A 57,671-nucleotide genomic window follows, 5' to 3' on the forward strand; every position below is an offset into this window, starting at 1 on the left:
TACGAATATTTTCCTTGAGCAGGTGTCGTGACGACAATCTCTTTATCTGGTAAATCGACTCGAACGGCATCATGGTTCGTTCCTTTTGTTGCTGCTTCATCAATTAAGACGGTTTTGCTTTTCTTTAATGTTTTACCATCGATGGTTTGTCCAGAAAGCCAGTTGCCCCCATGCAGATTTTGAAGCATTTCTTTCGCATATGGGCTAAAGCCTGTTGGTTCCGTACCAGGAACTTTACCTGCCCAGCTTCCGCTTGACATGATCGACCAATAAGAAACGGGCTCTCCGTTGCCTGTGTACTGTGTATCGTACTCGTCAGGAAGACCAAGATCATGTCCAAATTCATGTGTAAACACACCTGCTGCGCCATCTTCAGGCTCAATGGTGTAATCCAATGCGCCTAATTTCCCTCCTTGTCCGACTTCAGATTCAGTATCCGGAATTTCAAATACATCGCCAAGTGACCAGCGGTGTGACCAAATCGCATCAGCGCCAAGTTGTCCGCCGCCTGCTTCTTCACCTACACCCGCGTGAACGACCATCAGATGGTCAATGATGCCGTCTGGCTCGTTATAAACACCGTCGCCATCAATATCATAGCGGTCCCATTGATCATACTCGCCGAGATCAACATTCGGATCTTTGGCTGCTGCTTCGAGTGCTTCTTTTACCAATTCGCGCGGTCTGCCGTCACTGCCTGAATCGTCAGGTACGTTCCCGCCGTAATATGCTGCTTCATGCTTCGCTGTATACCATCCTGCAACTGTTCCACTGACTGTGTAACTGCCGCCGGATTGCTTTTCATAATATTGCTTCATGGATACTTTTCGTTTCCCATCTGGACCGATGTAGCCATTTTTTCCGAAAAGCATATCTTGATAATGCTGTTGATCAAACTTGTCATAATACATATCAGTCTCTTCTTTTTTGATACTATTATGCTTATAATCTTTAAAATCTACTAATAAAACCAATACCTTATCATTGCGGACGTCACCTTTATACTTTTCCTTTTTGACCGGTTTTACTTGATTGCCTTCTTTTCCTTTATGCTTCTTTAACTTTTTCTTTTTGGCAAGTTTGTTATGTACCTCTTGTTTGTATTCTTTGAGGAATTCAGGCTCTTCTGTTAAAGTGCTGGCACTTTGTTTCATTGCCGATTCTTCTTTTTTCTTTAGATAGTTCTTTAATGCTTTTTGGGTTTCTGCCTCATTGGCATTCTTTTTGATCTTTCCTTGTTTTTTCAAGGCTTTGACGAGACGGTCTTCATTTACGACGCTTGAGTCAAATGGAATACCTGAATAGTGACCGCCGTCAGAGGATGTTGATTTTTCTGTGGTGTGGGCAGATAGAGGGGTGCTGAAAGCTGTCAATGTGCCTAAACTTAGCACAGCGGTTAGTGCAATTTTCGTCCATTTCCCTTGTTTCATATTGGTTCCTCCCTATTTTGGTAATAAATAATATCTAATTCTAGCATATTCCAATATAGTTAAGTCGAAAAACATTTTATTTTCAGAAATTTTGTGGAAAATGCACAATACGTGAATGAAATGGGTGAAACCATATGTCGAAAATAAAAGAACCCTAGGCGATAATCGCCTAGGGTGTTTGTTGTTTTTCTATGAAAGCTGCTGGCCTTGAAAGGCAACCACGTCAAGTGGAGCGGCTAAGAATTCTTTTGCCTTCGCTACGAAAGCCTGGAAATGAGCACTTGCATTATGGCTTTGAACCGCAGCGTCATCTTTCCACACTTCTACCATTAAAAAGGTATTTTCCTTATCTGTATCCTTGAACAGCTTGTAGGAAACATTGCCTTCTTCAGCCTGTGAAGCTTTCATTAATTCGTTGATTTCTTCTAAAAATATGTTTTCTTTTTCTGGATGAATGGTCATCCCTGCATGAATAATAATCATTTGATCGTCTCCTTTTGAAAAGATATTATTTCCACTCAGCAATACGATCAACCGGTAAACGGTAAGATGCATAGCCTTCGTCAGCTGCTTTCCCAATTGATAGCAGCATGACTGGTACATAACGTTCTTTATCCCAGCCAAATGTTTCAGCAATTACTTCTTTATCATATCCGCCAATTGGATTTGTATCATAACCGTGTGCACGTGCAGCAAGCATAAGCTGCATAGACACAATCCCACCGTCAATTAAAATTGTTTCGCGGTTCACTTGCTCTGGAAGAACCTCAAAGTGTGCAGTTAATGCAGCAATTTGTCTTTCTTTCACTTCTTGCGGCATGTAGCCATGCTCTACTGCTTTTGAATAAATTTCTTCTAAGTATTCATCGCTTTTCATATCTGCAAAAACTGCAATGACAGCTGCTGATGTTGACACTTGTGTTTGGTTGAATTTTGCAAGTGGTGCAAGCTTTTCTTTTCCTTCTGGGCTGTCAATCACCATGAAGCGCCAAGGCTGTGCATTCACTGATGATGGTGCAGTTGTTGCTTCTTCTAAAATCTCTGTCATTTCTTCTTTGCTGATTTTCACAGATGGATCATAGTTACGAATAGAGCGGCGCCCTTTCATAATTTCCATAAAATCGTTTGTTTTTAATGTTGTAGCCATGTGTAACACTCCTTTAGGTTGTTTGAATCTTTTCGATGTTTTGTTGTATACGGATGAGCACATCAGTGAGAAGCCTTCGTTCTTCTTCACTTACGTTTTCAAGCATTTCTGAGATAAATCGTTCTTTTTCTATTTTAGAAGCTTCGATTCTTGTTCTGCCTTCGTCTGTTAAGCGAACAAGTGTGACTCGATTATCTTCTGGTTTTCTTCTGCGTGTGACCATTCCTTTTGTTTCTAACTGTTTTAAGTGACGCGTCACAGCTGCACTATCAATATTTACTTTTTTCTGCAAATCTGATTGGCTGATTTCATCGGCTTGGAATAACAGCGATAGCAACTCAAGTCTTGATTGGCTGATGCCCGTGCATGCTTCGAACTTCACGCCCATCATACGGTTCACGCACTGCAAACGATATAATACCTCTGCCTCTTCAGAGCAAAATGCAGTCAATGCCATCCCCTCTTTTCTATTCGGAAATCAATTACTTGATATATCAATCATTGACTCGTCAATTAATATACACCCATTGTTTGATGATTGCAAGAGGTTTGTTTCATAAAGTGAATTTTTTTATTTCAATAGAAAATGACGAGCATAAAAAAAGACAAAAGCGACGAATCACTTTTGTCCTTTTTCTTTATTCAGTAATGACCGTGTGGATCAAAGTTGGTGCATCGGCATGATCAGCGATGCGGATGTTGTCATAAATTTTCTCCATGACATTTGCAACATCTTCTCGATTCGCATGCAGTGTCACAAGTGAATCTCCTTTTTCAACACGATCGCCCACTTTTTTGTTCAGCATGATGCCGACAGATAAGTCGATATCGTCCTCTTTTGTTGCGCGTCCTGCTCCAAGAATCATCGCTGCAACACCGATTTCGTCCGCGACGATTTCAGCTACGACACCTGATTCTTTTGCAGGTACTTCGATTTTGTAAGGTGCTTGCGGCAGTTTTTCAGGCTGATCCACAATTGAGCTGTCTCCACCTTGGTTTTCTAAGAATTCCTTGAATTTCTCAAGTGCTTTGCCGTTTTTCATCACTTCAATCAGCTTTTCTCTTGCTTCATCAAGTGTGTCTGCTTTTTTCGCAAGAACGACCATTTGACTTCCTAATGTGAGCACAAGCTCGTTTAAGTCTTCAGGACCTTCGCCTCGAAGCGTATCAATCGCTTCTTTCACTTCAAGGGAATTTCCAATCGCTAATCCTAGCGGCTGAGACATGTCAGAGATGACCGCCATCGTTTGTCTGCCAACGTTGTTTCCGATGCGCACCATGGCTTTTGCAAGCTTCTCTGAGTCTTCTGGTGTTTTCATGAAAGCACCTGCGCCTGTTTTCACATCAAGTACAATCGCATCTGCACCAGCAGCAATTTTCTTACTCATAATGGAGCTTGCAATAAGCGGAATTGAGTTAACAGTTCCTGTCACATCACGAAGAGCATACAGCTTTTTATCAGCTGGTGTCAGGTTGCCTGATTGGCCAATGACCGCTACTTTATGACGGTTCACGAGCTCGATGAATTCGTCTTTTGTAATTTCTACATGGAAGCCTTTGACCGCTTCAAGCTTGTCCACTGTACCGCCTGTATGCCCAAGGCCGCGCCCAGACATTTTCGCAACAGGTACATCTAGTGCCGCAACAAGAGGAGCGAGTACAAGCGTAGTTGTATCACCTACACCACCTGTTGAGTGCTTGTCTACTTTAATACCCTCAATGGCAGACAGGTCAATTGTATCTCCTGAGTTCGCCATAGCGAGTGTTAAGTCTGCACGTTCTTGATCCGTCATATCTTGGAAGAAAATTGCCATAGCCAAGGCACTTGCTTGGTAGTCAGGAATTGTTCCGTCCGTATAACCTTTGACAAAGAAAGAAATTTCCTCTGAAGATAATTCTTTTCCGTCACGTTTTTTCGCAATGATATCTACCATTCTCATTGTTTTCACCATTCCTTTTTTTAAATTAGAAAATTAAACCGACAACGCCTGCTGTTAAGAAGCTGACAAGAGTTGCACCGAATAACAGCTTTAATCCAAAGCGTGCGACAACGTTCCCTTGCTTTTCGTTTAAGCCTTTGACTGCTCCTGCAATGATACCGATAGAAGAGAAGTTAGCGAATGATACAAGGAATACAGAAATGATCGCTTCTGTACGAGCACTGAATTGGAAAGCATCACCGGATAGAATTTGCATTGCCACAAATTCGTTAGATACCATTTTGGTCGCCATAATGCTTCCTGCTTGTACCGCTTCGCTCCAAGGAACACCAACAATGAACGCAAATGGAGCAAAGACATATCCAAGTACATCTTGGAAAGAAACACCAATGGCAGCTGTAAAGATACCGTTAATCATCGCAATTAATGCAACGAATCCAATCAACATTGCAGCAACAACAATCGCTACTTTGAAACCATCCATAATATATTCGCCAAGCATTTCGAAGAAGGATTGTCTTTCTTCCTCAACGACTTCAAGCATATCTTCGTCCTTAGATACTTCATATGGATTGATGATCGATGCGATAATAAATCCACCAAATAGGTTCAGCACAAGTGCTGTAACCACGTACTCTGGCTTAATCATTTGCATGTACGCACCAACAATCGACATCGATACCGTCGACATTGCAGATGCACATAATGTATAAAGACGCTGCTGAGGTAATAATCCAAGTTGTTTCTTAATAGAAATAAAGACTTCTGATTGACCTAAAATCGCAGACGCTACTGCGTTGTAAGATTCTAGTTTTCCCATACCGTTTACTTTACTAAGCAAATATCCGATTCCACGTACGATAAGCGGAAGAATACGCCAATGCTGCAGGATACCGATTAACGCTGAGATAAAAACGATCGGCAGTAAAACATTGATGAAGAACGTAGACGCTTTATCATTCATTAACCCGCCAAATACAAAGTTGATTCCTTCGCCGGCATAGCCTAGAAGCATTTGGAATCCTTTTGCAAAGCCTCCGACTAGGAAGTTTCCAACACCTGTATTGAGCAGGATATAACCTAAAATAAATTGCAGTACAATCATGACAATTACTGGACGGAATTTCACTCGTTTTTTCCCATTACTAGCCAGCCATGCAATGGCGAGAATCACTAGCAAACCGATGATACCAATCACGTATTTCATGTTTTTCCTCCTTGAATGAATTCGTTTACATTAATGCGCTTGTATGGAACAAACCCTATTTCGTAAACAAAACGCGGAAGAAATTCCCAGAAGCGAGTTCCTTCCGCATATGACTTTTTCATCATTTATGAGTCATGAATGTTATCCTACCATAGGATCGTATGAATTAATAGTCTTTCGAAGGAGCTGATTGATCCCCTTTGATAATGGAAACGCCTGCACTTGCACCAATACGGGTAGCACCTGCAGCTGTCATTGCCTCAACGTCTTCTTTTGTTCTCACGCCGCCTGATGCTTTCACACCGATATCAGGCCCTACTGTTTTACGCATTAATGCGATGTCCTCAGCTGTTGCACCGCCTGTACTAAATCCAGTCGATGTTTTCACAAAATCAGCGCCTGCTTTCACTGAAAGCTCACAAGCTTTGACTTTTTCTGCATCAGTAAGTAGGCACGCTTCAATAATGACTTTCACAAGTGCCTTCCCTTTTGCCGCGTCTACAACTGCGCGAATATCTTGCTCAACGACATCATATTCGCCGTCTTTTAGTGCTCCGATATTGATGACAGTATCTACTTCTGTCGCTCCGTTTTCAATCGCATCTTTTGTTTCAAATGCTTTCACCGCTGTTGTGTTTGCGCCTAACGGAAAACCGATGACTGTACATACATCAACGCCTGTTCCTGCTAATTCTTTCGCCGCAAGAGACACCCATGTTGGGTTCACGCAAACGGATGCAAATTGATAAGTCTTTGCTTCTTCAAGTAACTGCATAATGGCAGCTCTAGTTGTATCTGATTTTAGTGCTGTATGATCAATGAGTTTTGCTATCGTCATGCTTCACACTTCCTTTTAATTATGATACTTTCATCATATATGACAGGTGAACAATTGTAAACATGGTTATGAAATTTTGTTCATCTATTTTGTGACATTTAAAAGAGCCCTCGCTGTGTGCTGATCGATGATCAATACATTCGCATATTTTCCTCTTAGTGCGCCGTGTATAGAAGCCACCTTTCGATGACCGCCAGCGACAAGAATGGATCGTTCTTTTGTCCTTAAATCATCTAGCTCCACACCAATTGTGCGATTGTTAATGGCTTCACTGCAAATGCGTCCATCTTGATCATAAAAACGCGAGCAAATGTCTCCGACACTGGATGCCTTGAGGAGAGCTTTTTCTTCTTCACGGAAATAACCTAGTCTAAACAAAAGTGCCTCAGCTCTTACCGTTCCAACAGTAAACACAGCGATATTCGCCTGCTTGCCCATTTCAATAATTCGCTGAATGTGTCTGTCCTGCTCCACCATTTCCTTGACAGCAGCACTATCAAAGACAACAGGAAGCGGCAAATAGCGCGGTGCTGTTTGAAAGGCCTCAGCAAACAACTGAATGGTTTCCGCAGAATATGTATTCACATGAGAATGGCTGATTCCACCCTTGAGCTGGACAACCTCTACACCTTTTACCTGTTTAGGTTGCATCTTTTGTGCAATTTGATACATAGTCGTTCCCCAGCTCACGCCAACGATATCACCGTCTTTCACCGTTTCTTGCAAGTAATCTGCACCAAATCGGCTCAAATAATCGGTGATGGTTGGATAGTCGTCCTTTGGCGAAAACACCACATGTGCTTCGAGAAGGTCATATTTTTCCTTGAGCAATGAAGAAAGCTCGTTTAAATCCTCAAACGGATCCATCACTGTAATCTGGACGTATCCCTTCTCTTTCGCATATTGAAGCAGCCGAGATACGGTCGGTCTCGACAAGTTGAGCTGCTTGGCAATTTCCTGCTGGCTGTAATCAGACAAATAGTAAAGCCTTGCCGCTTCAATACTCAGCTGTTGTTTCTCTCGATCCATTCATACGCCCCCTTTTTTTTCTATCATAACAAATTGTTCACCTTAACATGCACAAATGTTCATTTGAAGAAAATTGTATAAGCAGCATGAAAGGTATCATTTTTTTCTAATGTTTGAATACCAAACTTCTCTTTATACTCCCCATTCGTCCCTTCCATATCGGCGATGCCATACCACGGCTCAATACAAACAAAAGGAGCCATCGTTCCTTTTTCTTGATCATAAGGCGACCAAATGCCCACGAACGGAAAACCAGTGAGATCGACCTCAACTCCGTGACCTGCCCTAGAAGTCAAAGACACTCGATTGATATGGCTAAAGATCATCGCATCATGCTGAAAAAGCTCTGGCCGAAGCTGGATCGGCTCAATCTCAATGCCTTTTCCTTTCTCTCTGACAAGTGAATTCCGCAGTTCATATTGCACAGGGAGATGTTCAGTCCAAGGTGTCAATGTGAGTGAATAATCTGCTGCTTGCTCACCTTCAACAAGAGGAACACGAAATGCTGGGTGCCCTCCAATGGAGAAATACATCGTATCTTCTCCATCATGATCAATTTCCCAGGAAATCTTCAGTCCATTTTCCAATAGTTCATAACGAATACGTGCTGTAAATTCATACGGGTATTGCTTCACGTGCCGGCCTCTTGATTCATATTGAAAGGCCACCGTATGCTTCGTTTCTTCATATAAAGCAAAATTAACATCACGCAAAAACCCATGCTGCGTGAGCTCGAAGGTTTGATCGTCCATCTTGTATTGATCATTCATTAATCGCCCAACAATCGGAAACAAGACAGGCGACACCCTGCCCCAATAAGCTGGATCACCAGACCACATATAGTGACGCCCGCTTTCCTTGTCAAGCACCTCCCTGACTTCCGCTCCCTTTTCATGAATCTGAACCAATAACTGATCATTTTCGATCGTTCTCATTCAACACATCCCCTTTCCTTCTTCTTTTATTATGACAGGGATTTTGGTTTTGAGTATCAAATTCGGCATCTCTTCATCCACCAATTTTTTTTTCGTATGAAAAATTTTAAAAAAGACAGAAATTCGCCAACAAAATGTAATGCTGATTCGTCTAATCTTATATAAAATAAAAGAATCGTTGCTCTTTTGAATGAACAACAAAAAGAAGCGTTTGACATTGATGGGGGATTCATTTTCATGAACAGCAAGGAAAATCGTTTTCGTTATATTTTAGGATTAGATGGACTAAGAGCCGTTGCTGTATTGGCAGTCATTGCTTATCACTTACATATCGGACCCGCAAGCGGCGGGTTTCTTGGCGTTGATTTATTTTTTGTCATTTCTGGTTACTTGATTACAACGATCTTGTTACATAAGCAGGATTTAGACTATCAAGAGCTTTTGCCATTTTGGATGGGACGGATCAGGAGGCTTCTTCCAGCTGCTTACATCATGATTTTTATAACCGTCAGCTGGTGCGCGATTGCAGGTTCAAACGCATTATTGTCCATTCGTGGCGATGCCATATCGTCCTTTTTTTATGTCAGTAACTGGTGGTATATTTTTCACGAGCTTTCATATTTTGATAGCTTCAATGCTCTATCTCCACTGAAAAATTTGTGGTCTTTGGCAATTGAAGAGCAATTTTATATCATTTGGCCGGTACTGTTGATTGCAGGGCTAAAATGGGTAAAGAACAGGTCTCATCTGCCTATGATCACCTTTGGCCTAGCACTTGTCTCCGCCCTATGGATGGCGATTCTTTATTCACCAGATACCGATCCAAGCAGGGTTTATTATGGAACAGATACTCGTGCATTTGCGCTCCTGATTGGGTGCAGTCTGGCATTTGTGTGGCCTATGCAAAGACTATCCAGCAAGAAATTACTTCCTGTTGGCAGACGTATTTTACATATTGCCGGGTTCGGTTCGTTTGCGATTTTCCTACTTTGTGTTTATGCAGTGGACGATTTCGATGCCTTTCTCTATCAGGGCGGCATGCTTTTATTCTGTCTGAATGCGGCCATCTTAATTGCATGCGTCTGCCACCCTGCAAGTCTTATAGGGAAGTGGCTGTCCTTTCCGCCGCTCGTCTGGCTTGGTAAGCGGTCTTATGGTATTTACCTGTGGCATTATCCCATTATCGTACTGACCACACCGGTCATTGAAATTGGACAGCCTTCTATCGTGCGTGTCACATTGCAGTTCATCGCCATTTTACTAGTTGCTGAGGCTTCCTATCGCTTCATCGAACAGCCAATCCGCCAGCATGGCTTCAGACAATATTTTGCCTCTTGGTCTATTTGGAAAAAAGGAATCAAACAATGGTCTACATCTAATAAGGTGTTCCTTGGAATCACCGCAGCTCTTTTGATCTTATTTATCATTGGCATGTCTAACTCGTCCACTTCCTCCCCACATGTGAAGGAAGTGACGCAAATTAAGACAGCACCGAAAAAAACAGCCGAACCTTCGGAATCAAAAGAGAAGAAAAAGAAAGAAAAGCATGAGAAAAAAGCAGCTGATCAAAAACAATTTCACCAAATTCTTGCCATTGGTGATTCTGTCATGTTAGACATTGCGCCGAATCTTGAAAAAGCATATAAACAGATCACCATCGATGGGAAGGTTGGCAGACAGATGAATGAAGCCATCAGCATCGCCCCTCAATACAAATCATTTAATCAATCTGATGCCGCTGTTATCATTGAACTTGGCACAAATGGTTATTTTACTGAGGATACGCTGAAAGCATTCATTCAAAACTTTTCAAAGGCACATATTTTCCTAGTGAATACGAGGGTACCGAGGTCATGGGAAAATGATGTGAATGGTGTAATTCAGCGAGTGGTCGATCAAGATCAAAATGTCACCTTGGTTGATTGGCATTCAGCCGCTAGTGGACAGCCATCCTATTTCCAGCCTGATGGTGTTCACCTTTCAAAAAAAGGTTCTGACACATTGACACAGCTCATCACAGCGAGCATCAAGAAAAAAGGGGATGTGTCGACATCATCATAAAAAGACTAGCATCCAGCTTGTCAATGTGAAGAAATTTGTGCAGATGCTCTACTATGAAGCAAAACGTATTTTTATGGAGGATGAAGAAAAGACATGCTCTCCCATGATGGAGGGCATGTCTTTTTTTGTGATGGAGCACGGAGCTGCATTATGTTTTACTTTTAAAGGACCAAACTATTACAGGTATGAGAAATAAAGATAAAATTCCTCCGCTTAAAGATAATGTAGCATAACTCGTATTCGCAGCTACCATTCCTGAAAGAGCACCGCCAGCAGCACCTGCTAACGCAATAAAAACATCGAGTGTTCCTTGGGTTTTAGCCCGGGTTGATGGTTCTGTAGAATCAACTATTTGAGCAGTACCACTAATTAAACCAAAGTTCCATCCCAATCCAAGTAAAGACAGAGCAATGATTAATAGAATCATTGAATCACTTGGTGCGAATGCTGCTATTAAACCAGCAAGTAACAATGTTATGCCCGACGCTATGCTCATAGTTGTTCGTCCTAATTTATCTACAAGTACACCCGTGATAGGTGAAGGAAGATACATTGCACCTATATGAAAACCAATAACAATTCCCACTTCGGCTAATCCATAACCATGATGCTGCATATGTACCGGTGTCATGGTCATGAGTGCAACCATGACAATTTGAGTTAAGATCATCACCGTGGCACCTACTGTAATCCCTTTTTTATCTATTTTTTTATCAACAGCATCTGGTTGATTTCCAGGCTCATGTTTTGCTTTGTAAGCTGCTATTCTTTGAGCAATAACTAACGGATCAGGACGCAGCAGAATAAAAAGGACAAGACCTGCTACAATAAATGCTGCGGCTGATAAAATAAAGGGACCCGCAAGTGATGGAACACCAATTGATACGGCGAATTTACCCATCATTTCAACTAAATTCGGACCTGCTACAGCCCCAAATGTTGTCATGACCATTGTTATACTAATGGCCGTTGCACGCTGTTTAGAGTTAGCTAAGTCAGTCCCAGCATAACGAGCTTGTAAATTTGTGGATGTTCCCGCACCGTAAATGAAGAGCGATGCAAATAATAAAATGACACTATTCATCATAGCTGCAATCACAACGCCAATTGCTCCGATCCCTCCAACAACAAAACCTGTCGATAAACCGATGCGTCGTCCATAACGTTGTGAAAGTTTTCCTACAACGAAAGCTGCCCAAGCCGACCCCAAAGTAAATAAAGCCATTGGCACTCCTGCATAGGCTTCCGTTCCAAGCATTTATATAATTTTTTGGGTGAATCTATATAATTCTTAATTATATCTTGTTCTGTATTTAACACTTGTAAACACCCACTTGAAATTTATTTGCAAAACGTAACCTTTTTATCATTCCCGTCTACAACCCTCCATTTGAATCACCCTATGTTCGTATTCTTTTATGCGGTTAAAAGGCTGGCTTTCAGCGCTAACACACGCCTTTCCTTCGTTTTTTGATCCACCAACGCAAATTCTCCATTCTCATACGCTAATGAAAATAATTGTTCGATATGAAACACACCTGTCTGAAACCGCCTGCTCAATAAATGTAGTGCTGCAGCAGAAGCGACTTGAGCTGTGGCTTGAGACTCATCATGCCCTTTTATTCCAAGCGCTGCTTGATGAATCTTGTTCCTCTCCATTCCTGTCGCCTCCACTTTCACTGCATATTGATCTGTTCCCATTTGAGCCGATTGAATCATGGAAATGGCTCTTCCCTTGATTTTCGGAACAGTGAGAAGTGACGTCATTCCAAGACTCCTTGTGAAGGCAAATGCCCGCGTTGCAGCGCGAGAATCAAAACAAAGCCTTGTCGTCACAGAAGGCACGCTGAGTGTCAAAGGCAATGTCTGCTGATCAGAGAAGGGGAACTGATAGGCTTTCCTCTTTCCAAGTTTCACCCCAAAATCTATACGCTTTCCTCCAGTAAAGCTTTTGACTCTTTTACGTTGATGATGCTCAGTAAGCACATAGTCAGTATGGACATTGTCAAGCGTCCATTCAATGGCGGCTTTTCCATGCTGATCACCCAATCCAAGCATAATCCCTATATCTATTTGATTCACTGATGAGAGCATAGATGATGCTTTTGCTGCCAATAAATTCGTAAGGCCAGGCGCAAGCCCAACACTGAGTAAAGCCGTTGCACCGATGTACTGCTGATCCAGCTTTGCCACCTGTTCCATGTACGCCCCTTTCGCAGAGATATCTATATAATCAATACCTGACCGCAGAACTGTTTCAGCAAATGACGGGTCTTCTTGATCAAGACACATGATCACCAGCTTTGTGTGATCCACCCAGTCCGAAAATAACGGCTCACTGACATCAAGTTGATAGGGAAGAACCTTCCCTTTTGTCTGGCGTGAAAATTTCTCTGCCTTCTCATAGCTTCTGCCTGCTGCAACAATTTGACCGGGATACACTTCACTTAGTTGAAGACATATTTGCTGTCCAACATGTCCATAGCCGCCTATCACCATCACCTGTGTTCTCATTTCTCATCCGCCTCTCTACGATTCCGCTTGCAAACAAGCCCTTTGATCATTCCTGCCTGAAAATAAGGTCTGATGTCTTCAAATCCTGCTTTGATTAATTGCGCTTTTATTTCTTCCTCGGGAACAGGGTGTGTCGTCTGTCCCAGCCTGTTTTTAAAGGACGTAAACACCTCTTTTTGTAGGCCTTGCCGCTGCATGAAAAGAGAAAGCATGTGAAGCTCCTGTTGAAATGCATGGGTCTTCATCTCGCCTTGTATAAATGCCAACATAAACGGTGCTTCTGGTTGAAGCCTGCGGGCAACCTCGTTTAAAAAGAGCTGGCGATTTTCTATAAAATGAATGACAAGCAAGCTCACTGCTGCATCGTAAACAGGTTCAGCTGAAACCGTATCTAATGAGGCCTCATGCCATGTGACACGCGCCTCCATTTCTAGCTGTGCAACTCGTTGTTTCGCCATGTCCAGCATAGAAGGTGACGGATCGACCCCCGTGATGAGCCAGTTGTCTTTTCTTTGTAACATGTTGATGATCTCTTCGCCCCCACCTGCTCCGACAGTTAGAATACGAGAGCCCGCTTTCTTTATTTCAGTTTCTAATACATCTACTGTTAACTCATGCAAAAGGTGATAGCCGGGTACTTTATGCGAAATCGTCGCTGCATATGACTCAGCAACAGGATCGTGCCAATGCTGGTTTTCTTTCATGTCCTTCTCCTCCAGTTCCTTTCCGCTTTCCATCGTTTCCTGTACACTAACGATATGACATCTTTATTGTAAAAAGAGACACCAGAAAACACGATCCCTAAAAGTGGGGATTTTTGAGGAGGAGATCATGTGACCAATCCAGCCACTCATTTTCAGCAGCTGAGACAACACATTCGGGACGAACTTGCTGCCGTCCTTGATTTTGATGCCGCCTGTATCACGACCATTGATCCAGCCACTCTCCTCTCGACAGGTTCCTTCACAGATGAACCGATTGAAGAAATTCATGACCAGCTGTTTCAAAATGAGTTTTTAAAAAGGGACGTACATCAGCATGAGTTTCTAGCCAAAGGCCCAGTTCATGCTGCAAGCCTAGTCCAAAGCGGAGAATACCTTAGCAGTGAGCGCTACCAAAACATTTTGTTACCTAAAGGATGGTCTGATGAATTGCGGGCAGCTCTTGTGATTCAAGGGGAATGCTGGGGGATGGCCAGCCTCTATCGTCTAAAGGACAAGGAACCTTTTCAAGAAAATGATATCCAAGCGGTCATCGAACAAACGCCCAGACTCGCAGCCAAGCTAAGAGATGAACTTTTCAAGAAAAGAGATACTGAAGAAGACGCGGCGGCGGAGCAACAAGGATTCCTTATTCTTTCGCACGACTACAAGCTTCTTTATGGAAATGAGACAGGTCTTCATTGGCTTCAGACATTTCAAGCCTTTGAACAAATCCATGACAGGGCGATCATGCCACGCCCGTTTAGAGCATTAGGGGCAAAACTTTTATACGGCGGTATTGAGCAAACACCGGCAAGCATGACGAGATTGCCTACGGGGTTGTTTCTCTCTCTTCAAGCCTTTCGATTAGCGCAGGCAGACACACAGGAGGAGGCTGTCATGATTCACATCAAGAGAGCTCAAACCCATGATATCCTTCCTTATGCGGCGAAAACGTACAGACTGACAGAAAGAGAGATGAACGTCCTCGACTGCTTATTAAAGGGTCAGTCGACAAAGGAAATTGCGAGCACGTTATTTATTTCACCCCATACCGTTCATGATCATGTGAAAGCGATGCTGCAAAAGACGAATTTAAGCAGCAGACGTATGCTTGTTTACTTTTTCTCCAATATATAAAAAAGCGGCTACCGCACTGGTAGACCGCTCTCTCTTTTTATTTTCCTAAAACCAGCTCATGCAGCACATGTGCTACTCCGGCTTCATTATTAGATTTTGTTACAACATCTGCAACAGCTTTGACATCATCAATGGCATTTCCCATAGCGACGCCGCAGCCCGCAAACTCTAGCATTGATATGTCGTTCCCGTTGTCACCAATGGCCATGACTTCTTCACGAGGAATTCCCAGCTCCTTCGCTAGAAGCTTCACAGCATTTCCCTTACTCACATCAGGATGCAAGATTTCAAGGAAGAAATCTGTACTTTTCACCATCATATACTTTTCCTTCACTTCAGAGGGGATGGCTTGTATCGTTTTTTCCAACCGTTCTGGCTGATCAATATACATCATCTTCGGAAGTCTCATCGATGAATCTGCCTCTTCAACAGGCATATATTTCAGCGGCAGCTTTGTTAAATAGGCTTCATGCACTGTGTATTCACTAATATCGCGATTCGGTGTGTATAAATTGGCCGAATCGAAATAATGCATCGGTGTATCCAGCTGACGGCTCAATTCATATAAAGAAGTTAAGTCATCATAGGATAATGTCAGCTCTGACACCACTTCATTTGTATGGCTGTTTTGAACAAGCGCTCCATTATAGGCGATCACATAATCTCCCTCTTGATCAAGCTGAAGATCAGCTAAATAGCGATTTACTCCGCCAATTGGCCGGCCTGTACATAAAACAATTTTAATTCCTTCTGCCTTTGCCTGTTGAATGGCTTCAAACACTTCATCCGGCACCATATGTTGATCATTTAATAACGTACCATCCATATCAATTGCGACTAATTTATACATTCACTGGTCCCCTTTTCTCAGCAAAAACGTGCTGTCACTATTTTGAGCCACCATTCCCATGATGACAGGTTATTTCATTACTATTTACCTATTTTAGCCTATCGTTTTTTCTTCACGCTGTCTACTTGTTCACATATGTAACAAATATCACATGAGTCTACTCTATTATAACGTATTCTATTCATCGTGCTGATCCCCCATTTACAACAAGTAAAATAGAACAATTGTTTACCACTATAGAATGTTTTGAAACTAGCAAATCTAATTGTATGATGGATAGCAAAGAAAGGAGGTGCAGGGAATGATTACGTTTACGAGAGGTAAATTGTCAAAAATGTCTGGAGTACATATTGAAACCATTCGTTTTTACGAAAATGAAGGAGTGCTCCCAGAGCCCAAAAGAGCGCATAACGGCTATCGTCTATATGATAAAAAATATGTACTCATGCTATCATTTATCACCGAAGCGAGAAAGCTAGATTTTTCCCTTAAAGAAATTCGTGAAATTATCAAATCACTTTTCGAAAAACAGTCAAAAACAGAAGCTGAACAGCTGCTCGAGCAAAAAGTCGAAGATATTCAACACTCTATTCAAGAGTTAAAAAAAAGGAAGGCAGCTATTCAATTGTTAACAAAGCAAACATTAGCAAACATCAGCTGATTGTAAGTGTTGCCAAAGGGGTGCCGGTCTTGGTCACTGGCACACCTTCGCTCAGGTATCTCATTACACGTCCAACGAAAACATCGGTTATACTAGAGACAGCTTAAACGAGTGGAAGGAGTTTTGGAGAATGAACATCGCAACCATTGGAACAGGTATCATTGTGGAAGGCTTCCTGCAAGCGATTGACCAGCTCGAAGGTGCTTCTTGTCGCGCTGTCTATTCAAGAAAGGAAGAAACGGCAAAGAAGCTCGCAGACCAATTTGGGGTGCAGACAACTTATACGGATCTAACCGCTATGCTAGAAGATCCTCACGTAGAAGCCGTTTACATCGCGTCACCGAATCGTTTACATCGCGAGCATGCAACAGCTGCATTGAAACACGGAAAACATGTGATATGCGAAAAGCCTTTCACCTCAAATGTTAAAGAGCTGGAAGCCTTAATCGCTCTCGCAAAGGAAAAGCAGCTTCTCCTATTTGAAGCCATTACGACCGTTCATATGCCAAACTATCATTTAATCAAAAAGCATCTTCATCAATTAGGCAAAATCAAACTGGTTCAATGCAACTATAGTCAATATTCAAGCAAATATAATCAGCTGCTAGCCGGAGAAACGCCAAATGTCTTTAACCCTGCGTTCTCTGGAGGAGCACTGATGGATATTAATATCTATAATGTCCATTTCATCATGAACCTCTTTGGATCACCAGAGCAGGTCCGATATCAGGCAAACCGCCATCCAAACGGTATTGACACATCTGGTGTTTTGACGTTCACTTACAATGATTTTATTGCGACAAGTGTGGGCAGTAAGGATACAAGCAGCATGAACTTTGCATTGATTCAAGGAGAAAAAGGCTTCATTCATGTGAAAAATGGGGCGAATGGATGTGAGGAAGTACTGCTGCATGTTGATGACAGAGTCGTCTCACTCAATGCACAAACGAATCCAAACCGTCTGTTTTATGAGGCTGAAGCTTTCCAGCATATTATTGAGACAGAAAATCACGAACAGTGCTATGCATGGCTTGATGAAAGTCTCTCCGTGATGAAAGTCCTTGACGCTGCAAGAAAAGATGCAGGTATTGTTTTCCCAGCAGATCAATTTTAATGAAAAAACCGCCTTCGACGAGAGGGCGGTTTTTGACGATTAAATACTCTTTGAAAATGCCACAAGACGCTGAGACATGTGATTCACTTCATCGACTGCAGCATTCACTTGCTCTGTTAAAGCAGCCTGAGTTTGCGTAAGAGCTGTCATATTCGAGATATTATCAAGAATTTCATCAATTTGTGTTTTCATATCCGTTAAACTAGATTCGATATTTTCCGTTGCATTGGCACTATGCAGCGCCAGCTTTCGTACTTCATCTGCAACGACAGAGAAACCACGGCCTTGTTCACCAGCTCTAGCTGCTTCAATCGCAGCATTTAGACCCAGCAGGTTCGTTTGGTTCGCCACTTCTTTGATTAAGTCAGAAATATTTTTCGTCTCATCTGCACTATTTTTTGCTAAGTGGGCGGCAGACGTTGACTGCTCTTGAGCGACAGCCAGCTCCTGTGCTTGATTTGTCACAGAGCTGATGCCCGAAACCATCTCGCTAATAGAACTTGAAAGCTGTTCTACTTGTGAAGCCATTTCATCCGCTGTTTTCTCTTTGTTTTTTTCTAACGTGATGTCACGAATGGTTCCTGCCACTCGAAGAGGAACACCTTTTTCATCACGAATGGTTTCACCACCCGCATGATACCAGCGGTACTCCCCATTTTTACTCTGTAATCTGTAATCAATGTCGAATGGTGTGCGGCCAGAGTGGTCATTTAAATGATCTGCAAAAGCTTGGAGAGCCATTTCTTGATCCTCAGGATGCAGACGATCGCTCCAGCTGCTCAGAACATTCGGGAAATCTTTTTCGTCTGTAAATCCAAGAGTTGTTCTGAACTGCGGAGACCACCAGAATTCGTTATTTGGATTGACTGGATCGCCGGCCTCTACCACCATGTCCCAAGGAGCTTCGACAAGCGCACGGTTGATTAAGTCATATCTTGTGACGAATGCTTGCAGCTCTTCTTCTTTCAACTTCTGATCATGAATATCAAAAAGTGCTCCCGCCACACGAAGAGGGACACCATTTCGATCACGAACGGTCGTTCCAGTTGCTTTGAACCAGCGATAATCTCCGTTTTTTAACTTTAAGCGATATTCGATATCATACGGTGTACGCCCTGAATGGTCCAATAAATGCGAAGAAAATGCATCTAATGTATATTCTTGTTCATCCGGATGTATTCGAGATGCCCAGCTGTCTAATAGATTTGGAAAATCGTGCTCATTTTGAAAGCCGATCATTTTGCGGAAATCATCCGTCCATGTGAATTCATTCTTTGGATTAACTGGATCTCCAGCGACAACGACCATATCCCATAAGCCAACTTGAATGGCTTTTGTCACTAAATCCATCCGCATTTGAATATTTTCATTTGCTTCTTGCATCTTTTGCAAAGCTTCATTAATTTGCGCTACCGCTTCTATCGTTTGGCTTGAAGAGAATGCAGCAGTGTCTAGTCTTGCTGAAAGGTCTCCTTTTTCGATTCTTTCTATTAATTGGCTGCTTTCACTCAGAAGGATTCCAGCCGATGAATCATTTCCTTTTCTCTTAAACATCTTTCATAACTCCTTTCAACTCTAACGTTTTTGAAATATTTTACAGTTATAAATAATTCTTTATTAGGACTTTAGTAATACAAATGATATATCGACAAAAACTGAAAATTGTTTATGTCATAAATAAGGCAAATCTTCATTTATTTGAAGTTTCATTTTTAGAATATGGATGAAATAAGGTAATTATGGATATAAATATATGTTTTGATAGAATCAACCGCTGTTTTTGTCTGAAAAATCTCTTTTTTTATATTGACACTGACGTCCTGAAAAAAGAAAATGGAACATAAGCATTTTTAAAAAAGGAGAACGTCATGAGCGCGAATCAGGAGCAACAAGAATTAAAAAAGCTTTTATCACCGCGTCACATTCGCATGATTGCGATGGGCGGGGTCATTGGTACAGGAATCTTTAAAGGTAGTGCCGATACAATTGGTTTAGCAGGTCCTGGGGTGATCTTTTCCTATGTATTTGCCGGATTGCTGCTCCTCATTGTAATGGCAGCATTAGCCGAAATGGCCATTGTGTACCCGGGAAATAATCTACGCGACCTTATACAAATTGCGCTTGGTCAACGTTTTTCATTTGTCGTCGGCTGGGTTTACTGTTTTATGTGGCTCACTGTATGTGTCATTGAGATTATTGCAGCTGGCAGTCTGCTTCAATACTGGCTGCCGAACGTACCGCTATGGTCACTATGTTTACTTTGCTCACTCTTAGTCATCGGAATCAACTTAAATAATGTAAAATACTTTGGTGAAATTGAATTTTGGTTCGCTGGAATGAAGATTTTCGTTATTATTGTCTTTATTATTCTCGGTGCAGCATTATTATTTGGGATCATTCCAAACGAACAAAGCACACCAGCGCTTACCAACTATCAAAACTTCGTCCCGAACGGATGGGGAGCGATCTTTGCATCACTTTTAGTGGTTATTTTTTCTTATGGAGGCTCTGAATTGATCGGGCTGACCATTACTGAAACAAAGGATGCGGAGAAGGTCTTGCCTGGAGTAGTCAAAAGTATGATGTGGCGGATTATCTTATTTTACACATTGCCGATTTTGATCATCTGCGGACTCATTCCTTGGAATCAAATTGACCCAAATAACAGTCCTTTTGTCCAAGTCTTCTCTGCTGCTGGTATGCAAGGCGCCTCTCACTTCATTAATTTCGTCTTGATTACAGCAGTTCTATCTGCGGCCAATTCTGGAATTTATGGAACGACGAGAATGATTCATTCTCTTTCTAAATCAGATGGCGGTCCGAAAAAGCTGGCACAGGTCAACAAAAGAGGCGTACCCATTTTGAGTTTATGGGTCACCGTTCTATTTCTTCTCATTGGAACATTCTTTGCTTACTTATATCCGGACCAAATTTTCAGCTATATGCTGGCTATTCCTGGTTTTGCGGTTTCACTCATTTGGATCAGCATTTGTATGGCACATCTAAAGCTGCGGCCAAAATATCCACAGGAGCCGTATTTCAAAGTGTGGCTGTTTCCGTATTTGACTTTATTTGCAGGTCTTGTACTCAGCTTGAGCTTTGTTTTGTTCCTATTCAGACAAGAAAACCTGCCTAGCTCCATTATCAGCATCGGCTTCTTAGTCGCTGCCATCATCGCTTCATTCTTAATGAAAAAGAAGGCTTAAACGCCAAAACCCGCCGAAATGGCGGGTTTTTTCATGAGCTGCTATCTTCTGTAACTTCAAAATCGACCGATGCTTTTGAAATGCCGTTGATGATAATCGTTAAAGTATGGACTCCCTCATAGTGCTTTCTCGTCGTCATATTTTGAAAGGACTGTGACCTGACGAATTCTCTATGTAACGCTGCACTTGTTTCAAACTCTGTGATTTTAAATACCTTTTGATTGCGGGTACCCCGAGCTTTGACATAGTCTATGGCATACTCTACACGCAGCTTTAGTGACTTAGCAGCTTGAAGTGTAAATTGAAAGGTCATTTTCTCTCCAATACGAATTGGATTTTGCACTACCTTCAAATCCGTTACTTGAACAGATGGATCGTCCCCATAACCAAACAAAGCCATGATATCTGGATCGCCTTTTTTTAGTAATGTACGGGATGCATGTTTGATGATCCAGTTCGTATGTTCATTCGTTCCATACCATTTTTTAGCCGTCACCTTCATCAGATCAGGCTGAATTGCAGAAATATCATTTAAGTGGTTCGCTACACTTTTTTGCACATACCGCGCTGGGTCCGACTTCAAGTTTTCTAATATAGGCAACGTAACCGAAGGATTCTTTTTAAGTGCAGGAACAGTTAATCCCCATGGCAAACGTGGTCTGCATCCTTCACTAGCAAGCCGCCGAATATGCTCATTTTGATTCTGTGACCACACGAGCATTTGCGCGAGCATTTTGTCTTGATCCTGAATCAGAAAAGGCCGAACGGCAAATTCAGAAGTGGAAAAAGGTGTAAAGAATTCGAGCGCCTTGATCGAGATATCCCAATGTGCTAGACCGTACGTCTCGACGTAGTCTGGAAATACAAGCGCACTAAGTCCTGAAAAATGCGGGGCTGTCTGACGCAGCACCTCAATTGCCTGCTCATAATCCTTAGGTAGACAGGCATGCATTGATTCAGTGACTCTTCTCATTCTGCCTTTTAACTCCAGCTGCTCCCAATCCTTTTGGAGCACAAGCCGCTTGAATTCTTCAGCATCAAATCCAGTCGACGCTTGTGCAAGTTTCTCGGCTAATTCTGCAATAAATAATTCATGATAAACGTGTTTTAATGGTTCGATCTTGTCCGCCTCCCACATCTCAATATCTTCATTTTACCCCAATCTGAAAAAGGTGGTATGGCTAAAAGCAAAAACAGCCCAATTCCGAAGAATCAGGCTGTTGCGTTTCGCTATATAAACATATTAATGATCATAATAAATGCAATAGCACTAACAGAAATAATTGTCTCCATAGCCGTCCATGTCAAAAACGTTTCTTTAATGGTCATACCAAAATACTCTTTAATCAGCCAAAAACCAGAATCATTGACGTGAGACAAAATCAACGAACCCGCCCCTGTAGCTAACACTAGAAGCTCTCTGCTCACATCCGGCATAGATGCAGCAATCGGTGCGACAATACCAGCTGCGGTCATCATGGAGACCGTAGCAGATCCTGTTGCCACACGAATAACCGCAGCAATCAGCCAGCTAAGCAAAATTGGCGAGATCGGCGAGTGTTTGGCTAAATCTGCAATATAATCACCGACACCTGAATCGATAAGCACATTATTGAAAGCCCCGCCTGCTCCAATGACAAGCAGAATGGAAGCGATCGGACCTAAGCACTCATTACTAAAGGAAAGCACCCGGTCACGGCTCATCCCTTGCACAAAGCCAAGACTGAAGAAAGAATACACGGTTGCAATCAGCAGTGCTGTAATTGGATCTCCAATGTACTTGAATATCTGAAACCATAAACTGTCCTCTGGTAAAATAATATCTGCCAGTGTGGCAAGAAGCATTAGAATCACTGGCACCAAAATCGTAAACATCGTATTTGCAAAGCCGGGAAGTTTTCGATCTTCATTGCGTTCAGTAAATTGCTTTCTCAGCAGCTCCGGAACTGGTTTATGAATCCGTTTTCCAATCCACTTTCCATACAGCGGCCCAGCAATAATAGCTGTCGGTAAACCGACAATAATGGAAAAGAAAATGGTTTTCCCCACGTTGGCATGATAGATGCCGACAGCCGCCATGGCAGCTGGATGAGGCGGCACAAGACCATGAACGACAGACAAGCCAGCAATGAGCGAAATCCCAATTGTCACGAGCGAGATGCCCGTTTCAATCGCAATCGTAAACAATAAAGGAATGAGAAGAACGAATCCGACCTGGAAAAAGACAGGTATCCCCACAATAAAGGCAACAAACATCATTGCCCAATGCACATTTTTTGTCCCAAACCGGCCGATTAATGTGTGAGCGATCCGCTCAGCTCCACCTGATTCAGCCATCATTTTCCCAAGCATGGTGCCAAGCGCTAGAACTATGGCCAATAATGATAACGTATTGCCTAACCCCGTTTTAATGGATTGAATGATTTCCTGCAGGTCCATCCCTGTGGCAAAGCCGACTAACATAGAAGTAATAATTAAACTCACAAACGGATTCAACTTAGCAACTGTTATGAGGATGAGTAAAAGGACAATTGCTGCAATCACGATGAATAAAAGCATGCTCTCCCACCTTTTCCCTGATGTTTAATGATTTTGTTTTAATTGCAGCGCACTGATGACATCAAATTCATCCTTCAGTTTGTCATAGAGGCGCTCATATAAGTAAAACAATTCTATGTATGTTTCATTGTTCTCCATATTTGGTTCATGACGGGCAGAGATTCGAATCCAATCTTGAACCTCTTCTATCTCTTTCATATAACCTAAACTATGAAGTGCGAGGACAGCCGCCCCAAGTGCTGATGCCTCGTAGCTTTCTGGAACAAGTACTTCCCTGCCCATCGTATCCGCTAAAATTTGCCGCCACAGCGGAGATCGCGCAAAACCGCCAGATGCCCTGACATCCTTTGCTGAGCCGGTTAAATCCCTTAAGGCAACACCGATTGAGAAAACACTCATAATGACGCCTTCTAACACAGCTCTTATAAAATGCTCCCGCTTATGCTGAAGACCGATCCCAAAGAAAGTACCTCTCGCATTTGGATTCCAATAAGGTGCACGCTCACCCGTTAAAAATGGCAGAAACAGCAGCCCCTCTGAGCCGGCTGGAACTTTTTTCGCAATATCAATCATCAGATCGTAAGGATCCACTCCAAGGCGCTTTGCTACCTCCACCTCCGAGGATCCAAATTCATCCTTCAGCCATCTCAGCATGATTCCGCCATTATTCGTCGGTCCTCCAACCACCCAATGCTTATCAGTCAGCGCATAGCAGAACGTTCTTGATTGTTCATCTGTGATTGGTTTGTCCACGACCGTACGGACTGCACCGCTTGTCCCAATCGTGACAGCCACCTCACCTTTTCCAATCGCTCCCACACCTAAATTCGCTAGAACTCCATCATTCGCACCAACCACAAAGGGTGTATCTTCCGCAATACCCATTCGCAGGGCGATCTCTGGCTGAAGACCTCTCAGCTGATGCGTCGTCGGAACAAGTTCAGACAATTGATTGGCTTTAATTCCAGTAATACGAAGCGCCTCTTCATCCCATTGAAGCGTTTCCAATCGGAACAGCCCTGTTGCTGAAGCAATTGAATAATCGACCACATACTGGCCAAAGAAATGATAAAGAATATATTCTTTGATGGAAATAAATTTCGCTGCCTTCTTGAAGACATCAGGTGCCATTTCCTTGAACCACCTTATTTTTGAAAGCGGTGACATTGGATGGATCGGTGTACCGGTTCTTTTATACACTTGGAAGCCATCCATGTCCGAAATGATTCGCTTCGCTTGTTCTGCACTTCTGTTATCTGCCCAAATGATACTGTTCGTTAACGCCTTGCCATCCTTATCCATCACAATCAAGGAATGCATCGCTGTACTAATTCCGATGCCTATGAGACGTTTTGCATCAAATGCTGCTTTCGTCAACACACCTCTTACACTTGCAATGACAGCTTCTAATATATGTTCAGGGTCCTGTTCAACCCATGCTGGTTGGGGCTGAATGAGATCATAAGGAACCGAATGCTTTGCTATCACTTTCCCCTGTGGTCCAAACAGAACCGCCTTTGTACTTGTTGTTCCAATATCCAAACCAATTACCGCCTGGTTTCCCTTCATCTGTATCACGCCCAATCATTGATTTGAAATCATATTTATTGTTTTCATATACCTGTTAAATCCCATTATAGGAATAATTTTTTCGACATTCAACGACTTAAAAGAAAATTTTTTTCACTTAAAAGCTCACAATCGTTACCACAACGGCATTTTTCATTAATAGAAAAATTTATTTTTGAAACCATTACACCCTTTTTTGTGAAATGGTTTCTCTCATTTTTTTTAAATTCGATAAAGTTTCCTGCTGCCTTAAGTGAGCAAGTGCAAAGTATAGTACGTCAATGACAGTGAGCTGAGCAAGTCTTGCAGACATCGCCTCTGTTCGAAAGGCCGTTTCCTGCGTCGATGTATACAACGTGACATCAGCAAGCTGGCTCAACGGAGAGCGCTGATAGCTTGTAATACCGATGGTTTTCGCGCCTTTTTCCTTTGCTGTTTTCATCGCATCGAGTAAATCTTTATTCCGTCCAGAATGAGATATACCGATCACTGTACTGTACTGGTCGAGAAGACCGGCAGACATCGCTTGAAAATGAGAATCGGTGTGAACAATACAGTTGATGCCTGTCCTCATAAATTTATGAAAAGCGTCTGTTGCAATGAGGCCAGACCCGCCACTCCCATAAAACTCTAAGCGCTTTGCTTCATGAATGATTTGTATGGCTTTTTCTACATCTTCTGGATTCAACAATTGAAAGCTATCCTTTAATGCGGATATATTCGCCTGAAAAACCTTTTGCATAAAAACGGCCGTATCATCATCAAGACTCATTTCTTCGTCTACATAATCAGGCTTTGTTTGATCTATTTCCTGGGCAATTGCAATCTTCAAATCTTGAAAGCCCTCAAATCCAAGCCTTTTACAAAGACGAAAAATCGTTGCCTCTGAGCTCGCTGTCTTTTTGGCAAGCTCGACAATAGATAAATGAATAATGTCGCCAGGTTCACTCGTAATATGTTCTGCTATTCCTTTCAGCTTTGGCGGCAACCCTCTGCTTGCTGCTCGTATTTTTTCAATACTACTTAAACTGACAGAAGCCAATTGACTTCACTCCTTCCTTTTCATGTGAGCGCATACATTTCCTCATGTTCCCATCTTATAAAAAAGAAGCCTGTTTGCACAGACTTCTTTTTTATGAATTCATCGTTTTGATCAATAAATCAAAAAAAGCTTCAGCATCTACATCCATACACACTTGGACATTGCGCTCTTTCTCCCATTGGTGCTGAAAATCACAGATCATTTGACCGTCACAAAACTCACTCTTCGTCTCCACTTCTACATGAAATGTCTGTGTGCTTACAAGCTGCTTGTTAATGGCAAGACTTACAGCAAGCGGATCATGCATGGCACACGCCCACACACCATTACGCTCAAAATAGCGCTGGCGGTAAATGCTTGTACTCTCTCTGATGTAAGCTGCCAACGTTTCATTTTGAATGGCATCGATTCTCTCATCTGTTAACAAGACCTGTCTCGTGACATCCAGCCCTACTTGAGTCAATGAAGGGAACCCAGCCTCCAGCACCAATTTTGCCGCTTCTGGATCTGCATATGTATTAAATTCCGCAACCGGTGTGACATTCCCCTGTCCCTGCACGACTCCCCCCATAAAAATGACCTCTTTCACATGATGAATCAGCTCAGGGCATTTTTTTACCGCAAGGGCTAAATTCGTTAAGGGCCCTGTCAACACAAGCGTGACCTGCTTCGAATACTGCAGCACTTGTTCAATGATAAAATCAGGCGCAAAACCAGCATCTGCGGTCTTCTTAGGCCGGGCGTCCTTTAAAGCGCCGCCAATTCCATCCTCACCGTGTACCCGATGTTCATAATGAGGTGCTCTTAAAAGAGGGGTTGCTGAACCTTTGATGACAGGAATGTTATCTGCCTCAACCAGCTCAAGCACTTTACACGTATTCAAAGTAGCGGTATCGACAGACACATTCCCGCACACCGTTGTAATCCCCAACATATCAAACTGCTTACTTTTCACTGCCAGCAAAATCCCAATCGCATCATCGATTCCAGTATCTACATCCAAGATCAATTTCTTTGTATTTGCCATGGGTGAAATCTCTCCCTTGTTTGTAAGTGTTGTTAGGTGAATGATAGCATATGCCTGCTTCAACTATTTAGGGAATATTAGCAGGTTGATCTTATTACTCTTTTTCTCCAACATCTTTGAGATATTGCTCTCGTTCTTTTTCTGAAAGACTATTTAGAAAATCTTCTTTTACTTGCGGATCAAAGTCATCCCAGTTCTCAAAGCGATCTGATAAATCAGGGGAATGACTCATCGAACCTATTTCATTAGATTTGTATATTAATGATGCAGAAAAATGGTATTTATCAGGCTCATTATTTATATATCCATCAACTGTGACATAACCCATAGGGCTTATAGATACATTTTTTTAAAATGTGATGGTTTTGATAAAATTGTGAATATCTTCTTCGTGTAAACGTTCTTCAATTTTTGGTTTCATCTTTTCTGCGAATTCTTCGGCCTTTTCTTGATCGCTTTTCTCTTGCACTACTTCATCTGAAAAACTCTGATGAATGTACTCTACAACAAACACAGTTACAGAGATGACGGCGACCACAATTATGATAGAAAATTTCAATGTATTTCTCATAAAAAGCAAAAACTCCTTAATATACTTTTAATCAGTCTACAAATGAATTTGACAAAATAAAAACAGGTAGGCTAGTACCTGTTCTACTCTTTTTCTCCAATGTCTTTCAGATATTGTTCGCGTTCTTTTTTAGATAAACTATTCAGATAGTCTTCTTTCACTTGAGGATCAAAATCATCCCAGTTCTCAAAACGATCTCCTAGTTCTGCTGAATAACTCATTGAACCGATTTCTTTTGTTCTATACTTTAATGAAGCGGAGAAATTGAATTTTTCTGGCTCATCATTCACATATCCTCTAACTACAATAAAACCCATCGGACTAATGGTCACTTCATTTTCAAAAGTGATATCCTTTATAAAATGATGTATATCCATTTCATGTAGATCTTTTTCGATTTTCGGTCTCATTTTTTTTGCAAATTCTTCTGCCTTTTGTTGTTCACTTTTCTCTTTTTCTTGCACTGTATTCTTTCCTCCTGAATCATTTGGCTTACTTAGTTTTTTATTTTGAGAAATTAATGCAGATATTGAAATAATTATTATGATAGCCAAAACAATTAAAAACTTTACTGTATTCTTCATTAGTAACAATAGCCACCTTTTAAATTTTTAATCATGGGCTTAATCTCCTCACACTTACAATAGAAATTTATCAAAATCTATAATATAATTATTAAGATAAATATTACAGGAGTGACATTTTTGTCTAAAAAAACATCCGAATTTCAACTTAACGATCAAGACTATATCTTAATATCAGAAGAATCCTATAAAATAGAAAATTATAACGCATCCAAAATAATTAAATTAAACGACGGAAAAATCATGCACGTAATTGACTACAAAGAAACTAGAAACGGCCTTAATGCACTAACCCTTGTCTCAAAAGAAGATTATCGTATTTCAAACAAAGGCAAAGACCTCACCAAAATCAAAAACGCCGTCATCGCCTACCGTGGTTCTGAACCGATTGGTGCAGACCAATATAAAGATACCATTAAAAAACATGGAAAAAAAGAGTCAGATGATCTTCTTTCTACCATTTTGACGAAGCTGCCTCCTTTTAGTCGGTCGAAGGGTTCACAGGAAGTGACGACTAAGTTGACAACAGGCACAACCGCCTATACAAATGAAATTGTTCAAGATTGGATGGTTTCGGATACAAAATATCTGATTAAAAATATCCCATTTGAGCATGGTGCAGAGAATCAAATGGTTCAAGCGGATCGGTATGCGAAAGAAATCCATAAGAAAATGCCGAATGCGAAGATGTATGTCACAGGGCATTCGCTTGGCGGGTCAAATGCTTCCTATGTTCTTGTCAAAAATGATTTTATTCAAGGCGGGGTCACCTTTGAGAATCCGAATATTTACCCAAATCTATCGGATGGTCTACAGGCTAAAGCATTAAAAGGCGATTACCGCAGTAGATTAACAGAATATATCAATCTTAATGACGGGCTTTCTCTTTTAAATCGGCATACGACAGAAATCGGTCGAGTGAAAGTGATGTATGATGCCGCTCTCCCTGAAGGCGTCGATTACTCCGAGGACTCCTCAAAAGCCGTCCAATTCATAAAAGACCTCCTCAATCGGGCAATGAGTGTGAATCCTTCACTGGATGCGAATTTATTTCTTGAAGCCCTCGCTGGCAGCCATGGATTAGATCGTTATACCTTTTCGCCAGATGGCTCCGTTCAAACCATTGATGATATGTTGAGAAAAAATCCTTCTCTTACTACGGCCATGTTACAACAGTTGGGTCAATCTAATGTTGATCCGCATAGTGTAGTGGCGATATTAATTAAGTCCCACGTTCTCATGAACACAGGACGTAAATTCTCGACATATGCCGATCACCATATGCAGCAAATCATTCGCAAAATTGAGAAACTCGATGACAAAGTGGATCAATCGGTAGAACGAGTTCGTTCGAGATACAAACAAATTGTCGGTTTCGGTTCGTATGATCAGCTGACGGCATCAGATGTAGATGCCGTGATTCGCCACTTAAAAACAGAGGGTCTTGAAAATGAGTTCTATTCGGTCAAAAAGTATGATACAGCGATTGATAGCGCTATGAATATGAAAAGGTGGATGGACTCAATATCAGATGATATGAGCGATCTTGGAAAACAATACCACGATGCAGATACAGCCCTGGCGAAGAACATGGGTATTTCTTAAGGAGTACGATAAATGGAATTTTCAAAGAAACAACCAACAGATGCAGATCGTTTTTTGCAAAGAATGACAGATACGCATACATCAAGCTCCATCTTCTCAAAAGCAAACTTTGACACGGAAGACATGACACCAGCAGAGCTGGCAGCTTTGAAAGCAAAGATCAAAGAAGAACAGAAAACTGCACTTATCAGAGCCATCCGGCATCAGCTTCAAAATGAATTTGCAGATGACCGTCAAGAAGCGGAAAAAATTTTAGATCTAATCGATGAACTTCAGATCAAAGTGTATACACATCAAAATCGCATCCAAACACATATGTCAGGTCAAGCCATTGATGCCTTAATAGAAAAAATTGAACAAAGACTCAAGTTTTACGAACTGAAAGAAGATGTTCGTTCCGCCATCAACTCGATTGGCATTTAGATGAACCTTCCATCCGATGAATCTTTTCCCTGCCTCACTCGTATATACTAAAAGAGTGATTGATTTGAAAGGAGATCTGTTTGTGGGATATATTCTGTTATTTTCGGTTGTGATCGGTCTTGTCCTGACCCTTTTGCTCACACCAATTAGGTTGATTATAAGAAAGAAAGGAACAGAACAGCAGGTGCCGTTCATGTGGATTGCAGGCCTTGCTTTACTGTTTATGATCGGTATTTTTGTTTTCTATTACATCACCAATTTAGATCGGAACCCTTCCTCCCTATGGCTGATTGGTCTTGTTGTGACAGCAGCAGGCGCCTTTTTGTCAGTTGGATTGGAGCGTAAAATCAAAGGCGTGCTGTTCCTTATTCTATTACTGCTCGGTGTTTACATGGCGACAGCTTTTCTATTCAATGCGAATGAGAAATTCGATGTCTCCAAAATGGAGCAAAAAGTAGAAATCAAAGCGTTTGAAGAGACAGAAACACCTGCAAGTGTACCGCCTCAATTTGCCCGCAATAAAATGAAGAAATCGTTCGGACAGGTTCCAAATACAAGCTACTATGAGCTTGGAAGCTTGCAAATTCAGAAGGTCAATGGTGAGTATGTTTACATCGCTCCGGTGGAATTCTCGGACTTCTTTAAATGGATTCGTGCAGGCAGCACGCCGGGTTACTTTACATTAAGTGCGACCGACTCATCTGCTAATCCAAAGTTCGTGAAGACGGAGATGGTTTATACGCCTTCCTCCTATTTCAACAAAGAAATTGAGCGGCATATCCGTCTCCAGTACCCAGATTTGATTTTCTACGGCGATACACAGCTGGAAATCAATGATGACGGCAAGCCTTATTACATTCAAACGTATGGCGATTTCATCTCTGCACGAAACGGCTTTAAAGCTTCCGGTGTGGTCGTTGTTGATGCCAAAACGGGTGCCACGAAGAAATATGCTCTAGATCAAGTACCTGCCTTTATCGATGGTGCTGTTTCACCAGAGGCGGTCAGTCTGCAAAACAGTTATTTCGGAAACTATATTCACGGGTTCTGGAACAGTATGTTTGGGAAGTCAGATGTAAAGCTGCCTTCCGATGAAGGAACGGAAGCAAATGTGAGCCCAGTGTTTGATTCAAAAGGAGATATGTATTACTTCACAGATTTCACAAGTCCGAAAGAGGGCGTTGATTCCATGCTCGGATATGCCCTGACAAATGCCCGGACAGGAAAAGCAACTTATTATACCGGAAATCTTGAAGAATCCTATATGGATTCTCAGGGCGCTCTGCAAATTATTGAGAAACGATTCATCGAGAAGAAATGGAAAGGGCGCATGCCGATTCTCTATAATTTCTATGGTGAAGCCAGCTGGCTCACACCGGTTCTCGATTCAAATGGATTCCTGCAAAACTACTTTATCGTTTCTGCAGCCAATCCAGAAATCGCTGCGTACGCTTCTACACCAAACGAAGCACTGAGAGCCTATAAAACAGCTCTGCAAAAAGGCGGCGGTACCGTTAACAGTTCCTCTAAGCAAGAAAAGAAAGAAGCAGCAGGGAAGGTCAAACGAGTCTACAAAGAAAAGACCGGTGATTATACAACCGTCACCTTCCTGCTAGACGATGGAAAAAGCTACACTATGTCATCTGAAAAAGAACCTCTCGTCATTTATTTAAAAGAAGGCGATCAGGTCACCATGAAATATACAGATACAGGTGAGATCTTCCTTCCAGTCGATGAAATCAAAATCAAAGGGTTATAAAAAAAGAAGCTTCTCCTATTTTGGAGAAGCTTCTTTTTTCTCTTTCCTTAACAATTCAACGAGCAATTCCTTATTTTTATTTCCCCCGGTCATCGGTGACTCAACATAGGAGAATTTTCGTTTGAAATCCATGCCTCTCACAGAAATAACAGCCAATTCACCGCCAATGCTGCCTCGCTGGAGGACATATTTAGATAAAACAGAAAGACCCATTCCGTGGATTACAGCTTCTTTAATGGCTTGATTGCTGCTAAAGGTCACAAAGGTTCGTGCTTTCAGTCCATTTGATTTCAGGACATGCTGTAAATATTCTCCTGTCCCTGATCCCTCTTCTCTCGTGATCCATGTTTCGTTTTGTAATTGATCAATGGTGACATCTTTCTTCTTGGCAAAAGGATGATCTAATGGCGCCACAATATACAGCTCGTCCTCTAGAAAAGTTTCTACAGAAAGCTCTTTGTCATTGGTTTGTCCTTCGATCAAACCGATATCGACATGGAATAAACGGACGTGTCCGGCGATCGCCTCTGTATTATCAATGACCACCTCAATATCAACATGCGGATAGAGCTGATGAAACTCCGCCAATATTTGCGGCAGCACATACTCACCAATTGTGAAGCTCGCCCCGATGGTCAGCTTTCCTCTTGCCAAATGATGATGCTCATAAATGTCCTGCTTCGCCTGTTCATAGAGACGAATGATTTGTTTTGATCGATGGTACAGCATATCCCCAGTTGGTGTAACGGTTAATTGCTTTGGCGAACGATTCAGCAGTACGGTCTGGAATTCCTGCTCCAAGTTCTTAATATGAAGACTGACACTCGGCTGAGAAATCCGCAGCTTTTGGGCTGCTTTTGTAAAGTTCTTCTCCTCCACCACTGTCACAAAAGTCTTCAGTGCATCGTAATACATCGGTCCCTCTCCTATCAGAAATCTTAATCCAACACCTTACATATATATATCTTACTAATTCCTTTCCAGCACGTAAAGAACCGCCTAAACGAAAATAATTTAATAAAAATATTTACTAATTTTTTTAAAGACTCTATACTAAGAGGAGATATTTTCTATAGGAGGTGCTGATTTGGCAGCTAAAATAAAGGACATTGCAGAAAAAGCAGGTTTATCCATTGCAACGGTATCTCGCGTACTGAACCAAGATCCCAACCTATCTGTCACCGATCAAACACGTGAAAAAGTATATGCCGCCGCAGAAGCTTTGTCCTACCAAAAGAAGACATTCAAACATTCATTAAAAAAAATTGCCTTTCTCTATTGGATGACCGAAAAGGAAGAGCTTGAAGATATTTATTTTAAATCCATTCGACTAGGCATTGAGGAACTGACCAACACTCGGAGTCTAAATGTTACCGCTTACAATCCGTCTGATGGCCTTCATTCCATTGATCCTGCTACAGAAGGGATCATCGCCATCGGCCGATTTAAAACGTCAGAGCTTGACCAATTATATGCTGTCACTCCGCACATTGTCTTTATTGATACGACACCAGATGAAGATCGTTTTGATTCTGTAAAGCCGAACCTGAAACGAATTGTTCAAAAGATCATCGATTCTTTTATTGAAAAAGAACACTCATCCATTGGATTCATTGGCGGCACAGATCTTGATCTCAATACGAATGTGCACATTCCAGATATTCGTGAAACGACTTTCCGTGAATACATGCTTGCCCGCCATATACTTAATGAGCGATTGGTCTATATCGGCCACCATTTCTCAGTCGATGAAGGCTATTCGCTCATGATGAAGGCGATTGATGAGCTTGGTGATGATCTGCCCACCGCTTTTTGTGTCGCTAGTGACCCTCTTGCCATCGGCTGCTTACAAGCATTAAATGAGCGCGGATTTTCTCTGCCGAATCGCGTCAGCGTTTTTAGTATCAACGATATTCATGTATCTCAATATGTGTCGCCGCCGCTCACCACGTATCATATCCAAACGTCATTACTTTGTGAGACAGCGATCGATTTACTTTTAGAAAGACTTGTGGACGGCAGAACATTGCCTAAAACTGTGCTAATTGCCTCAGAACCTATCTTTCGGAAAAGCACCATATAATCAACTGGAAGCCCCTCCTAATGTGGAGGGCTTCTTTTCTCTCTATATGAGTAAAAAAATTTACTTAATAAATTTAATAAAATATGTTTACTTTTTTTACTTAAGTTGATATTCTCACATTAAGAAAGCGTTTTCTTATCATCTATGAAAAAAGAAAGAGAGGGGATTACCAATGAAAAAGGGAAAATGGGCGACATTATCAGCAGTCGTTGGTACTGCTGTGCTTCTGCTTTCAGCATGCGGACCAGGAGATGACAATTCAAGCGGGAGTCAGCCAGCATCTACAGGTACAAAGACCTTGCTAGTATGGGAGGATGTCAAAAAGTCTGATGGGATTCAAGACGCTGTAAAAGAATTCGAAAAACAAAACGATGTGAAAATCAAAGTGGTCGAAAAAGCGTATGCTGACCAAATCGAAGCTCTCCGCCTTGATGGAGCAGCCGGGACAGGCCCAGACGTCATCACAATGCCTCACGATCAAATTGGATCAGCTGTTACTGAGGGTCTGTTACAGGAAATCAAGCCTGATCAAAAAGTAATCGATTCCTTTACAGACGAATCCATTCAATCACAAACGGTAGATGGCAAGCTGTATGGCCTTCCGAAATCCGTTGAAACGACTGTGCTTTTCTATAACAAAGACCTTGTCAAAAAGGCACCAACTACACTTGATGGCTGGTATGACCTTTCGAAAAAGCTGACAAAAGACGGGAAATACGGTTTTGTTGCGAAATGGGATGAAATTTACTATGCACAAAGTGTGTTAGGCGGATCAGGGGGATATATTTTCAAACAGAAAAGCGATGGCTCCTATGATGTGAAGGATATTGGCCTGAACAACGATGGCGCCATCGAAGGAGGAGCATACATTCAAAAATTCTTCAGCGAAGGACTTTTCCCGAAAGGCATCATTGGTGAACAAGGAATCAATGTCCTCAACTCCTTATTCACAGAGAAAAAGGCGGCAGCTGTCATTTCTGGTCCATGGTCATTTGGTCCATATAAAGAAGCTGGAATTGACTATGGCGTAACAGAGCTGCCAACACTCCCGAACGGAAAGCATATGAGCTCATTCCTAGGTGTAAAGAGCTACAACGTCTCCTCTTATTCTAAAAATAAAGACCTTGCTGAGAAATTTGTTGAGTTTATCACGAATGAAAAAAATTCGAAGAAGCGATTCGAAGTAACAGAGGAAATTCCACCAGTGAAAAAGCTGATGAAGGATCCAATTATTACTGAAAACGCAAATGCAGATGCTGTTTCAAAACAAACGAAATATGCCACGCTGACACCGAATACCCCTGAAATGGCAGAGGTGTGGAAGCCGATTGACAGCGCATTAGGTCTCATTGCAACCGGACGAACAGATGTGAAAAAGGCATTTGATGATGCGGTCAATCAAATCGACTCTCAAATTAAAGCAAATCACTCTAAATAATCATCAAACACGGGTAGCCTTTAAGTCTATCAAGCTGCCCGTATTTGATCTAATTTCATATGAAGTAGGTGTTAGACGTGACGGGTAACCTTGAACTAGACCGCACACACATAGTGGAATCAAAAATACACCGGAGACGGGCGCTAATGTTCTCCCTTATACCCGGGATGGGGCAGATATACAATAAACAGTACGGCAAAGGGGCCCTTTTTTTCCTATTCGGCGTCTCTTTTATCATCGTATTTTATGATTTATTCAATATTGGCTTCTGGGGGCTGTTCACACTAGGTACGATGCTGCCTCGTGACAACTCTGTTTTTCTTTTGGCAAAAGGGATTATTGCGCTGTTAACAGCTGGTTTTGGTATCGGCTTTTACGTACTCATGATGCGTGATGCTTTTATAAACGGAAAGAAACGTGATCAAGGGGTTCCGCTCCATTCCATCCGAGCTCAATATCATCAGCTTATCGACCAAGGCTTTCCTTACTTAATGAGCACTCCTGCTTTCTTTTTACTTCTATTCTCTGTTGTCTTTCCTATTATGTTCAGCTTTGCGCTGGCTTTTACGAACTACGATCTATACCACTCGCCTCCTGCCAATCTGATTGATTGGGTAGGGATCAAGAACTTTCAAAATATCTTTTCAATTGATATTTGGAGAGACACTTTCATTGATGTACTTGGCTGGACCGTCGTATGGACGTTGGCTGCGTCGACCCTTCAATGTGCCATTGGCATCTTTCTAGCGGTTCTGCTCAACCAGAAGGATTTAAAGGGAAAACGGTTTTTTAGAACGATTTTGATTCTTCCTTGGGCTGTTCCAGGTTTTGTGACCATTTTGGTGTTTGCCGGACTGTTCAACGATACATTTGGAGCCATTAACAACACACTTTTTGCTTCGATTGGGATTGATCCAAAACCATGGCTGACAGATCCATTTTGGAGCAAAATCGCACTCATTGCGATGCAGACTTGGCTTGGATTCCCTTTTGTTTTCATTATGACAACCGGTGTTTTGCAGGCGATTCCAGAGGATCTATACGAAGCTGCGACCATTGATGGGGCAAACTTCTTTCAGAAATTCCGGTCCATCACGTTACCGCTTGTCCTTTATTCCATTGCGCCTATATTAATCACGCAATATACGTTTAACTTTAACAACTTTAATATCATCTACTTATTTAATGGCGGAGGACCGCCTGTGGCTGGCTCAACTGCTGGGGGAACGGACATCTTGGTTTCTTGGATTTACAAACTCACGATGCAGTCATCTCAATATGCACTTGCTGCCGCAGTCACGATCTTACTTTCAATCTTTGTCATCGCCATTGCACTCTGGCAGTTTAAGAGAACGAATTCATTCAAAGAGGAGGACATGATGTGATATGGGATCAAAACAAAACAAGCTCATTCGCCTGAGCATCACTTATTTTATCCTTTTCATTGCCTCCATTTGTATTCTATATCCACTGCTTTGGACGATTGGTGCTTCTTTTAACCCTGGGAACAGCCTGATGAGTACCAGTATGTTTCCGAAGAATCCAACGTTCAGCCATTTCACCGAGCTGTTCTTCGGTCAGGGGGCACTTTATGCAAAATGGTATTGGAACTCAATGAAGATCAGTATTGCCACTATGGTTTTAACGCTGATTCTTGTTAGTTTTACAGGCTATGCCTTTTCCAGATTCCGCTTCAAAGGACGGAAAAATGGGCTGATGCTCTTTTTGCTGCTGCAAATGATTCCTCAATTTTCAGCGCTGATTGCGATTTTTGTTCTTGCTCAAATGCTTGGACTCATTAATAGCCACCTTGCCCTGATTTTGATTTATGCAGGTGGACAAATTCCGATGAATACGTATTTAATGAAAGGCTATCTTGATGCGATTCCGAAGGATCTCGATGAATCAGCCAGAATGGATGGCGCAGGGCATTTCCGGATTTTCATTCAAATTATTATGCCGCTCGCTAAGCCCATCTTAGCCGTTGTCGCGATCAACTCATTTACAGGTCCACTGGGTGATTTCATCATTTCCAGTGTCATTGTCCGCTCACCTGAAATGTATACGCTCCCAATCGGTCTGTACAATCTTGTGTCAGATAAAATGGGTGCCAGCTACACGACCTTTGCAGCCGGGGCTTTACTCATTGCAATTCCAGTCGCTTTATTGTTCCTTGTTTTACAAAAACAATTTGTGTCCGGTCTCACACAAGGCGGGACAAAAGGATAAGGGGAGATTTGATGAAAAAATGGTTGCTTGTCACTGTTGCCTTTTTCTTTCTGATAGGGTTAGGTGTTTTGCCTGAAGCTAAGGCAGATGCGATTTCTGTTCAGCCGATCAATGGACTGCAAGGTGATTTCATCAAGGGAGCCGATATCTCGATGCTTGCAGAAGTGGAGAAAAGCGGCGGCAAATACTACAACCAGAACGGACAGCAGGTTGATCCGCTCAAGCTATTAAAGGATAAAGGCGTCAACTATGTGCGTATCAGACTGTGGAACCATCCATATGACAATCAAGGCCGTGCCTATAACGGCGGGACAAATGATCTCAATACAGCCATCGCTTTATCGAAACGTGCAAAAGCACAAAATATGAAAGTGCTGCTTGATTTTCACTACAGTGATTTCTGGACGGATCCGGGTAAACAATTCAAACCGAAAGCGTGGGCGTCCCTCTCACAAAGTGATTTAGAAAAAGCAGTCGGCACTTACACAGGCGATGTGCTCAAAGCGATGAGAGCGCAAAATGCCTTGCCAAACATGGTTCAGGTCGGGAATGAGTTGAACTCAGGCATGCTGTGGCCAAACGGAAAAAGCTGGGGTGAAGGCGGTGGTGAATTTGATCGGCTCGCTGCTTTGCTAAAAGCTGGCACAAATGCCGTCCGCTCTGTCGATTCAAACATCAAAATCATGCTTCACCTTGCACATGGCGGAGACAATGGTGCATCCCGCTGGTGGTTTGATGAAATCACAAAACGAGGCGTCTCATTCGATACAATCGGTTTATCTTATTACCCATATTGGGACGGCGGCTTTAGCGGTCTGACCTCCAATATGAATGATATTAGCGCCCGCTATAACAAAGACGTCATCGTGGTAGAAACTGCTTACGGCTTTACGACAGCAAACAGTGACAACCTAGATAACTCATTTAATCAAGACTCTGTCAACACAGCCGGCTATCCAGCCTCACCTCAAGGCCAGGCATCTTTTATACGAGATCTATCCGAAAAGATTTCAAAAGTAAACAACAACCGTGGGAAGGGGTTCTTTTATTGGGAGCCGCTTTGGATTCCAGCAAAAGGTGCTCCGTGGTCTAGTCAATACGGGCTCGCTTATATTCAAACCACCGGTACTGTCGGAAATGCGTGGGAAAATCAAGCGATGTTTGATTTCAACGGAAAAGCACTGCCTTCTCTTGATGTATTTAAACAAATGACACCGTAACTAAAAGGATAGGACGTGACAAAATGGGAAAGCGTTACCCACTCGTTCACCCAAATGTGAAAGGCTTTTTGCATGGTGGCGATTACAATCCAGATCAATGGCTCCATATGCCAGAGATCATTGACGAAGATTTTCGATTAATGAAGCTTGCACACTGTCAAACATTCTCCATCAACATATTCGCATGGAGTAAGCTAGAGCCAAAAGAAGGTCAATATGACTTTGCTTGGCTGGATGACATTATGGACCGCTTGGCAGCGCAGGGGGCACACGCCATTCTCGCTACGCCAAGCGGGGCAAGACCTGCTTGGCTGTCGCAAACATATCCAGAAGTATTGCGCGTCGAAGCGAATCGTCAGCGTAACTTACATGGACTGCGCCATAATCATTGCTTCACCTCTCCGGTTTATCGAGAGAAAACGAATACACTCAACCGGCTGCTTGCGGAACGCTACAAGGATCATCCAGCACTGATCATGTGGCACATTTCAAATGAGTACGGCGGCGAGTGTCATTGCGATCTTTGCCAGGAAGCATTTCGAGACTATTTGAAAAACAAATACAATCATGATCTTGAGGCTTTGAATCAAGCATGGTGGACAGGATTTTGGAGCCACACGTATAGTGATTGGTCACAAATCGAGTCACCCGCACCACACGGGGAGCACATGATTCACGGCATGAACCTGGATTGGAAACGCTTTGTCACAGCGCAAACGATTAATTTTTATCAAAATGAAATTGAACCGCTGCGGGAATTGACGCCTCATATCCCAGTAACCACGAACTTTATGGGTGACTATCCGCATATGCGTCCATTCCTTGGGCTGGATTATCATCAATTTGCTAAAGAGGTCGATGTGGTCTCATGGGATAGCTATCCTTCTTGGCATAGCGGCAGAGAAACAACTGCCGAATTAGCATCGAACGTCGCCTTTGTACATGATTTGTATCGTTCATTAAAGGACGGACAGCCGTTTCTCGTCATGGAGAGTACGCCGAGCCTTGTGAACTGGCATGAAGTGAACAAGGTCAAACATAAAGGCATGGCACACCTTTCTGCCATGCAGGCCATTGCCCATGGATCAGACTCCGTGCTTTATTTCCAGTGGCGGCAAGGCCGAGGCGCCTCTGAGAAATTCCACGGTGCCGTTGTCGATCATTCCGGTCATGAACATACGCGCGTGTTTCAAGAGGTGGCTGATCTAGGAAAACAACTGGAGCAGTTGCAGCCAATTGCGGGCACATCCGTTCAGCCAGAGGTTGCCATCATTTACGATTGGGAAAACCACTGGGCCATTGATGATGCGCAAGGCTTAAATAATACAAACAAACGCTATGTAGAGGCTTGTCAAACTCACTATCGAAGCTTTTGGAAAAAGGGCATCCCTGTTGACATTGTCGGAATGGAAAAGGATTTCTCATCCTATCGTGTGCTCATTGGGCCAATGCTCTACATGATCAAACCAGGCGTTGCAGAAAAAATTGAAGCCTTTGTCAAAGCGGGCGGCATTTTTATTGCGACGTACTGGAGCGGCATGGTCGATGAAAATGACCTCTGTTTCCTCGGCGGTTTCCCTGGTCCTCTCCGTCATGTACTTGGCATTTGGGCAGAGGAAATCAACACATTGATGCCAGATGAACATGTGTTAATGACGACAGGGAATGGACGCACCTATCATGTCGGACAATTTTGCGAATCCATACATCCTGAAACGGCCTCTGTACTAGGGCATTTTGAGAATGGCTGCTACGAAGGACAGCCAGCCCTGACTGTCCGTTCATTAGAAAAAGGGAAGGCATACTATATGGCCTCAGAAAATGAACAGGTTTTTTATGATGAGTTTTACGAAGACCTTATCGCAGGTATTGGCATACAGCCCGTCCTATCCACTGCAATTCCAGAAGGAGTCAGCGTACAAAAACGAACAGACGGTACGCAGGACTATGTGTTTTTGATGAATTTTACAGAAGAGCAGCAGAACATGTCACTAGATTCAGAGGCAAGCTATGAGAATATACTGACTGGCCAGCAAGTGCCTGAGCAGCTTCAACTTGATCCTTACGAGTACGTAATCTTGAAAAAATAATTGAAAGAAGCGTCCATTTATTGGGCGCTTTTTGATTTAAATAAGTATATATACCTATATTTACTGCTGTGAATTTATTAGTTATTTTTCATCTAAATTTTTTTGTAATATTTGATGCCGCATTATGACTGGTCTCTCCATCCTTTTTTACCATTGTATAGGTATGAAAGCGGTTGCTTCATACTCATAAATTTGATAATCTTTTTTTTCAATGCACCTGTGGGAGTGCATTGAATGAAAAGAATAGATAAATGTAAACGGTTTATTTGCAGGGGGAGGGGCTTATGTTAACGTTTGTTGGATTGATGATTATTTTAACGATTGTTGTGCTGCTGATTTGGGGGAAAGCAAGTCCAATTGTCGCCATGGTCATGGTGCCTTTAATAGGGGCACTCATCGCGGGATTTGGGATCAATGACATTCAAACCTTCTTTGAGGAAGGGATTATCAAAGTATTGCCGGTGGCGACCATGTTTATCTTCGCCATTTTATTTTTTGGCATTTTGCAAGATACAGGGTTCTTTGAACCTGTAATTAAAGCTTTAATCAAGCTGACAAAAGGAAATGTTGTCACAGTTGCAATGGGAACTGCTTTGATTGGGGTTATCGCACACTTAGACGGAGCAGGGGCTACGACCTTTTTATTAACTGTACCTGCACTGCTTCCGCTTTATAAAAAATTACATATGAGTCCTTATTTGCTGCTGTTATTAATCGGGACGAGTGCCGGATTAACCAATATGATTCCATGGGCAGGACCGACTGGACGGGCAGCAAGTGTCCTAAATATGGATCCCTCTGAACTGTGGGTGCCGCTCATTCCAATTCAGCTCATAGGCGTTGTGCTCGTATTAGGGATGGCATTCATTTTAGGAAAAAGGGAAGAAAAACGAATTCGGGTGAAAATTGCTGTAAATGAAATAGCTGCGGTTCAACTAGAAGGGGCAGATTGGGATCGTGCCATTCAGTCTATTAGTGAAACGGGAGACGCCTCTTTAAAGCGTTATCATCTCATCTGGGTCAACCTCATCCTATTTGTATCTGTTGTCGTGCTTCTTGTGTTGAACGTGATTCCTGCTAGTTTTATGTTTATGATTGGCCTGTCACTGGCACTATTGATTAACTTTCCGAATGTGAATCTGCAGATGGAAAGGATTAAGGCACACGCACCTAGTGCACTAATGATGGCAGCTGTAATTTTCTCCGCAGGTTCTTTTTTAGGAATTCTTGAAGGCACAGGGATGCTGAAAGCCATTGCTGTGGACAGTATTCACATTTTACCAGCCTTCTTGCTGCCATTTTTACATATCATTGTTGGGCTGCTTGGGGTGCCGCTGGATATGCTGACAAGTACAGATGCTTATTATTACGCCCTTCTGCCAATTGTTGAATCCATTACATCTGAAGTTGGCGTACCAGGCACTTCTGCGGCATATGCCATGATGATTGGGAACATCATCGGAACCTTTGTCAGCCCGCTTGCTCCCGCTGTTTGGCTCGCTGTAGGTCTTGCAGGGGTTGATATGGGGAAACACATCCGCTACTCCTTCTTTTGGATGTGGGGATTCAGTATTATCCTTCTGTTCGTAGCGATGCTGATTGGCATCATTTAAAAAGAAAGACATGCGCGGATATGCGCATGTCTTTTCTATCATTATGAAGGATATTCACTTGTGTGAATGTCTGTATTCGGCTTTCTAATAAGAGACATTAATCCAATGATAAACAATAGAACCATTGGAGCGAATGCAAGGCCAACTGTTCCAATTAAAAGAGTCACAGCAGAAACCAAGAAAAGAATACCTGATAGCACAGCACGGCGGTCAGTTTTCAAGAAAATCACACCGACAATCGACAGCACAGCCGCAATTGCGGAAACGACCATGAACTGAGTACCAAATGCCTGAACCGAAGCCTGAAGCGTTTCGATCGGCAATGTTTCCCCTTCCTCTTTTAACACTTCATTGATTTCATCATAAAAAGATGGACCCACAGAAAGGATTAATGCCCCAAACCCAACACCAATGGCATTGAGGACAATACTAATAATCCCCATAATTTTTTCACCTTTACGTTTAATCATGTGTAAACCTCCTAAAAAGTTAAATTAACCTGTTTTCACTTCACGCTTTTGGAAGACAATTAAGGCAATGGCTAAGAAAATAGCCCAATAGATGACTAGGACGATTAATGAGAATCCTAGAGACATACCTTCGATAAGAGTAACCTGTTCCATAAAGTATTGGGATGGATCGTTTGCAAATAACAGATATTTTGACCAATCAAAGAAGAGCATTAAAATACCTGTGACTGATCCACCCACAATATACGCTAACACACTAATGGCAATGGAGATAGCTTCACTTCTAAATACTGTAGAAATGGCGAACGAAAGGGTTCCCAAAACGACAAACATTGCACAATGAGCAAGATAATAATAGACCATATGGGCAAACTGCGAACGTTCAATCACTTCACCATTTTGATAAACCAAATTCACATAATCAGTGTTAAGTCCAAAGAAAATAGCACCCAAAATGAATGACAAGATAAATAGCACCACAACAAGTAAAAGAGCATACAGCTGCACCGTAATATATTTAGATATTAGGATCTTTAGCCTTGATGGTGGACGAATCAATAATAATTTAATTGTACCATGCTTGTATTCAGCCGACACAATGGTGGAAGCAATAATGATCACAAACACACCGACAAGCTGAAGTAAATTGGCGTTTGTTTTCACATAGTCCCATACACTGTCGCTAAACTGATCAGCTGGCGGCAAGCTATGCTTGATTCGATAATCATTAATAGCGATCTCTTTTTCAAGCTCTCTTTTAAAGAAACCATTTTCTGTCTCTTTGAGCTCCCTCTTGTTTTCCTTATTCATCATTTCTAGCTGGGTTTTCCAATCACCTGAAGCTTGATCTTTGTCATTTGTTTTCACTACAAAGATTAACGTGGCAACCATACCTAATACAAGAAGCCCAACCATAATCCAAGTACCAACACGATAACTGATCTTCATCCACTCGTTTTGAATGAGGCGAATCATACGTCTGCCTCCTTTTTACCTGTTAAGCTTAAGAACTTATCTTCTAAGGTTTGTTTTTCGATTTTGATTTCGTACAAATGAATAGACGCGCTGCTCAAATGACGAATTAATTCTGGCATTTTTTCTTCTGGCATAGAGAAGAATAAATACTGCTCCTCTTCTCTTACAGTGACGCCTTCCTCAAATGCACCAATGAGCTTCTGTGCTTCTTCAAGCTCCCCGGCTGCTACCTTCATTCGATAATTAACCAAATCATCCTGCTTCGTCTCAGCACGCTGATCCTCAATGGCAACTAGCTTTCCTGTTTGGATAATTGCAAAGCGATCACACATCAATTCCATCTCTGACATGAGGTGACTTGAAACAATAACAGCCAGCCCTTCTTCCTTCGCAAGCCTTCTCAAGTAATCTCGTATCATTCGAATCCCCTCAGGATCAAGTCCATTGGTTGGTTCATCTAAGATAAGCAGTTTCGGTCTATGTATGAGTGCCTGCGCAATGCCCAATCGCTGTTTCATTCCTAATGAAAATGTACGCACACGTTTATGTTTCACATGCTGTAAGCTGACTAGCTCTAACAGCTCATCAATTCGCGCTTCATCCACTTTCCCATTCATTCTGGCAAAATGAACAAGATTTTGTCTTGCGGTTAAGTGATTATACATTTCTGGGTTTTCAATAATGGCACCGACATCTTGGATGGCATGCTGATAGGAGGTTTGAATACTATGACCATTAATCAGAATGTCACCAGATGTAATGGGAGAAAGACCGACCATCATACGAATGGTTGTTGTTTTCCCTGCACCATTTGGTCCTAAGAAGCCAAAGACTTCGCCCGCTTGGACAGAAAAACTCAAGTCTTGAACAATCTTTTTCCCGCGAATATGTCTAGATACATTATGCAGTTCTAAAACGTTCGTCACGTTACCTCTCCTTCTTTGTCTAAGTATCATCTATCATTCTATTTCTTGATAAACACCATGATGCGTCAAAAATAGAAGAATACTTCCATATGGTACAGCAATGCCCAAAAGTTGTGAAGGGGATTAGCCAAAATTTAGCGAATCATCTGCCTTTTTTAAGGTTGGGTTAAGGTAATGATTTAAAATACTGTTTATAGAATGTGGGATTCAACATGATGATGCACTTATGGGATCCCCGCTTACTCTCTTAACATAAATATATAATAGAGGCATGCAATAAGATGTAAAGATAAGTCACCCTGCTTTTTTTCAATACTAACTGTTGCAGGAGGTATTATTTTATCGTATGTAATTTCAGCTATCGTCTGCTCTGAGTTTTCTAATCTAACACGTCTATTGGAAAAATCTTTCTTTAGATAGTATATAGTATCATTTATTATTAATTTCATCGTTGGATTTATTTTAATTTTAGTTCTATCTTCTAATAATAACCTTCCTTTATCTTTACATTCTATCACCCAATTTGAACGTAACATTGATTGGAGAGATTTATTTTCAATAGCCTTTACAATTAGAATTCGAATCCATTACTTCAACATTCACATAAAACTCATCAAATATGTGATCAATCAACTTTTCAACTTTGTTTGTATAAAATCTTTTTATAAATCCAATGGTGATTTCTTCTTTATTACTAATTGGTATACATTTGGTCGTTTTTTTGATCACAGGCTTCTTAAAATATCCAAACTCCATTTTTATCTCCCATTTATTTTTAGACTCAATTAATTTATGAAATGATAAGCTTAAATTATTCCAATAATATATACGGATATTCCTTTGAATAGTTCCTCATCATTTTAAAAACTGTATAAAAATATAAAACACCTAATTTATTAAGGGATATGTTTCCTTTAACAATTTAGGTGTTTTTTGTACAACTGCAACATTCTTATACTTATTTCTTGCTCAGATTTAGCAAGTTCTAATAGTATAACTTTTCTTGTTTATATCTTCTTCACAAACTCTGATTTTAATTTCATTGCGCCGAAGCTAGGAATTTTACAATCAATGTTATGATCGCCTTCCACTAAACGAATGCCTTTGACCTTCGTTCCTATTTTCAAAACGGATGAAGAACCTTTTACTTTTAGGTCTTTAATGACAGAGACCGTGTCCCCATCACTTAACAGGTTCCCATTCGCATCTTTGACAACAAGCTGTTCCTCTGCCGCTTGTTCTTGTTCAAGTGACCATTCATGCGCACACTCAGGACAAACCAGCAGACTGCCGTCCTCGTATGTATAAGGTGAGCTGCACGAAGGACAATTCGGTAGATTAGACATTTTTGTTTCCTCCAACTTTCTACATCATTTATATCGATTTTACCACATTTCTATAGAAGGAATGTGATAGAAAAGGAAACATTTTTCATCGTTTACTTTTTTATTCCAAATTCTAACACAGCTGCGATATTCCGAGCTGTTCTCTCTACATGAAGATTCGCATCGTGTATCGCCTCAGAAAGAGAGGTAATACCTGGAACAATACTAAAAAGTGCATCAATTCCATGATCATGTACGACTGCACTGTCTTTTGAAAGAGAGCCTGCGATGGCAATCACGGGCAGATTATACTGCTTCGCTGCTTTGGCTACGCCGATTGGCGTTTTTCCATAAATGGTCTGCCGATCAATTCGGCCTTCTCCCGTAATGACAAGGTCTGCCTCCTTGATGATGTCATCAAAATGAACAGCTTTCAGCACAATATCGATTCCTCTTTGCAAATCTGCTTTTAAAAAGCCTAATAAACTCGCACCAAGTCCTCCTGCTGCTCCTGCCCCTGCTGCATCTTCAAAGGATACATTGAACTGCTTTTCAGCTACTCGTGCAAAATGAGCTAGGTTCTTGTCTAACACTTGAACCATTTCTTCATCTGCTCCCTTTTGAGGACCGAAAACAGCAGACGCTCCTCTCTCACCTGTTAAAGGATTATCCACATCACAAGCCGCCTCCAGCCGGACGGATTGCAGTCTTGGATCGAGTCCAGATAAATCAATTGAAGCTAATTGATGAAGTACCCCGCCGCCTGACGTCAGTGCATGTCCTGCTTTATCAAGGAAAGCTGCACCTAATCCTTGCATCATCCCAACACCGCCATCATTTGTTGCACTTCCGCCAAGCCCAATGATCACATGCTTCGCTCCTTTATCCAGCGCTGCAAGTATTAATTCACCAGTTCCTCTCGATGTCGTCCATAACGGATTACGTTTTTCTCGCGGAACAAGGTGTAATCCAGAGGCTGCAGCCATCTCTATGACAGCAGTCTGACTGTCTCCTAACATGCCAAAAAAAGCATCCACAGGCTCACCAAGCGGACCCGTGACCACTTGATGAACAATGTGCCCGCCCGTCGCATCAACCAATGATTGAACAGTCCCCTCTCCGCCATCTGCCATTGGCAGTTTGATATACTCTGCGTTTGGCAAAACAGAACGAAATCCTCGTTCAATGGCACATGCTGTCTCATAAGCAGACAAACTTTCTTTAAATGAATCTGGTGCGATCACAATTTTCATCCTATCAGCCCCTCATTTCTTATCATGTCCTCAGCCAAACAGCTGGAAAACGCCAAAAATAATGGTCGATACAACGGTTAACGTCAAACCGATTAACGATTCAAAAGGCATGAGCTTTAAACGCTCTTTAATATCCATTTGAACACTTCCTGCTGTTGCATGGAAAAAGCTCCCGTGCGGCATATGGTCAAGCACTGTTGCGCCAGCATGAATCATGGCTGCCCCTGAAAGAGCAGACACACCAAGCCCAATCAGTGTTCCGCTAAACACACCACTCGCTACCGCAGTGCCTGCTGTTGTCGAAGCAGTAGCGGCTGACATAAATATCCCTGAAGTTGGTGCAAGTAAATATGGAGGTAAACCCGATGCATCAAGTGCCTGAATAAACACATCTTTTAAGGAAGAATTCGATACGATTCCTGCTAATGTACCTGTCCCTAATAACATAATCGCGACACCTGACATTTTATGAAGCCCTGACATCGCATAATCATTGAGACATTTCCCTTTTTTCATGAAAAGAGCGCCTACAATCCCTCCAATTGGTAAGGCGATCATTGGATCTATATTGATTTGAAAAAGCGGCCTTAAAGCCAACAATAAAATGGTAACCAGTGGACCAGCCAGTGCTTGAAAAAAAGCAGGTATTTGAACTTTACTTTGTCCGGTTTCCTCCTCAAGAACAGGTGTCCCTTTGTTTGCAAGCTTTTTAGCTAATACATATGTAACCGCCAGCCCGAACACAGCCGGAATGACACCTGCAGCCATCATTGAAGTCAGAGGTACACCAAAAGCATCTGAAGCGGCAATGGCATTCGGATTCGGTGACATGATATTTCCTGCCTTCCCGCCTCCAATCATAGCAAGGAGAATTCCCGTTTTTGAGAGCTTTGCGCGTTTGGCAATGGCTAGTGCGATGGGCGCTACCGTAATAACCGCAACATCTACAAACACGCCCACTGTTGTTAAAATCATCGTTGCAAGTGCGAGTGCTAATAGTGCCCTCGCCTCACCAAGCCTTCTCACGATGGCCTCAGCGATCGATAACGCTGCACCCGACTCAATGAGAACACCAGCCAGTACACCTGCCGCCATAATTCTAAGGACAGCTGGAATCATGTCCTTAGCACCTTCCATCATGACGTTGACGGTCTGAACAATATCTACACCGCCAACCAAGCCACCTATAAATGCACCTGCCAGCATGCCATAAGCAGGTGATACTTTTCTTAGAATGAGAACAATCGCGATCACAAGCGCCGCCATGGCTCCCAAAGTACTTACCGTTACATCTCCACTCATCCTCAATCCCCCTAAAAATATCTTTCTCCAATTGTAAGCGTTTACCCAAAGGGATTGTGTTGTGAATCTGGATGAACTTTTTTCATTTATCACTCTACTCAATTGTGCATTTGCATAATCAAGATAGTTGATTCATTAGCTGCGCCATATAAAGCTCGATTAACTGTTTTACATGACGAGGGTCTTTTCCAGTCAATTCTTGAATTTTGTCTAAACGATAACGCAATGTATTCCGATGAATAAATAAACGATCAACAATGCTCTGCAAATCTCCGCCCTCTTCAATGTAAACCCTTAATGTATGGGCGAGCTCTGCTTCTTGTGTCAGCGGCTTGTAAAAGTCAGTCCATCTACTTTTCTTTTGAGCAATTCCCGCAATCATGAATAAGCTTTCCAGCTGATAAGACTCAAAGAAATACATGCTTTCTTCCGGATCAAGAGCCTTCCCTAATTTCAGAGCTTCTCTCGCATGCTGAAAAGAAATTGGCAGCTGGCTGATGTCGTCAGAGACAGTCCCTATCCCCACTAGCACCTTGCCTCCTATTGCTCTTTGCATTGTTCTTTGCAGATGACCTGCCACCTGCTTTAATTGATGTTCAGGTATGGAATGACTTAAAAGAATCAATTCATGACAAAAGGTCATACCAAGTAAATCATCCGCCTTCTTATCATATTGAATCGCATGCATCAATTTATGCACAGCATCCTCTGAGGATGGAACTGGCTGAAAAACAATAGCCCTTCGGCGCTTGTCTAAATCCATTCCCAGCCAAGCAGCTCGATTTTTCAGCTGATGATCCCCAACATCAGAATATGAAATCAACTGATTGACAATTTCACTTTCTATTCGATGACGCCATTGAACCCGTTCGAGCAGAAAAGATTGCTCTAACACCAGTTCAGCTGCCATTTTCACCAGCTCGGCATGATGCCGAATGTCCTCTGGCTCACCAGTAATCCCAATCACACCAACTACTTGTTCATGAAAGCAAATGGGCAGGTTGATCCCCGGTCTCACTCCTTCTAAGCGCAAGGAGGTCTCCTGGTCAATTTCCACACTGTTCCCGCTTGTCAGCACAAGTCGTGCACCATCATGTTTCTGGCCAATCCTGTTTCGTTCACCAGAACCAATAATGACACCATCTGCATTCATCACATTGATGTTTTTATGTAAAATATGCATCGTACGTTCAACCATTTCTTGAGCCAATTCACTGGTTAAAAATTGCATGAGTCATCTCTCCTGAAGGTGTTTTCATTCAATGTATCATAGTGTCTTTGAACAATAAATGCAAAGTGTTTAAAAACCAGCCATTGACAAAGACACCCTAAAAAGTGTTTAATCAAATCAAAGACCGACCGACAGTCTAGTTAAAAGAAAGGATGGCTTTATGAGAACCGTTAAACATCCTGAGGAACGTAAAAATGACATATTAAACGCAGCAGAAGCGCTTTTTTCAACCAAAGGCTATCAGAAAACAACGATTATTGACATATTAAAAGCCGTTGGCATTGCAAAAGGCACCTTTTATTACTACTTTGCATCCAAAGAAGAAGTAATGGATGCCATTATTGACAGGATCATCAAGGAAGATATCATTGTGGCAAAGCGTATAGTAGCTGAGCCAGACCTTCCAGTCGTTGACAAACTATTTCGTATCATCATGGCGCAATCACCTCAGCAAGGAAGCCATAAACAGGGGATGATCGATCAGTTCCATCAGCCTTCTAATGCAGAAATGCATCAAAAAAGCTTAATCAAAGCCATTAAAGAACTATCACCAGTATTGGCAGATGTCATTCAGCAAGGTGTAGAGGAAGGGACATTCAAAACGAAGTATCCGCAAGAGACGGTTGAATTCCTTCTTGCTTCTGCACAGGTCATATTTGATGATGGCCTGTTTCAATGGACAGCCGATGAAAGTATACAACGCGCTTTAGCTTTTATCGATATACTTGAATCCTCATTGCATGCAGAAAAGGGTAGCTTTTCCTTCTTGCTGAAGCGATTATCTGGTGAGCAGGATGAAAATAATCAGTGATTGGTCACTTCAATACCAATCCTGCATACATTATAGACTGACGGTCGGTCTAAAAGGAGAGTGATATTTATGAATGTATTATTCAAAAGAGATTCATCTCACTTTATCTACCTCGTTCTCGGACAGATTATTTCCGTTTTCGGATCTTCTCTCATTCGATTTGTTCTATCTTTACATGTGCTTGATATGACACAACGAGTTGATTTATTTGCCTTACTTTTCGCTTTATCCAATATCCCGTTCCTTCTCTCCCCATTAGCTGGTGCAATCGCTGACCGGTTTAACAGAAGGAACTTGATGATTTTATTTGACGTCCTCGCCGGCATCATGATTCTGGCTTTTTATTTCTGGTTACTATCTGGAAATGATTCACTCTACATGATCGGAGCTGTTATGATACTTCTTGGTGTGATGAGTACGTTTTATGCACCTACTGTGATGTCCAGCATTCCACAGCTAGTGAAAGAAGATCAATTAGAACAAGCGAACGGCATCGTCAATGGCGTTCAGGCACTTTCAGGTGTTCTCGCACCTGTTATCGGTGGTGTTCTATACGGAATGATTGGAAGTCAATTCATTATAGGTGCCAGTGCCATCGTATTTTTCCTATCTGCGTGCATGCTCTTACGTTTAAAAATACCCTTCTCCTCTAGTCCGCTGACAGATTCTATGGGCAAAGTGCTCATAAAAGATATGAAACAAGGATTTTCTTATATCGGCAGCCAGCCGTTTCTAAAAAGAACCATGCTGCTTGCTGCAATGTTAAATTTCATCCTTACACCATTTTTTATCGTAGGTGGCCCAATCATTTTAAGGGTCACAATGAAAACCAGTGACATCATGTATGGAGTAGGAATGGGCTTGATTGAGTTCGCTGTCATCGCAGGTGCTCTGCTAGTTGGACTTGTAGCGAAGCATTGGCGCATTCCTACTTTATATCGCTGGATGCTTGTCATCGCCATCATCCTGCTGCCTGTGGCGTTCTCAACATCGACTATGGCTCTACAATTTGGCACTTATCCAGCTTATTTTCTCTTTTTAGCAGGATGTCTTCCAATTGCTATGCTACTTACAATGATCTCGGTCGTTGTGATATCACATATTCAAAAGAAAACACCAAATCACCAATTAGGAAAAGTGATGGCCAATCTAACAATGGTTTCTCAATGTGCAGTTCCGCTTGGTCAAATGATGTATGGGTTCTTGTTTAATACGTTTTCAGCCAACATGTATGTGACTGTGTTAATCGTCAGTGTTTTCATGTTTGCCCTAGCCTACCTAACAAAAAATATGCTTCAACATGAAGGGGAATCAGCCTCATGAGATTCGCCTTTATAAAGAAAGACTTAACTCGCCACCGTCTTATTTCAATTGGTTTAACTATTTGCATCATGATGACTTCATTTCTCGCAGCAAGTGCAGCTCAAATGACAGTACAGCTGAATGGCTCCATTTCTGACCTGCTCCATTCTGCTAAAGCGCCAGACTTTGTCCAAATGCATGACGGCGACCTAAATGAAAAAGACATTGAAGCATTTTCAAGGAAGCAGTCCATGGTAAAAGCTCATCAAATCGTCCCAATGATACCAATTGAACATGCAAACATCAGGTTCGGACATGAGCCTGCCAAAGCAGGTGTGATGGATCATTTATTTGTGAAGCAAAATCGCAATTTTGATTTTCTTTTAAATCAACAAAACGAAAAGCTCACGGTCAATAAAGGTGAAGTAGCTGTCCCAATTTATTTTCAACAAAAGTATCATCTCAACATAGGTGAAACGTTACTGATTGAGAAAGGAGCTAATCAATTCACCTTTCGCATCAAAGCGTTCTTGCGAGATGCACAAATGAACCCCAGTCTAGTCAGTTCAAAAAGATTTCTTCTTCATAACGAGGATTGGGATGCAATAAATCATGTGTTTCAACAAAAAGAGTACTTAATCGAATTTTTACTGCATGATGCCGCGCAGACAGATGCTTTTCAAGCAATCTATCAATCATCACAGCTACCACAACAAGGCCCAGCTGTCACACTGCCTTTGCTGCGTATGCTGAATGCATTGACAGATGGAATGGTCATTGCCATTCTCCTGCTTGTTTGCATACTGCTCATAAGTATAGCCCTTCTCTCACTCCATCTTGCTATGACGGCTTCTATAGAAGAAGATGAACGTGAAATTGGCATACTGAAGTTAATTGGGATTCCTTTAACAAAAATTAAGCAATTATACGTTGGAAAATATGCCGTGCTTGCTTGTGCAGGATGTATAGCAGGCTATGTGTTAACACTTATATTTGATGATATGTTTACGGCCAATATTCAGCAATACATGGGGAATCAGCCTTCTTTTACTCATTTGTTAATCCCGCTTTTTGTTTCTATTGTGACGGCAATGATCGTCATCTCTTGCAGCTATGCTGTCCTAAGAAAGTTTGGTCAAATATCAGCTGCTCAAGCCCTTCAAGGTGGTATCCATTCATCGAATCATAAGAAAAAAATACCTATGCACCTCAAGAAAAGCAGGTTCATACCGATCCATATATGGCTTGGTTTAAAAGACCTGATATCACGAAAGAAGTTGTACACAACGATTACTTGTATTATTGCACTTTGTACATTTTTAATGCTGATGCCTATTCAGCTATGGCATACTTTACAATCACCGGACTTCATCACATACCTTGGCTCTGGTAAAAGTGACCTTCGAATTGATATACGCCAAGGAAATCAACTAACGAAAAATACAAACGAGATAGAATCAATGATTCGTGAAGATCGGAGCATTCAAACAGCAGCCATCTATGAGACTGCTTCTCTTCAGGCGAAATCAAAGGAGAATTCATTAGAAACGCTCTATTTAGAAACAGGTGAGCTCTCAGCATTTCCCCTCACCTATTTACAAGGGCGGCAACCTTTTAAGAATGATGAAATTGCCTTATCCGTGTTAAATGCAGATTCACTTCAGAAAAAGATTGGAGAAAGAATCACTCTCGTAACTAACGGGCATGAAACCCAAAGAACGGTGACAGGTATTTATCAGGACGTCACCAATGGAGGCAAAACAGCAAAAGCAATATCACAGCCATTTCCCCAATCAGCTCTTTGGAAAACCATTCAAATCCAACTAAAACCAGGAGTAAATATTGCAGAGAAAAAGGCGATATTTGAAAAAAAGGCATCTCCTGCAAAAGTGACAGATATGAAAGAATATGTTCATCAAACGATCGGCAGCACAGCAGCTATCGTAAAAGTCGTTGCATTTTTTGCTACATTAGCTGCTTTTGGAACCGCCAGCTTAATGCTATTCATGTTTCTGCACATGTTAAAGGCGAAAGATTCAAGCCGGAACAACATGTTAAGGACAATTGGATTTTCTATAATAGATATAACAGCACAATATATAACAAGTTTTATCGTTGTTCTCTCTTTTGGCGCTTTTATTGGAACAATCGCGGTCAATACAATTGGTCCTGCTTTGATGAGTATAGGTGGAGCATCATTAGGGGTGTCGAGCCTCCAGTGGCTGTCACCGCAATGGGTGTCGGTTGTGTATCCACTCATACTATTTATTGTCAATTTAGCTTTGATCGCCTGGTTATTGAAGACGTTTTTTTCTAGTCAAACGACAAGGCATACACTTTAATAAGGAGTTGTTTCACATGGAACACTTGATTGAAACGAAGCGATTGTCATTGCATATCAATTCATTAAAAGGACAGAAACAAACGATTCTTAAGGATATACATTTATCGATAAAGCGTGGGGAATTCGTGACCATTATGGGACCTTCTGGATGTGGAAAAACATCCTTACTTTATCAGCTTAGCGGCATAGAAACAGCTTCAACAGGAGAGATCAAATATAAAGGCCGATCACTATCAGAAATGACAGAAAAACAGTTAAGTGCTCTGCGCTTAACTGAGATGGGATTTGTCTTTCAGCACAGCCACTTATTAAAAAATCTTAATCTATTTGACAACATCATTGCAGCAGCTTATTTAGCAAAGAAAAAGCCAAGACAAGAAGTCAATGAACGAGCTCAATATTTAATGGAAAAACTTGAAATTGATCATTTGGCAAATAGATATTTGACAGAAGTATCGGGAGGACAGCTTCAAAGAGCCGCTATCTGCCGAGCGCTCATGAATGAACCAGACATACTTTTCGCTGATGAACCAACAGGTGCTCTTAATTCCAGTACAACAAAGGAAGTAATGAATGTTTTTTCAAGAATCCACTCTGAAGGAGCAACACTGCTACTTGTCACACATGACCCCAAGGTGGCTCTTCGTTCTGAAAGAATCATGTTTATGAATGACGGAGAAATGGCAGACAGTTTACAATTAGGAAGATATGACCATTCAACTGTCGAGAACCGAGAAATGAGATTAAATCAATGGCTGCAAAATTTAGGTTTTTAATTTAAGTCAAACAGGCAGGAAACTGCCTGTTCTACTTTTTCTGGCACTCAAACGAGTAATCCATAGACAAACTATTTGTTTCTAAGATAATTTTGCCGCCAGCTTGTTGACAAGATTCTGTCAGCAGCTCAATTTCTTTGCTATAAAAGTATCTCTTTGACATATATAGAGTCACTAAAACAAGTAACAGAGTCGTGATAATGACTGTGATTTGTCTGTTTAAGCTTTGAAATCTTTTTTTCATTTCAACATCCTTTCTAAAGGGTCGGAGTTTTTGTTTTATACTTACTTTTGTCGTCATCTATCAATTTCTTATCTCATGATCTAGCAACATCATACCTGATTTTCCTTCCTAGATCGACCTTCCATTTTCCCTTTGAAATAACTAAAATTTCTTTATATCAAATATATGAGCGATATTTTCGTACATTATCTTAAAACCCGTTGTATATAACCCTTTTTTAGATTTCCAAAAAGAGATTTTATTCATTTGTGTTAACAAGCAATTACCCTTACAATGTCGTACATCGCATGACCTTAGGTCCTTTTTATTACCTCTTGTCAATCACCTCACCGAAACGATTATATTTTACCAAAAATTGTGATATCGTTTTTTATGAAACAGGTGAAAGGATCTTAAAGAGGTGAAATTTCCATGGCTATCATTTCTGCTGAACAGGTGGGGAATCGTTTAAATGATTGGAGAATTGCAATTCGCAAGCATGATGTACACAGTGCAAAAGCAATGTATACAGAATTAAAGGAATTACTTCAAAAAATGGAAGAGAATCAGGAGGTCTTGACCTATTACTCATTGCTAGAAGGCAAGTATAAGCTCATGTTATATGAACGAAGAGGTACGAAACTGAAGGAACAGCTAGAGCCAGATTGCCCCTCTAAAACAAACGACTTAATTGAATACTATTTTTACCTATACAAAGCCCTTTACGCGTCATATAAAAGAGACTATGCATCAGCCATTGGACTGTTTAAAATTGCCGAGAAAAAACTACAACACATTCCTGATGAAATAGAAGTAGCAGAATTCCATACGAAAATCGCCAACTTATATATGCTGCTTCGTCAAAGCCTAATTTCTCTGCACTACATTCAGAATGCTATTGATATTTTCAAAAGCCATGAAGGATATGAAAGAAGACTAGCTACAGCCTTTGTCATCGCCGCTGCTAATTATATGGACATTTGCGACTTTATAAGGGCAGAAAATTACTACAAAAAAGCATTACACATCGCAGACAGTCTAAACGATCATTTTCTAACATCACAGCTTTATCATAATATCAGCATTTTGTATGCCGAAGCTGGCGAATCAAAAAAATGTATCGATGCCCTAGAAAAAGCTCTTAGTGACGAAGACTATCTCTCATCGTGTTACTTCCATCACTCCATGTACATGTTAATGAAAGAGCTGCTCTCTATCGATGAAAGGACACAAGCTCTCTATTACTTCGAATTGGTTAACCAAAAACATCAAGCAGAGAAATGCCCCATCTATACAGCAAAAATGAATTTGCTTTACCATCTATATTTCACTGAAGATATGGCTCAAAAAGCTCAAGCCTGTTTTGATGAAATCAGCATTCTTAAAAAATTAAAAGATGCTGAAGGAGTCTGTGAATTAAGTGCATTAGCAGCAAAACACTTTGAAGAGCTGGGAGCAATTCATCAAGCCTATCTCTTTCTAAAGGAAGCTGATCGCATGAAACATCCTATCATTGACTGGGGGAATTCTAATGAAAAAAATGGGTTTATTGATTATCACTTTGACCATCGTTGTTTTAGGACAAACAGGGACTTTCAATTCATTAAATGATGAAAATGGTACAACAGAACGACCTATCGGAACTTAATATAAACATTTGCCAAACAAAGAACCACTCGCCTCATCAAGGCAAGTGGTTCCCCATTTATTTTAGTTGCTGATAAGAAATGAGGCGGTGTATATGTACCGCAAGATAAGTAAGCTCATCATTAGGAATGATGATGCTATGCACCTGTTTAATATAATCTTTGATCTTAAAAGCAACATCCATCGCTTGAGGATATAAATGTGCAATTTGTTCAAATAACTCATTTTCTTGATCTGATAATAATTTATCAGCATAAAATCTTTCTACAAAGAATTTCACATGTGTAATGAACCGGCTGTAATGAATATTCTCTTGATCCATTTTCATATTCAACGTATAGCGAACAAGATTGACAATACTTCCGATCATCTTGGCGTATTTCATACCATCTTTCGACTCGGACTCTTCACCTAATGCATTAATCAAGTGAAAGGCGATATTGGCAGCTTCTTCTTTTGGTAATTGTATGCCCAATGTGTCATTGACTAACTCAAGTGCGT

The 57,671-nt window shown here is 41.6% G+C and carries 47 protein-coding genes and 4 pseudogenes (2 of these 51 cut by a window edge); 20 read left to right on the top strand and 31 right to left on the bottom strand.

Annotation, left to right across the window (positions count from 1 at the left end; translation table 11 throughout):
- The 9 genes from QSJ46_RS04145 to QSJ46_RS04185 all read right to left on the bottom strand — a co-directional run.
- Positions 1-1,430: the 5' portion of an immune inhibitor A domain-containing protein gene (locus QSJ46_RS04145; RefSeq protein WP_047203552.1), read on the bottom strand. Its footprint begins 952 nt before the window's first position; only the first 1,430 of its 2,382 coding nucleotides appear in the window; it begins with the start codon at positions 1,428-1,430; the stop codon falls past the left edge of the window.
- A 189-nt stretch (positions 1,431-1,619) separates the two neighbouring features.
- Positions 1,620-1,913: a putative quinol monooxygenase gene (locus QSJ46_RS04150; RefSeq protein ID WP_285604321.1), complete on the bottom strand. Its 294-nt coding sequence runs from the start codon at positions 1,911-1,913 to the stop codon at positions 1,620-1,622.
- A 25-nt stretch (positions 1,914-1,938) separates the two neighbouring features.
- Positions 1,939-2,577 (bottom strand): nitroreductase family protein, encoded by a 639-nt coding sequence (locus QSJ46_RS04155; protein WP_039182629.1) that lies wholly within the window; start codon positions 2,575-2,577, stop codon positions 1,939-1,941.
- Positions 2,578-2,590: 13 nt separating this feature from the next.
- Positions 2,591-3,034 (bottom strand): MarR family winged helix-turn-helix transcriptional regulator, encoded by a 444-nt coding sequence (locus QSJ46_RS04160; RefSeq protein WP_080772274.1) that lies wholly within the window; start codon positions 3,032-3,034, stop codon positions 2,591-2,593.
- Between the two features lie 181 nt (positions 3,035-3,215).
- Positions 3,216-4,517 carry a pyrimidine-nucleoside phosphorylase gene (locus QSJ46_RS04165; protein ID WP_039182634.1) on the bottom strand — a complete coding sequence of 434 codons (1,302 nt, stop codon included), beginning with the start codon at positions 4,515-4,517 and terminating at the stop codon, positions 3,216-3,218.
- 25 nt (positions 4,518-4,542) lie between these two features.
- Positions 4,543-5,724: a NupC/NupG family nucleoside CNT transporter gene (locus QSJ46_RS04170; RefSeq protein WP_039182637.1), complete on the bottom strand. Its 1,182-nt coding sequence runs from the start codon at positions 5,722-5,724 to the stop codon at positions 4,543-4,545.
- A 166-nt stretch (positions 5,725-5,890) separates the two neighbouring features.
- Positions 5,891-6,562, bottom strand: coding sequence for a deoxyribose-phosphate aldolase (gene deoC, locus QSJ46_RS04175; RefSeq protein WP_285604322.1), 672 nt, complete (start codon positions 6,560-6,562; stop codon positions 5,891-5,893).
- Positions 6,563-6,646: 84 nt separating this feature from the next.
- The gene (locus QSJ46_RS04180; RefSeq protein ID WP_107162834.1) at positions 6,647-7,591 is read right to left on the bottom strand and encodes a DNA-binding transcriptional repressor DeoR; all 945 of its coding nucleotides are present in this window, start codon (positions 7,589-7,591) and stop codon (positions 6,647-6,649) included.
- 59 nt (positions 7,592-7,650) lie between these two features.
- Positions 7,651-8,526, bottom strand: a complete 876-nt coding sequence (locus QSJ46_RS04185) for an aldose 1-epimerase family protein (RefSeq protein WP_269773718.1) — start codon at positions 8,524-8,526, stop codon at positions 7,651-7,653.
- A gap of 237 nt (positions 8,527-8,763) precedes the next feature.
- Between QSJ46_RS04185 and QSJ46_RS04190 the strand changes: the two genes are divergently transcribed.
- Positions 8,764-10,587: an acyltransferase family protein gene (locus QSJ46_RS04190; protein WP_285604323.1), complete on the top strand. Its 1,824-nt coding sequence runs from the start codon at positions 8,764-8,766 to the stop codon at positions 10,585-10,587.
- Between the two features lie 148 nt (positions 10,588-10,735).
- Here QSJ46_RS04190 and QSJ46_RS04195 read toward each other — a convergent pair.
- From QSJ46_RS04195 to QSJ46_RS04205, 3 genes and pseudogenes are all read right to left on the bottom strand, one after another.
- Positions 10,736-11,845, bottom strand: a pseudogene (locus QSJ46_RS04195) (MFS transporter); the annotation flags it as partial.
- 158 nt (positions 11,846-12,003) lie between these two features.
- On the bottom strand, positions 12,004-13,101 hold the full coding sequence (locus QSJ46_RS04200) for a saccharopine dehydrogenase family protein (protein ID WP_285604324.1): 1,098 nt from the start codon (positions 13,099-13,101) through the stop codon (positions 12,004-12,006).
- Positions 13,098-13,805: a class I SAM-dependent methyltransferase gene (locus tag QSJ46_RS04205; RefSeq protein ID WP_285604325.1), complete on the bottom strand. Its 708-nt coding sequence runs from the start codon at positions 13,803-13,805 to the stop codon at positions 13,098-13,100. Before QSJ46_RS04205 ends, QSJ46_RS04200 begins: the two co-directional genes overlap by 4 nt.
- A 129-nt stretch (positions 13,806-13,934) precedes the next feature.
- Here QSJ46_RS04205 and QSJ46_RS04210 point away from each other — a divergent pair, with 129 nt between their 5' ends.
- On the top strand, positions 13,935-14,942 hold the full coding sequence (locus QSJ46_RS04210) for a helix-turn-helix transcriptional regulator (RefSeq protein ID WP_212039544.1): 1,008 nt from the start codon (positions 13,935-13,937) through the stop codon (positions 14,940-14,942).
- Positions 14,943-14,979: 37 nt separating this feature from the next.
- Here QSJ46_RS04210 and yidA read toward each other — a convergent pair whose 3' ends face one another.
- Positions 14,980-15,792 carry a sugar-phosphatase gene (gene yidA, locus QSJ46_RS04215; protein ID WP_224929888.1) on the bottom strand — a complete coding sequence of 271 codons (813 nt, stop codon included), beginning with the start codon at positions 15,790-15,792 and terminating at the stop codon, positions 14,980-14,982.
- Positions 15,793-16,093: 301 nt separating this feature from the next.
- On the opposite strand from yidA, the gene QSJ46_RS04220 reads away from it, so the two are divergent.
- Both QSJ46_RS04220 and QSJ46_RS04225 read left to right on the top strand, forming a co-directional pair.
- Positions 16,094-16,453, top strand: a complete 360-nt coding sequence (locus QSJ46_RS04220; RefSeq protein WP_039182663.1) for a MerR family transcriptional regulator — start codon at positions 16,094-16,096, stop codon at positions 16,451-16,453.
- Between the two features lie 130 nt (positions 16,454-16,583).
- On the top strand, positions 16,584-17,567 hold the full coding sequence (locus tag QSJ46_RS04225; RefSeq protein WP_285604326.1) for a Gfo/Idh/MocA family protein: 984 nt from the start codon (positions 16,584-16,586) through the stop codon (positions 17,565-17,567).
- A 39-nt stretch (positions 17,568-17,606) separates the two neighbouring features.
- Here the strand turns inward: QSJ46_RS04225 and QSJ46_RS04230 are convergent.
- A pseudogene (locus QSJ46_RS04230) lies at positions 17,607-18,920 on the bottom strand (methyl-accepting chemotaxis protein); the annotation flags it as partial.
- 515 nt (positions 18,921-19,435) lie between these two features.
- Here QSJ46_RS04230 and QSJ46_RS04235 point away from each other — a divergent pair.
- A complete protein-coding gene (locus QSJ46_RS04235) occupies positions 19,436-20,773 on the top strand; it encodes an amino acid permease (RefSeq protein WP_024423951.1) in 1,338 nt (445 codons plus the stop codon).
- Positions 20,774-20,804: 31 nt separating this feature from the next.
- Here the strand turns inward: QSJ46_RS04235 and QSJ46_RS04240 are convergent, their stop codons facing one another.
- The 7 genes and pseudogenes from QSJ46_RS04240 to QSJ46_RS04270 form a co-directional block, all read right to left on the bottom strand.
- The gene (locus QSJ46_RS04240; protein WP_483298726.1) at positions 20,805-21,893 is read right to left on the bottom strand and encodes a DNA alkylation repair protein; all 1,089 of its coding nucleotides are present in this window, start codon (positions 21,891-21,893) and stop codon (positions 20,805-20,807) included.
- A gap of 110 nt (positions 21,894-22,003) precedes the next feature.
- On the bottom strand, positions 22,004-23,332 hold the full coding sequence (locus tag QSJ46_RS04245; protein ID WP_039182672.1) for a GntP family permease: 1,329 nt from the start codon (positions 23,330-23,332) through the stop codon (positions 22,004-22,006).
- Positions 23,333-23,356: 24 nt separating this feature from the next.
- The gene (gntK, locus tag QSJ46_RS04250) at positions 23,357-24,901 is read right to left on the bottom strand and encodes a gluconokinase (RefSeq protein ID WP_047203716.1); all 1,545 of its coding nucleotides are present in this window, start codon (positions 24,899-24,901) and stop codon (positions 23,357-23,359) included.
- A 184-nt stretch (positions 24,902-25,085) separates the two neighbouring features.
- Complete coding sequence (locus QSJ46_RS04255; RefSeq protein WP_212039541.1) at positions 25,086-25,943, bottom strand: MurR/RpiR family transcriptional regulator; 858 nt, start codon at positions 25,941-25,943, stop codon at positions 25,086-25,088.
- Between the two features lie 91 nt (positions 25,944-26,034).
- Entirely contained in the window at positions 26,035-26,970 is a 936-nt protein-coding gene (locus QSJ46_RS04260; protein WP_212039540.1) for a nucleoside hydrolase, read from the bottom strand.
- Positions 26,971-27,064: 94 nt separating this feature from the next.
- Positions 27,065-27,541: pseudogene (locus QSJ46_RS04265) on the bottom strand (DUF1433 domain-containing protein).
- An 83-nt stretch (positions 27,542-27,624) separates the two neighbouring features.
- The gene (locus tag QSJ46_RS04270; RefSeq protein ID WP_073208025.1) at positions 27,625-28,125 is read right to left on the bottom strand and encodes a DUF1433 domain-containing protein; all 501 of its coding nucleotides are present in this window, start codon (positions 28,123-28,125) and stop codon (positions 27,625-27,627) included.
- A gap of 111 nt (positions 28,126-28,236) precedes the next feature.
- On the opposite strand from QSJ46_RS04270, the gene QSJ46_RS04275 reads away from it, so the two are divergent.
- The 3 genes from QSJ46_RS04275 to QSJ46_RS04285 all read left to right on the top strand — a co-directional run bounded on the left by QSJ46_RS04275 (position 28,237) and on the right by QSJ46_RS04285 (position 31,912).
- Positions 28,237-29,730: a lipase family protein gene (locus QSJ46_RS04275; protein ID WP_285604328.1), complete on the top strand. Its 1,494-nt coding sequence runs from the start codon at positions 28,237-28,239 to the stop codon at positions 29,728-29,730.
- A 12-nt stretch (positions 29,731-29,742) separates the two neighbouring features.
- Positions 29,743-30,153 (top strand): hypothetical protein, encoded by a 411-nt coding sequence (locus tag QSJ46_RS04280; RefSeq protein ID WP_041087490.1) that lies wholly within the window; start codon positions 29,743-29,745, stop codon positions 30,151-30,153.
- Positions 30,154-30,235: 82 nt separating this feature from the next.
- Positions 30,236-31,912 carry a hypothetical protein gene (locus QSJ46_RS04285; RefSeq protein WP_039182688.1) on the top strand — a complete coding sequence of 559 codons (1,677 nt, stop codon included), beginning with the start codon at positions 30,236-30,238 and terminating at the stop codon, positions 31,910-31,912.
- Positions 31,913-31,927: 15 nt separating this feature from the next.
- On the opposite strand, the gene QSJ46_RS04290 is transcribed toward QSJ46_RS04285, so the two are convergent.
- Positions 31,928-32,827 carry a LysR family transcriptional regulator gene (locus tag QSJ46_RS04290; protein WP_106025414.1) on the bottom strand — a complete coding sequence of 300 codons (900 nt, stop codon included), beginning with the start codon at positions 32,825-32,827 and terminating at the stop codon, positions 31,928-31,930.
- Between the two features lie 172 nt (positions 32,828-32,999).
- Here QSJ46_RS04290 and QSJ46_RS04295 point away from each other — a divergent pair, with 172 nt between their 5' ends.
- From QSJ46_RS04295 to QSJ46_RS04325, 7 genes are all read left to right on the top strand, one after another.
- On the top strand, positions 33,000-33,995 hold the full coding sequence (locus QSJ46_RS04295) for a LacI family DNA-binding transcriptional regulator (RefSeq protein WP_285604329.1): 996 nt from the start codon (positions 33,000-33,002) through the stop codon (positions 33,993-33,995).
- Between the two features lie 172 nt (positions 33,996-34,167).
- Positions 34,168-35,433 (top strand): galactooligosaccharide ABC transporter substrate-binding protein GanS, encoded by a 1,266-nt coding sequence (ganS, locus tag QSJ46_RS04300; RefSeq protein ID WP_047203724.1) that lies wholly within the window; start codon positions 34,168-34,170, stop codon positions 35,431-35,433.
- A 146-nt stretch (positions 35,434-35,579) separates the two neighbouring features.
- A complete protein-coding gene (locus tag QSJ46_RS04305; protein WP_047203725.1) occupies positions 35,580-36,818 on the top strand; it encodes a carbohydrate ABC transporter permease in 1,239 nt (412 codons plus the stop codon).
- 1 nt (position 36,819) lies between these two features.
- Positions 36,820-37,662, top strand: coding sequence for a sugar ABC transporter permease (locus QSJ46_RS04310; RefSeq protein WP_041087477.1), 843 nt, complete (start codon positions 36,820-36,822; stop codon positions 37,660-37,662).
- Between the two features lie 11 nt (positions 37,663-37,673).
- Positions 37,674-38,882 carry a glycoside hydrolase family 53 protein gene (locus QSJ46_RS04315; protein ID WP_285604330.1) on the top strand — a complete coding sequence of 403 codons (1,209 nt, stop codon included), beginning with the start codon at positions 37,674-37,676 and terminating at the stop codon, positions 38,880-38,882.
- Between the two features lie 23 nt (positions 38,883-38,905).
- The gene (locus tag QSJ46_RS04320; protein WP_285604331.1) at positions 38,906-40,972 is read left to right on the top strand and encodes a beta-galactosidase; all 2,067 of its coding nucleotides are present in this window, start codon (positions 38,906-38,908) and stop codon (positions 40,970-40,972) included.
- Between the two features lie 284 nt (positions 40,973-41,256).
- The gene (locus QSJ46_RS04325) at positions 41,257-42,585 is read left to right on the top strand and encodes a CitMHS family transporter (RefSeq protein WP_285604332.1); all 1,329 of its coding nucleotides are present in this window, start codon (positions 41,257-41,259) and stop codon (positions 42,583-42,585) included.
- 41 nt (positions 42,586-42,626) lie between these two features.
- On the opposite strand, the gene QSJ46_RS04330 is transcribed toward QSJ46_RS04325, so the two are convergent.
- From QSJ46_RS04330 to QSJ46_RS04365, 8 genes and pseudogenes are all read right to left on the bottom strand, one after another.
- Positions 42,627-43,055, bottom strand: coding sequence for a DUF4064 domain-containing protein (locus QSJ46_RS04330; RefSeq protein ID WP_107162819.1), 429 nt, complete (start codon positions 43,053-43,055; stop codon positions 42,627-42,629).
- Positions 43,056-43,079: 24 nt separating this feature from the next.
- Positions 43,080-44,030, bottom strand: a complete 951-nt coding sequence (locus QSJ46_RS04335) for an ABC transporter permease (protein ID WP_047203730.1) — start codon at positions 44,028-44,030, stop codon at positions 43,080-43,082.
- Complete coding sequence (locus tag QSJ46_RS04340) at positions 44,027-44,956, bottom strand: ABC transporter ATP-binding protein (RefSeq protein WP_224929917.1); 930 nt, start codon at positions 44,954-44,956, stop codon at positions 44,027-44,029. The genes QSJ46_RS04335 and QSJ46_RS04340 overlap by 4 nt, the downstream gene beginning before the upstream one ends.
- Before the next feature lie 239 nt (positions 44,957-45,195).
- Positions 45,196-45,712, bottom strand: a pseudogene (locus tag QSJ46_RS19640) (tubby C-terminal domain-like protein).
- A 251-nt stretch (positions 45,713-45,963) separates the two neighbouring features.
- Positions 45,964-46,302: a zinc ribbon domain-containing protein YjdM gene (locus QSJ46_RS04350; protein WP_024423969.1), complete on the bottom strand. Its 339-nt coding sequence runs from the start codon at positions 46,300-46,302 to the stop codon at positions 45,964-45,966.
- 92 nt (positions 46,303-46,394) lie between these two features.
- On the bottom strand, positions 46,395-47,534 hold the full coding sequence (locus QSJ46_RS04355) for a glycerate kinase (protein WP_224929919.1): 1,140 nt from the start codon (positions 47,532-47,534) through the stop codon (positions 46,395-46,397).
- 30 nt (positions 47,535-47,564) lie between these two features.
- The gene (locus tag QSJ46_RS04360) at positions 47,565-48,836 is read right to left on the bottom strand and encodes a GntP family permease (RefSeq protein ID WP_285604333.1); all 1,272 of its coding nucleotides are present in this window, start codon (positions 48,834-48,836) and stop codon (positions 47,565-47,567) included.
- A gap of 118 nt (positions 48,837-48,954) precedes the next feature.
- A complete protein-coding gene (locus QSJ46_RS04365) occupies positions 48,955-50,067 on the bottom strand; it encodes a CdaR family transcriptional regulator (RefSeq protein WP_047203734.1) in 1,113 nt (370 codons plus the stop codon).
- A 160-nt stretch (positions 50,068-50,227) separates the two neighbouring features.
- Here QSJ46_RS04365 and QSJ46_RS04370 point away from each other — a divergent pair, with 160 nt between their 5' ends.
- The 5 genes from QSJ46_RS04370 to QSJ46_RS04390 all read left to right on the top strand — a co-directional run bounded on the left by QSJ46_RS04370 (position 50,228) and on the right by QSJ46_RS04390 (position 57,134).
- A complete protein-coding gene (locus QSJ46_RS04370) occupies positions 50,228-50,878 on the top strand; it encodes a TetR/AcrR family transcriptional regulator (protein WP_285604334.1) in 651 nt (216 codons plus the stop codon).
- A 69-nt stretch (positions 50,879-50,947) separates the two neighbouring features.
- On the top strand, positions 50,948-52,201 hold the full coding sequence (locus QSJ46_RS04375) for an MFS transporter (RefSeq protein WP_107162812.1): 1,254 nt from the start codon (positions 50,948-50,950) through the stop codon (positions 52,199-52,201).
- On the top strand, positions 52,198-54,522 hold the full coding sequence (locus QSJ46_RS04380) for an FtsX-like permease family protein (RefSeq protein WP_285604335.1): 2,325 nt from the start codon (positions 52,198-52,200) through the stop codon (positions 54,520-54,522). The genes QSJ46_RS04375 and QSJ46_RS04380 overlap by 4 nt, the downstream gene beginning before the upstream one ends.
- A gap of 16 nt (positions 54,523-54,538) precedes the next feature.
- On the top strand, positions 54,539-55,300 hold the full coding sequence (locus QSJ46_RS04385) for an ABC transporter ATP-binding protein (RefSeq protein ID WP_212039531.1): 762 nt from the start codon (positions 54,539-54,541) through the stop codon (positions 55,298-55,300).
- A gap of 655 nt (positions 55,301-55,955) precedes the next feature.
- A complete protein-coding gene (locus QSJ46_RS04390) occupies positions 55,956-57,134 on the top strand; it encodes a Rap family tetratricopeptide repeat protein (protein ID WP_285604336.1) in 1,179 nt (392 codons plus the stop codon).
- 94 nt (positions 57,135-57,228) lie between these two features.
- On the opposite strand, the gene QSJ46_RS04395 is transcribed toward QSJ46_RS04390, so the two are convergent.
- Positions 57,229-57,671: the 3' portion of a PRD domain-containing protein gene (locus QSJ46_RS04395; RefSeq protein WP_047203741.1), read on the bottom strand. Its footprint extends 406 nt past the window's final position; the window shows 443 of its 849 coding nt (coding positions 407-849); its start codon lies beyond the right edge, outside the window — the gene reads right to left on this strand; the stop codon is at positions 57,229-57,231.

Origin of the sequence: Bacillus sp. YKCMOAS1 (assembly GCF_030268125.1) — a bacterium.
GTDB lineage: Bacteria > Bacillota > Bacilli > Bacillales > Bacillaceae > Bacillus > Bacillus safensis.

What these genes read in the sequence shown, in the direction of transcription:
- QSJ46_RS04325 (WP_285604332.1), top strand. Translation starts at nt 41,257, where the DNA reads ATGTTAACGTTTGTTGGATTGATGATTATTTTAACGATTGTTGTGCTG.
- QSJ46_RS04355 (WP_224929919.1), bottom strand. Translation starts at nt 47,534, where the DNA reads ATGAAAATTGTGATCGCACCAGATTCATTTAAAGAAAGTTTGTCTGCT.
- QSJ46_RS04310 (WP_041087477.1), top strand. Translation starts at nt 36,820, where the DNA reads ATGGGATCAAAACAAAACAAGCTCATTCGCCTGAGCATCACTTATTTT.
- QSJ46_RS04185 (WP_269773718.1), bottom strand. Translation starts at nt 8,526, where the DNA reads ATGAGAACGATCGAAAATGATCAGTTATTGGTTCAGATTCATGAAAAG.
- QSJ46_RS04390 (WP_285604336.1), top strand. Translation starts at nt 55,956, where the DNA reads ATGGCTATCATTTCTGCTGAACAGGTGGGGAATCGTTTAAATGATTGG.
- QSJ46_RS04155 (WP_039182629.1), bottom strand. Translation starts at nt 2,577, where the DNA reads ATGGCTACAACATTAAAAACAAACGATTTTATGGAAATTATGAAAGGG.
- QSJ46_RS04225 (WP_285604326.1), top strand. Translation starts at nt 16,584, where the DNA reads ATGAACATCGCAACCATTGGAACAGGTATCATTGTGGAAGGCTTCCTG.
- deoC (WP_285604322.1), bottom strand. Translation starts at nt 6,562, where the DNA reads ATGACGATAGCAAAACTCATTGATCATACAGCACTAAAATCAGATACA.
- QSJ46_RS04150 (WP_285604321.1), bottom strand. Translation starts at nt 1,913, where the DNA reads ATGATTATTATTCATGCAGGGATGACCATTCATCCAGAAAAAGAAAAC.
- yidA (WP_224929888.1), bottom strand. Translation starts at nt 15,792, where the DNA reads ATGTATAAATTAGTCGCAATTGATATGGATGGTACGTTATTAAATGAT.
- QSJ46_RS04245 (WP_039182672.1), bottom strand. Translation starts at nt 23,332, where the DNA reads ATGCTTTTATTCATCGTGATTGCAGCAATTGTCCTTTTACTCATCCTC.
- QSJ46_RS04360 (WP_285604333.1), bottom strand. Translation starts at nt 48,836, where the DNA reads ATGAGTGGAGATGTAACGGTAAGTACTTTGGGAGCCATGGCGGCGCTT.
- QSJ46_RS04165 (WP_039182634.1), bottom strand. Translation starts at nt 4,517, where the DNA reads ATGAGAATGGTAGATATCATTGCGAAAAAACGTGACGGAAAAGAATTA.
- ganS (WP_047203724.1), top strand. Translation starts at nt 34,168, where the DNA reads ATGAAAAAGGGAAAATGGGCGACATTATCAGCAGTCGTTGGTACTGCT.
- QSJ46_RS04205 (WP_285604325.1), bottom strand. Translation starts at nt 13,805, where the DNA reads ATGAAAGAAAACCAGCATTGGCACGATCCTGTTGCTGAGTCATATGCA.
- QSJ46_RS04370 (WP_285604334.1), top strand. Translation starts at nt 50,228, where the DNA reads ATGAGAACCGTTAAACATCCTGAGGAACGTAAAAATGACATATTAAAC.
- QSJ46_RS04315 (WP_285604330.1), top strand. Translation starts at nt 37,674, where the DNA reads ATGAAAAAATGGTTGCTTGTCACTGTTGCCTTTTTCTTTCTGATAGGG.
- QSJ46_RS04260 (WP_212039540.1), bottom strand. Translation starts at nt 26,970, where the DNA reads ATGGCAAATACAAAGAAATTGATCTTGGATGTAGATACTGGAATCGAT.
- QSJ46_RS04305 (WP_047203725.1), top strand. Translation starts at nt 35,580, where the DNA reads ATGTTCTCCCTTATACCCGGGATGGGGCAGATATACAATAAACAGTAC.
- QSJ46_RS04320 (WP_285604331.1), top strand. Translation starts at nt 38,906, where the DNA reads ATGGGAAAGCGTTACCCACTCGTTCACCCAAATGTGAAAGGCTTTTTG.
- QSJ46_RS04160 (WP_080772274.1), bottom strand. Translation starts at nt 3,034, where the DNA reads ATGGCATTGACTGCATTTTGCTCTGAAGAGGCAGAGGTATTATATCGT.
- QSJ46_RS04335 (WP_047203730.1), bottom strand. Translation starts at nt 44,030, where the DNA reads ATGATTCGCCTCATTCAAAACGAGTGGATGAAGATCAGTTATCGTGTT.
- QSJ46_RS04350 (WP_024423969.1), bottom strand. Translation starts at nt 46,302, where the DNA reads ATGTCTAATCTACCGAATTGTCCTTCGTGCAGCTCACCTTATACATAC.
- QSJ46_RS04200 (WP_285604324.1), bottom strand. Translation starts at nt 13,101, where the DNA reads ATGAGAACACAGGTGATGGTGATAGGCGGCTATGGACATGTTGGACAG.
- QSJ46_RS04290 (WP_106025414.1), bottom strand. Translation starts at nt 32,827, where the DNA reads ATGTATTACGATGCACTGAAGACTTTTGTGACAGTGGTGGAGGAGAAG.
- QSJ46_RS04330 (WP_107162819.1), bottom strand. Translation starts at nt 43,055, where the DNA reads ATGATTAAACGTAAAGGTGAAAAAATTATGGGGATTATTAGTATTGTC.
- QSJ46_RS04170 (WP_039182637.1), bottom strand. Translation starts at nt 5,724, where the DNA reads ATGAAATACGTGATTGGTATCATCGGTTTGCTAGTGATTCTCGCCATT.
- QSJ46_RS04235 (WP_024423951.1), top strand. Translation starts at nt 19,436, where the DNA reads ATGAGCGCGAATCAGGAGCAACAAGAATTAAAAAAGCTTTTATCACCG.
- QSJ46_RS04280 (WP_041087490.1), top strand. Translation starts at nt 29,743, where the DNA reads ATGGAATTTTCAAAGAAACAACCAACAGATGCAGATCGTTTTTTGCAA.
- QSJ46_RS04180 (WP_107162834.1), bottom strand. Translation starts at nt 7,591, where the DNA reads ATGGATCGAGAGAAACAACAGCTGAGTATTGAAGCGGCAAGGCTTTAC.
- QSJ46_RS04270 (WP_073208025.1), bottom strand. Translation starts at nt 28,125, where the DNA reads ATGAAGAATACAGTAAAGTTTTTAATTGTTTTGGCTATCATAATAATT.
- gntK (WP_047203716.1), bottom strand. Translation starts at nt 24,901, where the DNA reads ATGAAGGGAAACCAGGCGGTAATTGGTTTGGATATTGGAACAACAAGT.
- QSJ46_RS04385 (WP_212039531.1), top strand. Translation starts at nt 54,539, where the DNA reads ATGGAACACTTGATTGAAACGAAGCGATTGTCATTGCATATCAATTCA.
- QSJ46_RS04190 (WP_285604323.1), top strand. Translation starts at nt 8,764, where the DNA reads ATGAACAGCAAGGAAAATCGTTTTCGTTATATTTTAGGATTAGATGGA.
- QSJ46_RS04365 (WP_047203734.1), bottom strand. Translation starts at nt 50,067, where the DNA reads ATGCAATTTTTAACCAGTGAATTGGCTCAAGAAATGGTTGAACGTACG.
- QSJ46_RS04375 (WP_107162812.1), top strand. Translation starts at nt 50,948, where the DNA reads ATGAATGTATTATTCAAAAGAGATTCATCTCACTTTATCTACCTCGTT.
- QSJ46_RS04380 (WP_285604335.1), top strand. Translation starts at nt 52,198, where the DNA reads ATGAGATTCGCCTTTATAAAGAAAGACTTAACTCGCCACCGTCTTATT.
- QSJ46_RS04220 (WP_039182663.1), top strand. Translation starts at nt 16,094, where the DNA reads ATGATTACGTTTACGAGAGGTAAATTGTCAAAAATGTCTGGAGTACAT.